General features: G+C 39.8%; 56 protein-coding genes, 4 tRNA genes and 2 pseudogenes (2 of these 62 cut by a window edge). 40 read left to right on the forward strand and 22 right to left on the reverse strand.

Features of this window, described 5'->3' with window-relative positions:
• On the forward strand, positions 1-162 hold the final stretch of the coding sequence (locus FTU79_RS06760; protein WP_111885048.1) for a hypothetical protein. The gene continues 315 nt to the left of window position 1, outside the view; only the last 162 of its 477 coding nucleotides appear in the window; its start codon lies beyond the left edge, outside the window; it ends in the stop codon at positions 160-162.
• Between the two features lie 111 nt (positions 163-273).
• Positions 274-1,716, forward strand: coding sequence for an aldehyde dehydrogenase family protein (locus FTU79_RS06765; protein WP_180007328.1), 1,443 nt, complete (start codon positions 274-276; stop codon positions 1,714-1,716).
• A gap of 82 nt (positions 1,717-1,798) precedes the next feature.
• Here FTU79_RS06765 and FTU79_RS06770 read toward each other — a convergent pair whose 3' ends face one another.
• Complete coding sequence (locus FTU79_RS06770) at positions 1,799-2,839, reverse strand: hypothetical protein (protein ID WP_180007327.1); 1,041 nt, start codon at positions 2,837-2,839, stop codon at positions 1,799-1,801.
• On the opposite strand from FTU79_RS06770, the gene FTU79_RS06775 reads away from it, so the two are divergent.
• A complete protein-coding gene (locus FTU79_RS06775) occupies positions 2,823-3,482 on the forward strand; it encodes an SOS response-associated peptidase family protein (RefSeq protein ID WP_180049370.1) in 660 nt (219 codons plus the stop codon). The two genes, FTU79_RS06770 and FTU79_RS06775, sit on opposite strands and share 17 nt — an antisense overlap.
• Before the next feature lie 21 nt (positions 3,483-3,503).
• Here FTU79_RS06775 and FTU79_RS06780 read toward each other — a convergent pair whose 3' ends face one another.
• Positions 3,504-3,968: a MarR family winged helix-turn-helix transcriptional regulator gene (locus FTU79_RS06780; RefSeq protein ID WP_180003047.1), complete on the reverse strand. Its 465-nt coding sequence runs from the start codon at positions 3,966-3,968 to the stop codon at positions 3,504-3,506.
• 618 nt (positions 3,969-4,586) lie between these two features.
• On the opposite strand from FTU79_RS06780, the gene FTU79_RS06785 reads away from it, so the two are divergent.
• The 3 genes from FTU79_RS06785 to FTU79_RS06795 all read left to right on the forward strand — a co-directional run bounded on the left by FTU79_RS06785 (position 4,587) and on the right by FTU79_RS06795 (position 7,786).
• Positions 4,587-6,107, forward strand: coding sequence for a transporter associated domain-containing protein (locus tag FTU79_RS06785; protein ID WP_180007326.1), 1,521 nt, complete (start codon positions 4,587-4,589; stop codon positions 6,105-6,107).
• Positions 6,108-6,486: 379 nt separating this feature from the next.
• Positions 6,487-7,215, forward strand: a complete 729-nt coding sequence (locus FTU79_RS06790) for a hypothetical protein (protein ID WP_180049372.1) — start codon at positions 6,487-6,489, stop codon at positions 7,213-7,215.
• 19 nt (positions 7,216-7,234) lie between these two features.
• On the forward strand, positions 7,235-7,786 hold the full coding sequence (locus FTU79_RS06795; RefSeq protein WP_180022470.1) for a hypothetical protein: 552 nt from the start codon (positions 7,235-7,237) through the stop codon (positions 7,784-7,786).
• Positions 7,787-7,886: 100 nt separating this feature from the next.
• Here the strand turns inward: FTU79_RS06795 and thiM are convergent, their stop codons facing one another.
• From thiM to FTU79_RS06810, 3 genes are all read right to left on the reverse strand, one after another.
• Entirely contained in the window at positions 7,887-8,756 is an 870-nt protein-coding gene (gene thiM, locus FTU79_RS06800; RefSeq protein WP_180022469.1) for a hydroxyethylthiazole kinase, read from the reverse strand.
• 11 nt (positions 8,757-8,767) lie between these two features.
• A complete protein-coding gene (locus FTU79_RS06805; protein WP_180049374.1) occupies positions 8,768-9,925 on the reverse strand; it encodes a hypothetical protein in 1,158 nt (385 codons plus the stop codon).
• A gap of 149 nt (positions 9,926-10,074) precedes the next feature.
• Positions 10,075-10,338, reverse strand: coding sequence for a hypothetical protein (locus FTU79_RS06810; RefSeq protein ID WP_078193641.1), 264 nt, complete (start codon positions 10,336-10,338; stop codon positions 10,075-10,077).
• A gap of 492 nt (positions 10,339-10,830) precedes the next feature.
• On the opposite strand from FTU79_RS06810, the gene FTU79_RS06815 reads away from it, so the two are divergent.
• From FTU79_RS06815 to FTU79_RS06840, 6 genes and pseudogenes are all read left to right on the forward strand, one after another.
• Complete coding sequence (locus tag FTU79_RS06815) at positions 10,831-11,106, forward strand: hypothetical protein (protein WP_078193640.1); 276 nt, start codon at positions 10,831-10,833, stop codon at positions 11,104-11,106.
• Between the two features lie 354 nt (positions 11,107-11,460).
• On the forward strand, positions 11,461-14,070 hold the full coding sequence (gene pepN, locus FTU79_RS06820; RefSeq protein WP_180049376.1) for an aminopeptidase N: 2,610 nt from the start codon (positions 11,461-11,463) through the stop codon (positions 14,068-14,070).
• A gap of 331 nt (positions 14,071-14,401) precedes the next feature.
• A complete protein-coding gene (locus FTU79_RS06825; protein ID WP_180003031.1) occupies positions 14,402-14,614 on the forward strand; it encodes a hypothetical protein in 213 nt (70 codons plus the stop codon).
• A 225-nt stretch (positions 14,615-14,839) separates the two neighbouring features.
• Positions 14,840-15,616 carry a Rossmann-like and DUF2520 domain-containing protein gene (locus FTU79_RS06830; RefSeq protein ID WP_180049378.1) on the forward strand — a complete coding sequence of 259 codons (777 nt, stop codon included), beginning with the start codon at positions 14,840-14,842 and terminating at the stop codon, positions 15,614-15,616.
• A gap of 62 nt (positions 15,617-15,678) precedes the next feature.
• Complete coding sequence (locus tag FTU79_RS06835) at positions 15,679-16,362, forward strand: class I SAM-dependent methyltransferase (protein ID WP_180049380.1); 684 nt, start codon at positions 15,679-15,681, stop codon at positions 16,360-16,362.
• A 45-nt stretch (positions 16,363-16,407) separates the two neighbouring features.
• Positions 16,408-17,105: pseudogene (locus FTU79_RS06840) on the forward strand (GMC family oxidoreductase); the annotation flags it as partial.
• A 103-nt stretch (positions 17,106-17,208) separates the two neighbouring features.
• Here the strand turns inward: FTU79_RS06840 and trmB are convergent.
• The 3 genes from trmB to FTU79_RS06855 all read right to left on the reverse strand — a co-directional run bounded on the left by trmB (position 17,209) and on the right by FTU79_RS06855 (position 21,773).
• Positions 17,209-17,925 (reverse strand): tRNA (guanosine(46)-N7)-methyltransferase TrmB, encoded by a 717-nt coding sequence (trmB, locus tag FTU79_RS06845; protein ID WP_078188891.1) that lies wholly within the window; start codon positions 17,923-17,925, stop codon positions 17,209-17,211.
• 175 nt (positions 17,926-18,100) lie between these two features.
• Positions 18,101-20,041: a sensor histidine kinase gene (locus tag FTU79_RS06850; RefSeq protein WP_257224265.1), complete on the reverse strand. Its 1,941-nt coding sequence runs from the start codon at positions 20,039-20,041 to the stop codon at positions 18,101-18,103.
• A 289-nt stretch (positions 20,042-20,330) separates the two neighbouring features.
• Positions 20,331-21,773, reverse strand: a complete 1,443-nt coding sequence (locus FTU79_RS06855; RefSeq protein ID WP_180049384.1) for a SulP family inorganic anion transporter — start codon at positions 21,771-21,773, stop codon at positions 20,331-20,333.
• A 215-nt stretch (positions 21,774-21,988) separates the two neighbouring features.
• Here FTU79_RS06855 and FTU79_RS06860 point away from each other — a divergent pair, with 215 nt between their 5' ends.
• Positions 21,989-22,600: a glutathione binding-like protein gene (locus FTU79_RS06860; protein WP_180003023.1), complete on the forward strand. Its 612-nt coding sequence runs from the start codon at positions 21,989-21,991 to the stop codon at positions 22,598-22,600.
• Between the two features lie 393 nt (positions 22,601-22,993).
• On the opposite strand, the gene FTU79_RS06865 is transcribed toward FTU79_RS06860, so the two are convergent.
• The 6 genes from FTU79_RS06865 to FTU79_RS06890 all read right to left on the reverse strand — a co-directional run bounded on the left by FTU79_RS06865 (position 22,994) and on the right by FTU79_RS06890 (position 26,545).
• Positions 22,994-23,680, reverse strand: coding sequence for a hypothetical protein (locus tag FTU79_RS06865; protein WP_180049386.1), 687 nt, complete (start codon positions 23,678-23,680; stop codon positions 22,994-22,996).
• 67 nt (positions 23,681-23,747) lie between these two features.
• Positions 23,748-24,533, reverse strand: a complete 786-nt coding sequence (locus tag FTU79_RS06870) for a thiazole synthase (protein ID WP_078188883.1) — start codon at positions 24,531-24,533, stop codon at positions 23,748-23,750.
• A 12-nt stretch (positions 24,534-24,545) separates the two neighbouring features.
• Positions 24,546-24,743, reverse strand: a complete 198-nt coding sequence (gene thiS / locus FTU79_RS06875; RefSeq protein WP_180007313.1) for a sulfur carrier protein ThiS — start codon at positions 24,741-24,743, stop codon at positions 24,546-24,548.
• Between the two features lie 57 nt (positions 24,744-24,800).
• Positions 24,801-25,166 (reverse strand): DUF423 domain-containing protein, encoded by a 366-nt coding sequence (locus FTU79_RS06880; protein WP_078188880.1) that lies wholly within the window; start codon positions 25,164-25,166, stop codon positions 24,801-24,803.
• A 171-nt stretch (positions 25,167-25,337) separates the two neighbouring features.
• Positions 25,338-26,207: an RNA polymerase sigma factor RpoH gene (rpoH, locus tag FTU79_RS06885; RefSeq protein ID WP_078188879.1), complete on the reverse strand. Its 870-nt coding sequence runs from the start codon at positions 26,205-26,207 to the stop codon at positions 25,338-25,340.
• Positions 26,208-26,350: 143 nt separating this feature from the next.
• Positions 26,351-26,545, reverse strand: coding sequence for a sulfurtransferase TusA family protein (locus FTU79_RS06890; protein WP_078189214.1), 195 nt, complete (start codon positions 26,543-26,545; stop codon positions 26,351-26,353).
• A 415-nt stretch (positions 26,546-26,960) separates the two neighbouring features.
• Here FTU79_RS06890 and FTU79_RS06895 point away from each other — a divergent pair, with 415 nt between their 5' ends.
• Positions 26,961-27,173 carry a cold-shock protein gene (locus tag FTU79_RS06895; protein ID WP_005014923.1) on the forward strand — a complete coding sequence of 71 codons (213 nt, stop codon included), beginning with the start codon at positions 26,961-26,963 and terminating at the stop codon, positions 27,171-27,173.
• 99 nt (positions 27,174-27,272) lie between these two features.
• Positions 27,273-28,424, forward strand: coding sequence for an ATP-dependent RNA helicase RhlB (gene rhlB / locus FTU79_RS06900; RefSeq protein ID WP_180003018.1), 1,152 nt, complete (start codon positions 27,273-27,275; stop codon positions 28,422-28,424).
• A gap of 128 nt (positions 28,425-28,552) precedes the next feature.
• Here rhlB and FTU79_RS06905 read toward each other — a convergent pair whose 3' ends face one another.
• Entirely contained in the window at positions 28,553-28,942 is a 390-nt protein-coding gene (locus FTU79_RS06905; protein WP_180049388.1) for a hypothetical protein, read from the reverse strand.
• Positions 28,943-29,153: 211 nt separating this feature from the next.
• On the opposite strand from FTU79_RS06905, the gene FTU79_RS06910 reads away from it, so the two are divergent.
• The 14 genes from FTU79_RS06910 (at position 29,154) to FTU79_RS06975 (ending at position 42,712) form a co-directional block, all read left to right on the forward strand.
• Positions 29,154-29,744, forward strand: coding sequence for a nitroreductase family protein (locus FTU79_RS06910; RefSeq protein ID WP_171525909.1), 591 nt, complete (start codon positions 29,154-29,156; stop codon positions 29,742-29,744).
• Positions 29,745-29,804: 60 nt separating this feature from the next.
• Positions 29,805-30,878 (forward strand): NAD(P)H-dependent glycerol-3-phosphate dehydrogenase, encoded by a 1,074-nt coding sequence (locus FTU79_RS06915; protein ID WP_180007311.1) that lies wholly within the window; start codon positions 29,805-29,807, stop codon positions 30,876-30,878.
• A gap of 79 nt (positions 30,879-30,957) precedes the next feature.
• On the forward strand, positions 30,958-31,413 hold the full coding sequence (locus FTU79_RS06920; protein ID WP_078193626.1) for a histidine phosphatase family protein: 456 nt from the start codon (positions 30,958-30,960) through the stop codon (positions 31,411-31,413).
• A gap of 27 nt (positions 31,414-31,440) precedes the next feature.
• Positions 31,441-32,580 carry a type II secretion system protein GspL gene (gspL, locus tag FTU79_RS06925; RefSeq protein ID WP_180049390.1) on the forward strand — a complete coding sequence of 380 codons (1,140 nt, stop codon included), beginning with the start codon at positions 31,441-31,443 and terminating at the stop codon, positions 32,578-32,580.
• Entirely contained in the window at positions 32,580-33,059 is a 480-nt protein-coding gene (gspM, locus tag FTU79_RS06930) for a type II secretion system protein GspM (protein ID WP_078188869.1), read from the forward strand. Before gspL ends, gspM begins: the two co-directional genes overlap by 1 nt.
• Before the next feature lie 90 nt (positions 33,060-33,149).
• Positions 33,150-34,151: a quinone-dependent dihydroorotate dehydrogenase gene (locus FTU79_RS06935; RefSeq protein ID WP_180003012.1), complete on the forward strand. Its 1,002-nt coding sequence runs from the start codon at positions 33,150-33,152 to the stop codon at positions 34,149-34,151.
• A gap of 5 nt (positions 34,152-34,156) precedes the next feature.
• Complete coding sequence (locus FTU79_RS06940) at positions 34,157-34,744, forward strand: CvpA family protein (RefSeq protein WP_078188866.1); 588 nt, start codon at positions 34,157-34,159, stop codon at positions 34,742-34,744.
• Between the two features lie 24 nt (positions 34,745-34,768).
• Positions 34,769-36,307 (forward strand): amidophosphoribosyltransferase, encoded by a 1,539-nt coding sequence (purF, locus tag FTU79_RS06945; RefSeq protein ID WP_078193623.1) that lies wholly within the window; start codon positions 34,769-34,771, stop codon positions 36,305-36,307.
• Between the two features lie 91 nt (positions 36,308-36,398).
• Positions 36,399-38,288, forward strand: a complete 1,890-nt coding sequence (locus tag FTU79_RS06950; protein ID WP_171263783.1) for a M48 family metalloprotease — start codon at positions 36,399-36,401, stop codon at positions 38,286-38,288.
• 174 nt (positions 38,289-38,462) lie between these two features.
• Complete coding sequence (locus FTU79_RS06955; RefSeq protein WP_180049393.1) at positions 38,463-39,110, forward strand: hypothetical protein; 648 nt, start codon at positions 38,463-38,465, stop codon at positions 39,108-39,110.
• A 20-nt stretch (positions 39,111-39,130) separates the two neighbouring features.
• Positions 39,131-40,102 (forward strand): D-glycerate dehydrogenase, encoded by a 972-nt coding sequence (locus FTU79_RS06960; protein ID WP_180010335.1) that lies wholly within the window; start codon positions 39,131-39,133, stop codon positions 40,100-40,102.
• An 85-nt stretch (positions 40,103-40,187) separates the two neighbouring features.
• Entirely contained in the window at positions 40,188-41,627 is a 1,440-nt protein-coding gene (locus tag FTU79_RS06965) for a M48 family metalloprotease (RefSeq protein ID WP_180007305.1), read from the forward strand.
• A 121-nt stretch (positions 41,628-41,748) separates the two neighbouring features.
• The gene (locus tag FTU79_RS06970) at positions 41,749-42,108 is read left to right on the forward strand and encodes a hypothetical protein (RefSeq protein ID WP_111885700.1); all 360 of its coding nucleotides are present in this window, start codon (positions 41,749-41,751) and stop codon (positions 42,106-42,108) included.
• A gap of 46 nt (positions 42,109-42,154) precedes the next feature.
• Positions 42,155-42,712, forward strand: coding sequence for a GNAT family N-acetyltransferase (locus FTU79_RS06975; protein ID WP_180007304.1), 558 nt, complete (start codon positions 42,155-42,157; stop codon positions 42,710-42,712).
• A gap of 103 nt (positions 42,713-42,815) precedes the next feature.
• Here the strand turns inward: FTU79_RS06975 and FTU79_RS06980 are convergent, their stop codons facing one another.
• Both FTU79_RS06980 and rpsU read right to left on the reverse strand, forming a co-directional pair.
• Positions 42,816-43,262, reverse strand: a complete 447-nt coding sequence (locus FTU79_RS06980; RefSeq protein ID WP_078193617.1) for a GatB/YqeY domain-containing protein — start codon at positions 43,260-43,262, stop codon at positions 42,816-42,818.
• A gap of 39 nt (positions 43,263-43,301) precedes the next feature.
• Entirely contained in the window at positions 43,302-43,517 is a 216-nt protein-coding gene (gene rpsU, locus FTU79_RS06985) for a 30S ribosomal protein S21 (protein ID WP_001136722.1), read from the reverse strand.
• Between the two features lie 146 nt (positions 43,518-43,663).
• Here rpsU and tsaD point away from each other — a divergent pair, with 146 nt between their 5' ends.
• Both tsaD and FTU79_RS06995 read left to right on the forward strand, forming a co-directional pair.
• Complete coding sequence (tsaD, locus tag FTU79_RS06990) at positions 43,664-44,680, forward strand: tRNA (adenosine(37)-N6)-threonylcarbamoyltransferase complex transferase subunit TsaD (RefSeq protein ID WP_180007303.1); 1,017 nt, start codon at positions 43,664-43,666, stop codon at positions 44,678-44,680.
• 126 nt (positions 44,681-44,806) lie between these two features.
• A pseudogene (locus FTU79_RS06995) lies at positions 44,807-46,138 on the forward strand (esterase-like activity of phytase family protein).
• A 153-nt stretch (positions 46,139-46,291) separates the two neighbouring features.
• Here the strand turns inward: FTU79_RS06995 and FTU79_RS07000 are convergent.
• On the reverse strand, positions 46,292-47,170 hold the full coding sequence (locus tag FTU79_RS07000; RefSeq protein ID WP_180007302.1) for an ATP-binding protein: 879 nt from the start codon (positions 47,168-47,170) through the stop codon (positions 46,292-46,294).
• 189 nt (positions 47,171-47,359) lie between these two features.
• On the opposite strand from FTU79_RS07000, the gene FTU79_RS07005 reads away from it, so the two are divergent.
• From FTU79_RS07005 to FTU79_RS07030, 6 genes are all read left to right on the forward strand, one after another.
• Complete coding sequence (locus tag FTU79_RS07005; protein ID WP_180049395.1) at positions 47,360-48,871, forward strand: DUF3336 domain-containing protein; 1,512 nt, start codon at positions 47,360-47,362, stop codon at positions 48,869-48,871.
• Positions 48,849-49,673, forward strand: a complete 825-nt coding sequence (locus tag FTU79_RS07010) for a protein kinase (RefSeq protein ID WP_180049397.1) — start codon at positions 48,849-48,851, stop codon at positions 49,671-49,673. Before FTU79_RS07005 ends, FTU79_RS07010 begins: the two co-directional genes overlap by 23 nt.
• Before the next feature lie 107 nt (positions 49,674-49,780).
• Positions 49,781-49,865, forward strand: a tRNA-Leu gene (locus FTU79_RS07015).
• Between the two features lie 37 nt (positions 49,866-49,902).
• Positions 49,903-49,976, forward strand: a tRNA-Trp gene (locus FTU79_RS07020).
• A 36-nt stretch (positions 49,977-50,012) separates the two neighbouring features.
• Positions 50,013-50,097, forward strand: a tRNA-Leu gene (locus FTU79_RS07025).
• Positions 50,098-50,170: 73 nt separating this feature from the next.
• Positions 50,171-50,255 (forward strand) — tRNA-Leu (locus tag FTU79_RS07030).
• A 283-nt stretch (positions 50,256-50,538) separates the two neighbouring features.
• Here FTU79_RS07030 and FTU79_RS07035 read toward each other — a convergent pair.
• A complete protein-coding gene (locus tag FTU79_RS07035) occupies positions 50,539-50,742 on the reverse strand; it encodes a hypothetical protein (protein ID WP_078188846.1) in 204 nt (67 codons plus the stop codon).
• 440 nt (positions 50,743-51,182) lie between these two features.
• On the opposite strand from FTU79_RS07035, the gene FTU79_RS07040 reads away from it, so the two are divergent.
• Positions 51,183-51,449, forward strand: a complete 267-nt coding sequence (locus FTU79_RS07040) for a hypothetical protein (RefSeq protein WP_257223241.1) — start codon at positions 51,183-51,185, stop codon at positions 51,447-51,449.
• A gap of 89 nt (positions 51,450-51,538) precedes the next feature.
• On the opposite strand, the gene gloB is transcribed toward FTU79_RS07040, so the two are convergent.
• Positions 51,539-52,270: a hydroxyacylglutathione hydrolase gene (gloB, locus tag FTU79_RS07045; RefSeq protein WP_180049399.1), complete on the reverse strand. Its 732-nt coding sequence runs from the start codon at positions 52,268-52,270 to the stop codon at positions 51,539-51,541.
• 109 nt (positions 52,271-52,379) lie between these two features.
• Entirely contained in the window at positions 52,380-52,988 is a 609-nt protein-coding gene (locus tag FTU79_RS07050; protein WP_180049400.1) for a flavin reductase family protein, read from the reverse strand.
• Positions 52,989-53,092: 104 nt separating this feature from the next.
• On the opposite strand from FTU79_RS07050, the gene FTU79_RS07055 reads away from it, so the two are divergent.
• Together FTU79_RS07055 and FTU79_RS07060 are read left to right on the forward strand one after the other, a co-directional pair.
• Complete coding sequence (locus tag FTU79_RS07055; RefSeq protein WP_180007297.1) at positions 53,093-53,914, forward strand: PhzF family phenazine biosynthesis protein; 822 nt, start codon at positions 53,093-53,095, stop codon at positions 53,912-53,914.
• Between the two features lie 149 nt (positions 53,915-54,063).
• Entirely contained in the window at positions 54,064-56,832 is a 2,769-nt protein-coding gene (locus FTU79_RS07060; protein WP_180007296.1) for a pitrilysin family protein, read from the forward strand.
• Between the two features lie 81 nt (positions 56,833-56,913).
• Here the strand turns inward: FTU79_RS07060 and FTU79_RS07065 are convergent, their stop codons facing one another.
• On the reverse strand, positions 56,914-57,671 hold the 3' portion of the coding sequence (locus tag FTU79_RS07065; protein WP_180007295.1) for an amidohydrolase. The gene runs 307 nt beyond the window's last position; the window shows 758 of its 1,065 coding nt (coding positions 308-1,065); its start codon lies beyond the right edge, outside the window — the gene reads right to left on this strand; its stop codon occupies positions 56,914-56,916.

A 57,671-nucleotide genomic window follows, 5' to 3' on the forward strand; every position in this document is an offset into this window, starting at 1 on the left:
GTTGTTGTCGAAGGGCTGTTACCTATGTTGACCCTAAACATGGAGGAGGCTGCGCTTGAGCAACTCACCACAGTTAAAGATCTAAGTTTTGAAGTCATCATTAGCTGTTATATTTATTGGCGAATCTATAAAGCGATGCGGCAGATTCATCAGCCTGTTTAAAGTATAAGGTTGCAAAAGAAATTAATTATAAAGTTTTATCCTGTTTTTCTCATAGCTTTTCGATGCTGAAGTCTTTACATTGGGATGAATGATAAAAATAGGATGGAAACGATGTCAGCTTATACCGCATTAGATTTGCAATATATTGGTGGGCAATGGCGAGCAGGGACGTCAACCCGCCACATCAAAAATATCAATCCTTTTAGCCAAGCAGAGATTTTTGAATTGCAGGCAGCCAGCAGTGTCGATGTAGACAGTGCTTATAGTGCGGCAGAAGCTGCCTTTAAATTAGAAATGACCAAGTCTATTAAAGTACGTCAGCAAGTTATCAACAAATTAGCTCAAACCATTCAGCAACGCAGAGAAGAAATTATTCAATGGCTGATAGATGAATCTGGGAGTACACGTTTAAAAGCCAATATTGAAGTTGATGCTGCGCTCGGCATTATCCAAGAATCGTTGTGTTTTCCTGAAAAAATGCAAACTATGAAGCTAGAGAGTAAAGACCCTAGCCGCAAGAGTTTTGTACTGCGCAAACCCTTGGGAGTCATAGCAGTGATTAGCCCTTGGAATTTTCCATTTCATTTGTCGATGCGTTCTGTGGTGACTGCGATTGCTTGCGGCAATAGTGTGGTGCTGAAGCCTGCAAGTGACACGCCAGTCACAGGTGGAACGTTGCTCGGAAAGTTATTTGAAGAAGCGGGTTTACCGCATGGTGTGTTAAATGTCGTTGCAGGCAGCGGCAGTGAAATTGGCGACTATTTTGTAGAGCATCCTGTACCTAAATTGATTTCATTTACAGGTTCAACTGAAGTGGGTCAACAGGTGGGTGTGAAAGCGCTAGGAAGTTCACGGATTAAGCGTTTAGCGCTGGAACTTGGCGGCAATGCGCCTTTGGCCATTTTAGATGATGCAGATTTAAATTTAGCCGTTGAACTGACCGTGATGGGGCGTTTTTTGCATCAAGGACAAATTTGCATGAGTACCAATCGAGTGATTGTGGATGAATCCTTGCACGATGCTTATGTTGAAAAATTAATTAAACGGGTAAAAAGCATTGTGGTCGGTGATCCGAATGATGCTGAAACCCTGATAGGGCCCATTATCAATAAGTCGCAAATCGATAAATTAAAAACTATTATTCAAAATGCCATTCAGCAAGATGCAATTTTAGCCTACGCGGGGGGTATTGAAGGTCAATTGGTTGCACCGCATATTTTCACCCATGTGGATGCACACGCTGATATTGCATTGGAAGAAAGCTTTGGGCCAATCTTGCCGATTTTAAAAGCGCGAGATGAAGCACATGCACTAGAATTGGCGAATTCAACCCGATTTGGTTTATCGAGTGCGGTATGTACGTCAAACTTAGCGCGCGGCGGAGAGTTTGCTGCCAAACTCGATATAGGCATGACGCATATCAATGGCATCAGTGTGGCGGATCATTCTAATGCACCCTTTGGTGGTGAACGTAATTCAGGCCTTGGCCGTTTTAATGGTGAGTGGATATTTGAGGAATTTACCCGCACCCATTGGCAGACTTTCCCCGCTTAAAATACACAAAATGAAGTCTATTTTATCTTGTGCAATAGACTTCACAACAGGTTCTGTTGCGCAGGAGCAGGACCTCTCTAGTTTATTTCCATGAAATATCAGGAAGTATATAGTCCCAAAAACGACTCCAACGTGTTTTGTAATACAGAAAAGCGCCAATATCCTGACTTGAACAATTATTCTGATAGTACATTTGCTGATTCATCAACAGCATAGGCTTACGTTGCAAGGTCGTTATATACAGCTTTACCTGCACTTTATAATTGTAGATTGAATAATTAGAAGAAATAGTCTCGGTTTTCATTTTTTGGATATTGTTAATATACACATCAAACTTCAAGCCATTTTTGTAATCCGTTGCCTCATGAATTGTTCGATCTTCGATTGGAATAACCGGATTGTTATCACTAAACGCTAAATATGCATTATGTTTTTGTTTTCCTTGTTGATAATTAAACTGAATAGCTGAATTTGCAGTGGTGAAATAGGGGAGCGCATCCAGAGGATTGATCTTAAAAGTGCCTGTACAATCTGTCCTGACACGGCCTTCATCTGCGTTCACTGTAAACCAGTCAAATTGATCTTCTAATTCTGTCGTGTGGGCTTCATCTGCGTCAGGAAGAATCACGCCAAATTGATCTCGTTGTCTTTGCTGATTTTGCATCAAGCGATAACTATTTTGAGCATGTTTTGCAAAACGGATTTCAGGAAACATTTCTGGAGATGTAATTTTAAAGTCAGAGACATTGATCATTTCACCATAGGGCAGGATGACTAATGAGAATTGCTGCTCTTGGGTGTTGGGAAGATTTTTGACCGTGACCCAATGATGTGTACTGATCATTTGCTGATTGCGAAAATGCTTATATTGAATGCGGTATTTGCCTGCAGGGATCTCGATTTCATTGATCAGGCTTTGTTTAAATGGATATTCATTGAGATAGAGCGCGTCGAGACTAAAAGGTAGAAATGAAACGGTATGTACAGAAACTTTTGCTGCTTTGCAGTTGGATATAGACTTAAACTGAGAATTAAAACGATAAAGCGACTTCGGTCTAGATTTTTCATTTATTATAAAGATTGAATTTTTGCGGATTATGGCAAATATGTGTGCCAATTTCAAACCGATTACCTTAGCGCAATTAAAGTCGCAAAACTTGCCTGAAATCAGTTTTGAATATCCTGAGGAAGTCTATCCAAATTATGATTTGCCGCTGCTCTTTAAGTCTGAGCAAGGGCTAGAGTGGCGAAAAGTGGGTTTTGGCATGGTGCCTAAATGGGCCGAAGACAAATCTATTGCACTAAAAACCTATAATGCCCGAAATGAAACTTTGTATCAAAAGCCGTCTTTTATCAATGCGATCTCAAAATGTAAGTTTGGCGTAATTCCAGTGTCTGAATTTTATGAGTCTATGTATATCGACAATAAACCGCAGCGTTGGAGTGTTAAACGCAAAGATGGAGAAGCGTTTTATATCGCTGCCTTATATGACATTTGTCGGCAAGGTGATGAGATTGTACGTTCTGCAACCATGATTACGATGGATGCTATCGATCATGAAATGATGAAACACTTTCATGAGCCAGGAAATATAAAACGCTCGGTGATTGTGATTCCGCATGTGCGATTAGAGGAATGGTTAAGCTGGAAATCACCCAATATCCAAAGTTTTGTACAGGGTTTTCCCGTTGATGAATTTGAATGCGCGCATGCACCTAAAATAAAAATCGAAAAAATCAGTCCCCAACTGAACTTTTTCGATTAATACTTCGGTGATGCAGAATGCTTAGCGCGCTAAGTTTTTGAAGATGTGCTTTAAGCTTTCCATGGTTTTTTCAATTTGTAGCGGTGTTAAGCCTTCAAAAGATTGCTCGAGAACGACATTCGTTAGATCGTTAATCTTCTGCGTCATTGCAGTGCCTTTATCGGTTAACACGACGCGGGTAATACGCGCATCATCTTCACAAGAATAGGTATCTACTAAGCCTTCATCTTTTAAGCGATAAACGATCTTGGTTGTCGTCGACATTTTAGACACGACCATTTCAGATAAATCCGAAACGCTCGCATGTGGCTTAGACTTGAGTGCGAGAAGGATACGGCGACGTGAATTATCAACACCATATTTTTTCAACGCATGGTCAACGTTTAAAACGTATTGAGCATGAACCTGAGTGACCCAGTAGAAAGGAAAATTTTCTAAGCTAAAGTCATCGGTGGATGGTAAAAATTTTGAATACTTTTTTGTCATAAAGGAGTCCCCTGAATATTTGTTTTAATTTTATTTAATGTTTTAACATTCTATTGAAAAATAGAGGGTAATAGCAAGAGTTCACAATAAAAAAATAGAAAGTAGAAGATATCTCATTTTTAGATTATCTTAATAGATTATATTGATATTCTGTCCAAGCGATTAAAAAAGAATAAAAGTAATTTTTGCTATAGAGAGATAGTGTAGTGAAAATAAATAAGTTTTTAATTCAAATTGAATATTAATATATTTTACCAAAAGGTTGAAATAAATAATTCATTAGATTTGTCATACAATCTTATACAACGCATTTAATAATATTTAATTAAAAAGTTAGATGAAATCAATCTTTTTAACAGCGTTGGCATGTATCTATAAAAGTCAGTATTACGATCTAGATTTATATTTGATGTAGCCCATTCAATCGGCAACGCATTAAGCGCTTTTAACATTTTGTCATATTGTTGATGCGAAAAAATATGCTTGAATACATTACAAATGCGCAAGATTGTGCATAATGGAATGGTCTATAGTTACACAGGTTAAATTTATGGATCCGTCGCCGTGCGTTGGTCTGATTGAAGATATTCTTACAATCCAGAATGAGGAAGAGAGCTAATGGAATTTTTGTTAGATCCCGGAATCTGGGTTGGTTTACTTACATTAATTATTTTAGAAATTGTACTAGGGATTGATAACCTAGTCTTTATTGCCATTTTGGCAGAAAAACTCCCTCCAGAACAACGTGATAAAGCCCGTGTACTTGGTCTTTCACTCGCATTATTTATGCGATTAGGATTGTTATTTGCAATCTCTTGGTTGGTCACGTTAACAAAGCCCCTGATTACCGTTTTTGATTGGACATTCTCTGGTCGAGATCTCATATTATTGTTCGGTGGATTGTTCTTAGTCTATAAGGCGGTCACAGAGCTGCATGAGAAATTAGAAGGTAAACCGGAAGTTCAAGTGACAACAAAAGTGGCATATGCCAGCTTTACAGCAGTAGTTGCGCAAATTGTTGTCTTAGATGCGGTTTTCTCTTTAGACTCTGTCATTACAGCGATCGGTATGGTCGACAACATTTTTGTCATGATGGCTGCAATGATTGTGGCAATGGCAGTGATGTTACTTGCATCTAAACCGCTAACGGCTTTTGTAAACCGACATCCGACCGTCGTGATCCTATGTTTAAGCTTCTTATTGCTTATCGGTATTAGTTTGATAGCAGAAGGTTTTGGTTTCCATATTCCGAAAGGCTATATCTACTCAGGTATTGGTGTTGCGATTGTCATCGAAGCCTTTAACCAGTTTAGTCAACGCAATGCTCAAAAACACGAAGCGAAAATTCCATTACGCCATCGTACTGCAGACAGTATTTTAAAACTGATGGGTGGGCGCTTAGAAGCTGATCAAGTCGGTAATCAGGCGCAAGAAACCTTTGCAGACGAAGAGCGTTACATGATTGGGGGGGTGTTGACGCTTGCAGAGCGTTCAGTTGCGTCGATCATGACTCCCCGTAATCAAATTTCTTGGGTGGATTTAAATGACACACCTGAGCAAATTCGTGAGCAAGTCCTTTCTGTGCCGCACAGTTTATTCCCTGTGTGTCGTGGTAGCTTGGATAAAGTGATTAGTATTGTCCGCGCGAAAGAACTTATTGATGTTCTAGACAGTGAAGATGATCTAAAAGCATTGATTAAACGTCATCGTCCGATCTTTATTTTCCAAAAGATGAAGGTGATTGATGCGATTAATACCTTGCGTACCTCTAAAGGCTCTTTGGTATTGGTTACGGATGAGTTTGGTGCGGTACAAGGTCTGATTTCACCACTCGATGTGTTTGAAGCGATTGCTGGTGAATTCCCTGATGCTGATGAACAACTAGATTTGATTAAAATCGATGATGCATATTGGAAAGCTTCAGGCATGCTCGATCTGTATCAGTTAGAACTTGAATTGGAAATGCTGGATTTGATCGAAGAAGATGATGGTTATATCAGTGTTTCAGGTCTTATTTTAGATCAGACCCACGGCAATGTTGAAGTCGGGACTGTAGTTGATTTTAAAGGCATCCAATTTAAAGTTACGGCAATGGATGAAAACCGCATTAAAACGGTTGATATCTATTACCAAGCTTAATGCTTAAATTTTAAAATAACTCAAAGACAGCTTTTCGAAGCTGTCTATTTTGTATGACTAGAAAGTATAAGAAATCCTATCCAAGGGGGCTGTAATTCACGATGTTAAAACGTATTATATTTACATGATGTAACAGTCAAAAAACGCTGCATCTTTTGAGCTTTTAGAGGGCTAAAACGGTTCAAAAGTAAAAAATATTGATATGGTTGGTTTTAAAAAAGCATGAGGTTAAATAGTGATTCAATTTAACTCGGGGTTTTAATCATCATAGATGATCTATTAATAATTTTATTTCATTTTAAATATCGTTTTTGAAATATTTATAACTAGGGACTTTGAAAAAACATCAAAGTTAATCCATTAAAAAATGGGTGTTGGTATGGCGATCACTGAGAATATCATTGATTTTAGTAAACTCACGACTGAAGAAAAACATGAGTTGTTTCAACGGCTCTGGGAGTTTGATCAATGTATTTTCCCGACTTCGAAAATTGAGCAACTCTATCAATACATGCATGACCCCGATATTGTTGCATTACCAATTATTCAGTATTTTGAGCAGGATAAACTGATCGGGCAAAACATTGTGCGTATATTAAAAATTATGCATCGCAATCGGCCGATTTTTATTTTTAATTCACGAGCTGGGGTATTGGTTGATTATCGTCGGAAAAACCTGACCTTAAATTCGGCGATTAAAGTGGCGATGCAGCATCAGATTCGATTTCCAGCGATTCCGATGTGGTTTGTGGCTACATTGGCACAACCAAAGGTATATACATTATTTGCCTCGCGCTCTGTTAAGTTTTATCCAAGACATGGTGTCCCGATGCCCACAGAGTATATGGATGTTTTAAATAGTTATAAAATCCGTCAGCATGATGTGCAGCATCGGGCTGAGGATATTTTTGTTCATCGTTGTGATTTACCGAAGGTGACGCCTGAGCAATTGGTTCGGCTACGGAAAAAATCTGATGAACATGTTCAATTTTTTATGCAGCACGTGCCAGATTATTTTGATGGCATGGGGTTAATGTGTATTTGTAAATTAAATGTTTCAACTATTTTTGAAGCAAGTATGAATCTGGCAGTTGGGCGGGCAGTTTAATGACGGACATGGATGTGTTATGCGACAAATGACGATATATCGATTATTCGGTTTCGGCGCGGCAATCTTTTTAACGGCTTGTCAGCCAGCAGAGCAAAAAGTACAGGAGCAATCGCAGAAATGTGTTGCCCCCGAAAAACTGGTCAAACAAATTTATGATCAAGAGTTGAAATTGCATGCTTTGAGTAAAGATCAACTTACTGCCTATTTTGAGCCATCGTTAGCGGAACGTATGCAAGCAGAAATTAACTGTAAGCAGTCGCAACAAGCGTGTAATGTGGATTTTGATATTTTCACGGATAGCCAAGATCCGCAGCAAGATTCGAAAAAAGGTGTTCAGCCTAAACTGAGTTTTGATGAAAATAAAAACGTCGTTCGTGCTGAGTTTAAAATTGGTGATGAAGCCAAAGTCTTAAATTATGAAATGAGTGATGGCGACTGTTCAAAAATCAAAAATATTGTTTATGCGGGGGACTATGACCTCGACATGATTTTGAGTAATCCAACAGAAATGATCGAAGATTCAGAAATGTTTGATTCCAATGCTGCAAGTGACAGTACGGCACAGTAAGTTTTTTGACGCGTTCTAATTATAAAAAACAGCATGAAACCCTGAACAGCTTGAGTCCTTTACTCAAGCTGTTTTTGTTTTTTTTCAAGCTATCGTAGCTTCATAGTGCATAAATTTGTATGTTAGCGAGTTGATTGAAATCATCTTCATTGAGATTATAAATTTCATCTAAAAATGCAACATTAAAACTGCCGACACTTGAGCTAATTTCATAGGCTTTTTGACCCGCAATCGCAAAGTGCAAATGTGCTGCGATCGTGCCAGCAGTTAGCGTTTCACTTACGGCGCAATACGCCGCTGTTAACGCACCTAAAGCGCAGCCTGAAGCCGTTACTTTGGGTTGTAAGTAAGACCCACCATTAATTTGTATCACCGCATTCATTTCTTTCGACAAGATGAAATCTGATTCGCCTGAAATTGCCACACATTCACAGTGTTCTAATAAGGGCACAGCATTTAAATAAATCTCGGCACTATTGAGCGTGCTATCGACACCGCGTGACTCACCTTGATTACCTGCAAGACCACTGATTTCTGATGCATTGCCACGAATAATACTTGGCTTGTACTGGAGTAATTGGTCAACCATTTCAGATCGCCACGGCAAAACGGGGCCATAACCGACAGGGTCAAGCACCCAAGGTTTATTTAAATTTTGTGCTGTTTGTGCAGCAATTTGCATGGCCTGCATTTGTTCAGACGTTGGCGTACCTAAATTGATATTCAATGCACTGGCAATAGAGGCAAAGCTTTCGGCTTCAAAGGGATTATCAATCATTGCAGGAGAAGCACCCGCAGCTAAAAGGACATTGGCGACATAATTGCTCGCAACTGCATTGGTGAGGATATGCACCAAAGGTTGTTTGGATTGAAGTTCAATCCACGCATTAATGACGCTTTGTAAAAGCGGGCTATTTAAGTCAGTTAATTCACTGTTCATGGTCGTTTCAAAATTTTCAGATTGATTCATCGTTTTCTCCCTTAGCGGGTGAAGTAATGGTCTTGATGTTTACAATTACGGCAGAACAGGGTCACATAATCTGCGGCATCATAATCGACAGAGAGCTCTTGTGAACCACAGTACATGCAGCGCTTTGTGGAATAAAAATTTAATCGTGGTTCGATTTTTTTCCAAGCATGGCGTATCGGTTGCACAAAGATACTTTCATCGAGTCCTAAAAAGTTAAAGAGCAAAATTTCACTCATTTTACTAAACGGTAATTGTGGCGGACGAGGGAGGGTAAAGGTTTCCCATTTTTCCTGTAAGCCACGTTCACGGTATTGCTGTAAGGTCTTTTTTAACAGATTAGTATTAATGAAGTTTTCATTACGTACTTGCAGAGCTTTTTGTTTGTGTAGGTATTCGAGTGCTGACTGAATCATATAGTAAATCTGCCCAACCGCTAGATGGTCGAGTAGGCGATAACAGAACACTTGAAAGCTTTTATTCCCTGCAATTTGAATGCCCCATGTCTTACAGTAAAACTGCATAAATTGCACAATTTCTTGAAACAGTAGGAGATACAAGCACTCTTTCACTTCGTCAGCGCTTTTAAAAGGAACACCCAGAGCTAAATTTTCATAAAACCAATGGCGCAGTTGCTGCGCTACGCTAAAAAGGCTGGGCTCCGAATAGCCATCCAGACGGACATTGATATAATACTGCTCAGCTTGCAATGCATCATCTTTCACAATCAAAATTTGCTCATGTACGAGATGCTTTTTGAGCGACTGTTGAAAGAGATAATTCGGGCTGATGTTGTGATATTTAATCGTATCCCAGTCGATAAATTCTTGATGCGCCGTATGTTCTTGGACGTAATTATCCAATAAAGCCAGCAAAAAAAGTTTCTGTAAAAAACTCAGTTCACTTAATTCACGCTCAACGATATCTTTATTTTTAAGTTTACGCTGTTCTTGTAAACGGGTTTCTTTCAGGAGTTTTTTTCGCGCAGCCTGACAGTTTTCACAATGACAGTTGTATTGCTGTTCTGGAAATATTTGATGATGACAGTGGCTACACTGATAAAAATTAAATTCTTGCTCATCTAATTTTTCAGCATCTACCCAATACATAGATGCACGACACAACGGGCATTGCGTACTTTCATCCATTTGTTTGCGTAGAATATTGAACATGTTGCCAGCGTTTCTTGAAAGGTTAAATTGATTATACACATCTCTGTTTAAAGACGGGTTTGCAATTTCAGTTGCGGCAGCTCAGGCGATATGTCGACAAATAAAAAAAGCTGCATAGTGATGATGCAGCTTTTAGTCAGAATGGATTATTAATAGGCGGCTGGGCATGGGATCGATTCGTCCTCCTCTCCAAGTTGTTTGGCTTGTATTAAAGCTTGCACTTTTTTAGACGCGACTTTTTTAGTGCCTAATGCACTATATGAATTAAGTAATGAACTGACCTCAAAGGCTTTGAGTGGAATCCCTTCGCAGGTCATAAACATTGCAATCACCTGATGGTCGATATTTGCAGCATCAAGCGCTTGCAGTGTCTTCATATTTTCAATACGGATGATGTGTTCTTTAATAAACATAATGCACCTCTTTTTGTTTTATTCTGAATATTTTGCTTTTGGCAATTAAGTAGATGCAAAACGCATGCTCAACTGTTTTGAGTAGAGATTTTAAAGCAGATAAACTGTATATTTACTTACTAAGGTATTGAAAATAAATTATTAATTTAAAAGTAACAAAATAATATTGATGAGTGTTTCTATCCCAGATGCATTCTCAAAATGCTTAAACTGTTGAAAAAGAAACATCTTGGTGCATGGTTTAAACAGAAGTATGCAATCAAATCCAAATGAGAAGACTGAGATTATTTGAGAGCTTAGGTGCTTTTTGGAAGGAAACAGCTAAGCGATTGGATTTGAAAAGTATATTTGTATATATTGAGCTTATAATTCTAATGATCTAGGCTTCTAGGATTGAAACCAAGCGGAATCTACTGAACTTGATACACAGTATGATTCAGCTGGATTTCTAAAGGTTTTGATCTTTTTATCCTTTCTTTGTATGGAATACACATGTCAGACGCACTTAAAAACAGCAATATCACTCGCATGCAATTATATAAGCAGCCACAGGGTACGGTTGGCGCGCTGATTATTGGGCATGATCAAACACTAGAAAAGACGATCGAGTTATTGGGCCTGGCTCAGCAACATCAAGTATCTAAAATTTATGTGGCGGGTGCGACGGAAGAAATTCAGCAATTCCTCACTTCAAAAGTCACGGCATTTCAATTTTACTTTGCAGCAGACTACGACAGTGCACTCGATTTAATTTTCGCAAATCAATAATCCTCTAAGTCTTAAGCAGGAAAGTTTGAGCGCAATAATTTGAACGTACAGATGGATTAAGCACCTGTACTTTCTCTTTCTAGTATATAGGCGCTTTATTTATTTTAGGTAGATAAAAAAATTTGCACATTGTTATAGCTGTACTCAACTCAGGCATTTATTTTGCTTAAACATGGCGAAAATATGTGCCAGCCTTTAAATTATTCTATAAAGATGATTGAAAACAACATGCGCTGAGCCCATATATAAATCATTGTAAATGCGAAGACAGCTTATGCATCTTGTCGTATGATCAAGTCATTCACAATGTGTTCAAAAAGCTGATGAAGCAATAACTAAGGAATAGGACGAGATATGAATATTGCGGCAAATCCAGTGGTCGAAGCAGACCAAACTGTTTATTTAAAAGACTATCAAAAACCATCATTTGTCGTAGATAGTATCGATCTTGATATTCAAGTCTTTGATGACCATACCAATGTAAATGCAAAATTAGTGATGCAGCGTCAAACGGCAGGGGATTTGGTGTTATTGGGTCGTGATTTGGAACTCAAATCAATTCGCTTAAATGGTCAAGTTTTGCCAGCAGATGCCTATGTTGTAGATGCAGAACAACTGGTGATTTCAAATGCACCTGACCAAGCTGTCATTGAAACTGAAGTCGTGATTCATCCTGAAAGCAATACTCAACTCGAAGGTTTATACCAAGCGGCAGGCGATTTATTCGTTACTCAAAACGAGCCTGAAGGCTTCCGTAAAATTACCTATTATCCTGACCGTCCTGATGTGCTATCGGTATTTACCACACGTGTCGAAGCGGATAAAAAATTCCCTGTATTACTTGCCAATGGTAATTTGATTGAAGCGGGTGAAACCGGTGAAGGTCGTCATTATACCGTTTGGCAAGATCCAACCAAAAAACCATCGTATCTATTTGCTTGTGTGATTGGTGATTTGGCAGTACTTAAAGACACTTATGTGACGTCTGAAGGTCGTAATGTTGCTTTAGAAATCTATGCAGAAGAAAAAGACATTCCAAAATGTCATATTGCCATGGAAGCTTTAAAACATTCGATGCGTTGGGACGAAGAACATTATGGTCGTCCTTATGATTTAGACAATTATATGATCGTGGCAACCAGTGCATTTAACATGGGTGCAATGGAAAACAAAGGTTTGAATATTTTCAACACCTCTTGTGTGCTTGCTGATGAAGAATACACCACAGATGCAGCGATCATGCGTGTTCAGTCTGTGATTGCACATGAATACTTCCATAACTGGACAGGTAACCGTATTACATGTCGTGATTGGTTCCAACTTTGTTTAAAAGAAGGTTTGACGGTATTCCGTGATCAGTCGTTCTCAGAAGATTTACAATCTGCTGCGGTACAACGGATCGATGACGTTGCTGTGTTAAAAGCTCATCAGTTCCCAGAAGATTCAGGCCCGCTTTCACATCCACCGCGTCCAGATCATTTTGTTGAAATTAATAACTTTTATACCGCAACTGTGTATGAAAAAGGTGCGGAAATTAACCGCATGATGGCGACACTCCTGGGCAAAGAAAAATTCCGTGCAGGTACTGACGAATATTTCAAACGCCACGATGGTCAAGCCGTGACTGTTGAAGATTGGGTGGCAGCACTGACAGCAGGTTCAGGTGTAGATTTATCGAGTTTCTTGATTTGGTATAACCAACCGGGCACACCAAAACTTGAAGCAAAAGGTGAGTACGATGCTGCAAATCAAACCTATACTTTAAGCTTGAAACAAAGCTTAAAAGCGCATCCGAAATATCCAAATTTAAAAGCTGTGCCTATTCCTGTGGCTTTGGCATTGTTTGATGCCACGAGTGGTGAACAGTTACTTCTCAGCTCAGATGCATTGGTTGAAAATGGCATCAAAGATGGCGTGTATTTATTTGATACCGATACTGCAACAATTACATTTAGCGGTGTAAAAAACCAGCCTGTTGTGTCTTTACTGCGTAACTTGTCTGCACCTGTTAATCTTGAATTTAACTATTCAGATGAAGAGCTTGCATTCCTGATGCAGTATGAGCCGAATGGTTTTAACCAATGGCAAGCAAGCCAAACCTTGTTAGAACGTATTTTGTTAAATGGCCATGATGCCGACATCTATGTTCAAGCCATTCAAAATACATTACCGGCATTGGTTGAGCGTGATCCATTACTTGCTTCACGTTTATTCGATGTACCGACAGAGGGTTATTTAGGTAGCCGTATTGATACCGACTACAGTCCTGCCAAAGTGCAGGAACAGCGTGAAGCACTTTTAAGTCGTGTGGCACGTGAGTTAGGTGCTTTCTTTAAAGAGACTTATGCAACTTTAGACCCAGATGCGCAGAAAGAGTTTTCACAAGCTATGGGCGTTCGTGCATTGAAAAACATCATGTTGAGCATGATGGCACGTCAAGGCGATGCATCTGTATTTGAATTGGCTTATGAACAATTCAGCTCAACAGGCAATATGTCTGAACGTCTTGGTGCTTTAAAAGTATTGGTTTGGAATGATGCACCACAAGCACAGCAAGCTTTAGAAACCTTTTATACACGCTTTAAAAATGAAGCTTTGTCGATGGACCAATGGTTTATGTTGCAAGCGGCACATCCGAAAGCAACTGCGGAAACCATTAAGGCACTGACTGCTCATCCTGATTATGACTTGAAAGTACCGAACCGTATTCGTGCGGTTACTGGTGGCTTAAATAGCAATCCTGTCAACACTTGGAGCTTTGGTGTGCAGCATATTGTTGAATTAGCAAAATTCCTCGATGAGAAAAATCCAATTGTCGGTTCACGGTTACTGCAAATTTTGTCCCGTTGGTACACGTTGGCAGAGCCGCAGCGTAGTGAAGTCAAAGCCGAACTTGAAGCGCTTAAACCTGTCGTGAAATCGAAGAATGTATCAGAAACCTTAAATAGCATGTTAAGTGTTTAATCATTCAACCTCTCTGTACGATTGATTTGAGTTAAATCACTCCTACTAAAATGAGCCTGTTGTCATGGGTATGGCAGCAGGCTTTTTTATATCCAGTCTTTTAATCCAATCTTTAGCTAGGATTGAAAATCAATCATGTTTAGAAGACATAAACTGAATGATATTCTCTAATTATTTATTTAAATTACATAATATTTGCAATACAAATCACATAATGGCGTTACAATGATGTGGGTTTATCGTATTTCTCACTGTATGCGGTAAGTCATCCAAGTTTTTGAATGTTTAGATTTTTTATCTATTTCATTATGCAATATTTTTGAGGCGAGTCATGTTAGTTAAGGTTGATGATGGTTTTTATTTAAACTCACATCATATTATTGCAATTCGGATTAATAGAGATTTGCTTGATACCTTTGTTGTTTCTGTAGAATACACACCGAACAGTGTGCAAAATACGGGTGTATTTGAAAAAAAATTCAATGCGCGCCGCGATGCAGAACAATACTTACAGACTCTGAATCAGATCATTGGTAAATCTTAAAACGAAAGTGCATACCAATGATCTTGTCTAGATTGAAATGGACATGACATGAATCAGACGCAGATTGACGTCTAGCAAAAGGGATGAAACGCATCCTTTTTTTGTGCTTATCTGAGCGAAACTAATGCGAAGAATTGAAAATTAGTAATTCTATTGATACGACCCGATTTGCACGTCCGATATTTTCCTGACATGCTGTAGCCATCCAAAATGAGTTAAAACTATATGCGAATCAGTATTGTGGGTGCAGGTCGTGTTGCACATCATTTGCTCAAAGTACTTCATCCACAACATCACATTGTGCAAGTATATGCACGAAATCTCGAAAAGGCAGAAAAACTTGCAGCAAGTGTAGGTGCAGAAGCCATTCATACCCCAAATAAGTTGAATGCTGAGATTGATCTTTTGATCATTGCGGTGAGCGACCAGTCGATTGCAACCGTTATTCAGCAAGTTACAGCCTATCTGCCACAGGTTTTGATCGTGCATACTTCAGGTAGCACCAATATCACGGTACTGACCCAGCAACATTTGCGAGCAGGGGTGTTTTATCCTTTACAAACCTTTAGTTTAGATCGAGATGTGGACTGGACGTCTACACCGATCTTTGTAGAAGCCGCGGATTCTACAGATTTGAGGACACTAACAGATTTAGCAAACAGCATGAGTCAAAGGGTTTATCAATATGATTCGGCACAACGTTTAAGTCTGCATCTTGCTGCGGTGTTCGCATGTAATTTTAGTAATTATTGTTATGACATGGCAAAGCAGGTTGTCGATGCAAAATACGTCGATTTTAGCTTGCTTTATCCATTGATTTTAGAGACAGCGAAGAAAGCCACTCAGGCTGAACCACGGAACATGCAAACAGGCCCTGCAATGCGTGGAGATCAAAATATCATGCAGATGCATGCCAATATGCTTGAGCAAGCTGATCAAGTCGACCTGAAAGCGGTCTATGAAATGTTGAGTCAGCAGATTTTTGAACTTCATCAGAAATAAATAATCCATATAGAACAATGAATATTTATTAGCTTAGACATACATGTCAAACAGGATGTTACATGGCAAAAGATTTTAATAGTCCGCAAGTGGTCGAAAGTTATGATGCACATATACGAAAATTAATTCCCGGCTATGAACTTGTCCATCAACAGATTCAGGCGGTGTTGAATTGCCATGTCGCTGAAGATGCCCATGTACTGATCATTGGATGTGGGACGGGCTATGAATTGGGCTATCTCATGGCCTTGAATCCAACATGGTCATTTACCGTTACAGAATTGTCTGAAAATATGCTGAATCAAACACGGCAACGCGTTGAAGCCGCTGGACAGTTGCATCGCGTCAATTTTGTTTTGGGCAGTCATACTGCTTTTGAGGAAGTAAGTTGTTTTGATGCGGTGCTGAGTATCTTGGTGACGCATTTCATTGCGTTGTCAGAGAAAACGAATTTTTTAGCAAAAGCATTTGAGCTGCTTAAACCGCAGGGCATTTTTTTAAGTTTTGACTTGATGCAAACTCATTCGAATTTTGAGCAGCGTGTCCTGCCTGAATTTTGCCAAAAGCAAGGTTTATCTGCTGCGCAAGCGACAAAAATGATGCAGCGTTTAGAAGATGATTTTGAACTGATTAGCCAGCAGCACTATCAAAGCTTACTGACGGAAATAGGCTTTGATCAAATTTATTGTTTCAGTCAAATCTTTAGCTATGCGGCTTACAGTGCTTTTAAAACGTCTATGGATTAAAAGAATAAAGACCAAGTTTTGAGTGTATTAAATCCATCGATCATTGAATACCAAGGTACATTTGGCGTGTCTTTACCCGGCTCAATTGATATGTTCAAGCAGATCAGTCGCTATCGTAAGGAACGACGAGGCATGATTGCTTCAAATTTTGCAGAATGTGGTGGTTTTCTAAAGTCTTCGCCCGATTTGGCAATACCAAATTTGCAATTACACTTTGTCGTGGCGTTAGTAGATGACCATGCACGGAAATTTCATACAAGACATGGTTTATCTGTCATGTGTGTCTGCTCAATCCAAGAAGTCGCGGCACGATCAAACTAAGTGGTTCCAGTGTCAATGATCCATTATTGATTGATCCAAACTTTTTAGGGGATGAACAGGATTTAGAAGATTTGGTACAAGGCTTTAAGTTGACGCAGCAGTTAATGATGTCGCCGTCTTTATCGAGTCATTATCAGTAAGATTTATTTACCTCACTGGTCAAAACGGATGATATACGTGCAATCTTACGTCAGCGTGTGGATACGGTTTATCACCCTGTCGGTAGTTGTAAGATGGGCGTAGATGAGATGTCTGTGGTTGACCTTGAATTGAAAGTCTACGGCATTCAAAACCTTCGTGTCGTCGATGCATCTATCATGCCTTCTGTGGTAAATGGCAATACCAATGCACCGACAGTGATGATTGCTGAAAAAGCCGTGGATATGATTCGACAAAGTCAGCTCCAAGCGCAAGTAGCTTAGTGGTTATTCATTTTATATGATTTGATACAACACAGATAAATCTTAGATCAAAAACAGCAATAAAAAACCACCGCTAACGGTGGTTTTTTGCTTTATTCCAAAGTTAGTTTACTTTTTTGAAGATGAAGTCATTAATTTTATGGCCTGCTTCAATTCCGCGACGTTCAAACTTAGTTTGCGGACGCCAGTCTGGACGAGGGTAGCTATTGCCTTTACCTGCAAGGTTTTCAAGACGTGGACGTTCTTCAAGAACTTCGATCATCCATTCAGCATACGGTTCCCAGTCAGTCGCTGAGTGGAATGTGCCGCCGATTTCTAATTTTTCTTCAACCAATGGCATACGGTCATGAGATACAAAACGACGTTTGAAATGACGTTTCTTCTGCCATGGATCTGGGAAGTATAATTGCACAGTGTTAATACTGTTGTCTGGCATTTCACGTAGCACTTGGATGGCATCAGCATCCAATACTCGAAGGTTAGTTAAACCTGCAAGACCTGCTTCATAAACACATTGAGCGATACCCGGAACATGCACTTCAATGCCGACAAAGTTTCGCTCTGGGTTTGCTTTTGCCATTAGCACCAAAGAGCGACCCATACCAAAACCGATCTCTACAGTTAATGGGCGTTCAGGGTGTTCAAAATGCTGACGCAAATCACCAACGGGGTATTCCAAAATTAGATGACCATATTGTTCCAGCGCAGTACGTTGCGAAGTATTAAGTGGCGCAGAGCGGCGCATAAACGTCACGATTTCACGGTGTTCGTTTAGGTTATCCAGATCTACAGCGTGCTGGTCTAATTGATCGTTCGACATAACTTTGGCAAATGTAAAAAATTCGAATGCGGTATTTTAAGTCCTGAGATGCACAAGTCAAATTTTTTACCGTGAATATATCCTCTTTTTGCTCAATCTCACCGACGGAAGCCGTGCCGAGGATTTGCCATGTACAGTGAATTACTCAGCTCAAAAGCGATGAAATAACATTAAGCTAGGCGATTTTATCGCCAATATCTTCACGATCAGCACCATCAAGCTTAAACGGCAAAATGGCCTCAAGCACGGTACAACCCGGCTGTGACTGTATTTTAAATTCGCCACCGATACGATGGATTCGCGTTTGCATACTGTGTAGGCCGACATGTAGTCCTTGTTCAACTTCGTCAGGGTTAAAGCCGATACCGTTATCTTCAATACGTAAGATCAGTTGAGTCTCTGTTTCGCACAAACTGAATTGAACTTTGCTTGCCTGACTGTGCTTTAAAATATTGGTTAGGGTTTCTTCAGCGACACGAGTCAAATTGAGACATTGGGTCGCAGAGGGCGAGTGAATCCATTCGGTAGCAAATTTCCAGCTTGAGCTCATGTCTAATTCTTCAAAGAGCTGTACAAAGCGATGGCGAATCGGCGCCGCCCATTCGATCGGGGTGTCTGGGACTTTCGTCCCTATACTTGAACCCGAATCGATAACTTGTCTTAAATCATTTCGGAACAATTTAAGCATCGACATGATTTGTGGTTTTTCAATTTTATCATTTTGTTCTAACAGTAAAATTGAACGGACAATTGATCCGCCTAAACCATCATGTAAGTCATGAGATAAATGAATTCGTTCTTGAAGTCGTGCATTTTCAAGCGCGAGTTGATGTTGTTGACCGAGTGAAGTAGCGAGTTTCAGTTCAGCTCGTTGAACATTTTCAGTTAAGGTCTTATTAAAACGCTCAATTTGACGCGTGTGTCGAGCTAAACGTAGAGCCAGTACGCCGCCCAAGATGAGGGTTGTCACTGGCCCGGTATAGGGCGAGAGCGCATGACCTTCCATGGTCATCATAAAGTGAGCATCATGTACCGCAATCGGTAAATAAATCAGATACAGCGTTGCAAGCAAATAGGTTTCAGCCATTTTGGCTTTATAGGCTAAATAGGGGTAGCTAATACATTTGGCCACAAAGACAAAAACAAAGAAGCTAAAACAAATTTGGATGACGGTCTTTAAATAAGCCTCTGGCGCAAAACCTATACAGAGAGCGGCGATGGTGGCAAGACTTAATAATAGTTTCTGAATTTTTGGAAATGGGTGGTTTGCAAAATACCATGCACCAATACAGCCAAAAACCGTATAAAAGCAGAAAATGATATTTTGCATACGGTCGATCTGTACGGTGGTTAGAAATGCAATTGGCCCATTAAAAATAATACACAGGCTATAAAACACCCAACACATACCAGTGATGGTTAACCATAAGTAAGCTCTTTCATTACGATTGGCGAGCCATGCTAAAAAAAAGAACACAGCCACGACGAAATTAATCATCGTATTGAGTTCGACTAATTGTCGTTGTTCGAGTAACCAAATTTTAAAGGTGTCATAGACTTGCGGGTATTCCCCAATTTGAACTGAACTGAGTCCTGATTTTTGGGTCACCGAACCATACACTTGCACCCAAATGGTATTTACACCTTGCTTTAAACTCGAGCTAGGCAAGTTCAATAGTCTAGGTTGATGTTGGCTTCGCGAAAAATGTTCTGCTGAAATGTAATCTTGCCAAAGTAGGGCATCGTTGATGTACACCCGTCCACTTTGGGTGATGCCTTGTATGGCGATAGCAATGGGTTGATTTAACTGATGGAGGTCACAGTTTAACTTAAATTGGATTTTGTACCAAGCGATACCATGATAATCCGGCCAACGTTTATTCCAAGTGTCTGGAAGCTTTTGCAGATTTTGCCAACCTGTACGTGGGCGCTCTTGCTCGACAGCACTTTTAGCTGTGGCAATATGGGTGATTTCAACAGGACAATGACTACTTGTGATCTGTGGCGTGGGATTGGCAAAAGTGGGTAAAGCGATACAACATAGCAGGCAAAATAGACTCGCTAAAATCAGCAGCCGATTTGCTTGAATGCAGTGTCGTGACCAAAACCATACCATCAAAATTCCCCCAATTTTGTGTATCCACAATTTAAAAAAATAAATAGAAAGTCAGATCAAATCTTTGTTTTATTTTTGATAGTTATAATTTTATGAGATGAATTATACAGTTAAATCGAATGAATGGTGAATTTTTCTCTTTTTTATAGGCTTAGTATTTTATGTAATGTCATTACAAATGAGACTTTGATTATTGAAACCCCTTGCTATATTCATCCTGCATAGGGTTTCAATAGGTCACATTTTATTGAAAATTGATTTGATTCAAAGTGAATATTTCAAAAATCCATTAGTCACTGACACGGTCAAGTAAAGTGCTACTTGCTTCATTTAAGCCAAAAACCTCTACTTGAATCTGTTTTGACTCAAATTTTTGCACGACATTTTTTAAAATATTGACGGAAGTAATATCCCAAATATGTGCATGACTCAGATCAATTCGCACATGACTAACCCTCTCCTGAAAATCAAAAAATTGATAAAAACTCTCAGAGCTACTAAAGAAAATTTGTCCATAGACTGTGTAGCTACGAATATTGTCTTTAAGTTCTGATGTGACTTTTACCGAACTTTCCAGTTGATTGATAATAAACAACGCAGAGAGGAGCACACCAACCAATACGCCAAGCGCCAAATTATGTGTTGCAAGCACCACGATCACCACAGTAATCATCACGACATTAAAAGACATTGGATGCTTTGAAAATTGCTTGACTGAATTCCATTGGAACGTAGTGAATGACACCATGACCATAATTGCGACTAAGGCCGCCATTGGGACATAGGCCAACCAGTCTTTTAAGAACACCACCAAACACAACAAAAATATACCTGCAACCAAAGTGGAAAGGCGAGTTCGCGCGCCAGAATTAACATTAATAATCGACTGCCCAATCATGGCACATCCAGCCATGCCGCCCATAAAGCCACTGACAATATTGGCAATCCCTTGACCACGACATTCCTGATGACGATCTCCTTCAGTTCCAGTGACTTCATTGATCACTGTCGTGGTCATCATGGTTTCTAATAGGCCAACTGTTGCAAGGGTGATGGAATAGGGGAAAATAATCGTGAGGGTTTCAAGATTAAAAGGAATGTCAGGAATCAAGAAAATAGGTAAAGTCTCTGGGAACTTACCCAAATCACTCACAGTACGCAGGTCTGCACCTAAAAATAATGCCAAACCACTGAGGACAATAATGCAAATCAGTGGTGATGGAATGGCCTTGCCAATTTCCGGTAGGTGAGGAAACAGATAAATAATCGCAAGCCCTAAAAGCATAAAGATATAGCCCAAACTATCCATCTTTGACATTTCAGGTAGCTGTGCGACAAAAATCAAAATCGCGAGTGCATTTAAAAAACCATACACTACTGACTGCGAGACGAAGCGCATAAGTTTTGCCACTTTAAAATAACCAGCAATGATTTGTATGACACCAGTTAAAACCGTGGCAGCCAAAAGGTATTGCAAACCATGATCTTTGACCAATGTGATCATAAGTAAGGCCATCGCACCCGTAGCAGCTGAAATCATTGCTGTACGACCACCAAATAAGGCAATGGTCACGGCGATACAAAACGAAGCGTACAAACCAACCTGAGGGTCAACCCCAGCAATAGCTGAAAAGGCGATCGATTCTGGAATTAGCGCCAGTCCAACTACTAAGCCAGCGAGCACATCGGTACGAATATTGGAAAACCATTGTTCTTTTTTAAGTTGTAACACGGTAACTTTTCATCAAATCTTAAACGCGGCTATGTTAAAACAACTGAGTATAAAAATGCATAACAGATTGACTTGAAATCTTCTTGATTATGGACAATAGTCAATGAGTATATGTGTTTCAGCATTTACGCTTTTTTGCAATTTACAGGTTTGATCACTTGAAAGTTTGACAGAAGAGATTTAAAACATTGAATAGTACATAACAAGGATCAGATATGAAGCTTTATTATTCTCCAGGTGCATGTTCATTAGCATCACATATAATTTTAAATGAAATTAATGTCGATTTTGATTTGGTCCGTGTTGACCTAAAAAACCATAAAACAGAAAAAGGGGTGGATTATTACGAGATCAACCCAAAAGGTTATGTACCTGCATTAGAAATTAACCCAGGTTTGATCCTGACCGAGAACGTGGCCATTTTACCGTTTCTTGCACAGCATGATCCAAAACAAGATTTAATTCCGCCATCAGGTTTAGGTCGTGCCAAAGTTTTAGAATGGCTTGGCTATTTGAACTCAGAATTACATGATGCTTATGCCGTATTCTTTGGTGCTCCACTAGATTCAGACGCTAAAGAAAAAGCTTATGCAGAAATTGATCGTTTATTGACATACATCGATAAAGCGATTGGTGAATCGGATAACGACTATTTAGTTGATGATAACTTTGGCCCTGCAGATGCCTATCTCTTTGTACTGACAAATTGGTCAAATGGCATCGGACATGATTTAACGCCATATAAAAATATCATTGCATTACGCAACAAAGTTGCAGAACGCCAATCAGTTCAAATTGCGATGCGTGATGAAGGATTGATTCCTTAAAAGATGTTTCGCCCGTAAAAGTAATTCGCATTTTTTAAATGATTTTTAAGCCGATTCGACGGAGTCTTACATTTAGCGTTTGAATAAAGGGTTTAGCCTTCGGCTGGAGGTACTTTTGTTTAGGCAAAAGTACCCAAAACCATTGTCATCCGCAAAACTCGTTCACTACCGTCTAATTTTTCAAAGTATCGCAAAAACATTTTTATTAGAAGTAGCTCTGTCTCAAACAATTACGGATGACGATACCGCGTATCATTCTTTTATTTGAATCAAATTACGTTTCTGATTTTACTGCGTAACATCAGTTCTTTAAATTCAGTTTTGAAATTGAATAAACAAACCGCCGAAATTGGCGGTTTGTTTATTGCTAGATTGGCATTGCTCAGGTTCAACTTAGTACTCGAACTGTGTATAGAAATCATCAAAGTTAATATTTTTAAGCGTCAGTTGCTGTGGTGTTTTGAAGGTTGACCATTTGATTTGAGTTTTGGCATCTTCAAACATATTGCCGCCTACAATTTCTTTACGTTTTAAGGTCGAAAAATTATAGCTTTTCGATGTTTCTTCACCAGAAGCGCGGTGAAAGCTATTGTAATCAAAACCAATCAGATCAAAGCGTTGATTTTGCCAACGGAAGGTATAACTATGTCGGGGCCATTCCCAGCCACCACAAGCCATAAAATAACTAAAATGAACGAGTAAATTGCCTTTACTGATTTGGATGTCTTCTGCTTCAGCAAGTGGGTCAAGTAAGCATGAATTGGGCTGCTGAGCGACAGGGATGCTGTTGTTTTCAACGATACGTTGATATCCCTTTGCGGTTTTAAAAAACACGATGAGTTTTCGTGGATGGTTGTGAACGACTTTGCCATCGTCATCATAGGTCGCCACATCGACTTTTTGTTTTTCCACGATCATCGCAACATCTGGTATTTGATCTTTGTTTAGGTCGCCAGTCGTAGCCATCAAAATGTTCCAACCTTGAGGCGCAAGTGATTTGGCTGTGCTCGGCACTTGGGCAGACAGCCAACTAGATGCGGCACAAAGACTCAAAGTACACAATATATGGGATATTTTCATTGTTATCAGGTTTTCAAAAAATAAAAAAGGACTCAATGGAGTCCTCTTTTATACCGTGAATGAGTTCTTATTTAAAGAAGTATCCAGTTTCAGGTGAACTGGCATTTGCCATGCGTTTACGAGGCATACGTCCTGCTAGGAAAGCTTCACGACCGGCTTCAACAGCTTTTTTCATCGCTGAAGCCATTAGAATAGGGTTTTGAGCTGCTGCAATGGCTGTATTCATTAATACGCCATCACAGCCCAATTCCATTGCTATCGCTGCATCACTTGCAGTACCCACACCGGCATCGACCAAGACAGGCACTTTGGCATTGTCTTTAATGATTGAAATGGTATGTGGGTTGAGAATGCCTAAACCTGAGCCAATAAGACTACCTAAAGGCATAATGGCTACACAGCCCATGCTTTCCAGTTCTTGTGCCACAATCGGGTCATCTGAGGTATAAACCATGATTTCAAAGCCATCGTCAATCAACGTACGTGCAGCTTTTAAAGTCTCGGTAATATTTGGATATAGGGTTTTCTCATCCCCTAAAACCTCAAGTTTAACCAGATTGTGACCATCTAATAGTTCACGTGCCAACATGCAAGTACGGACTGCACTGTTCGCATCGAAACAACCTGCTGTATTTGGCAAAATCGTATATTTTTCAGGTGGAACTACAGAAAGCAAGTTTGGCTGGTCTGGATGTTGACCAATATTCACACGGCGAATGGCAACGGTCACAATTTCAGCACCACTGGCTTGAATGGCCTGGTCAGTTTCCGTTAAGTCCTTGTACTTACCTGTACCAACTAAAAGTCGTGAATTAAATGTACGTGAACCAATGATTAGGGGTGTATCTTCCATGGGAGCTCCATTTTAGCCGCCACCTACGGCATGAATAATTTCAATATGATCTTGCTCAGTAATTGGGGTTTGTTCCAATTTACTTTTCGAGATGATCATTTCATTTTTTTCAACAGCGAAGCGTTTGCCTTCCAATTGTAATTGTTGAACCAATTGCAAGAGGTTGACACATTCGGTTTGTGTAGCTTCGCCGTTTAAATAGATTTGCATTTGTGGATTCCGTTCTTGCTGCCTTATTTATTGAGTAAGGCCAATATCTGCTGTTGATTATTTTGCGTATTTAAACGCATTCCATGCCAATATAAGCCATCCAGCAATCATCAGCGCTCCACCAATCGGGGTAATGGCTCCGAGACCACGTGGTAAGCCTAGAGCCATCACATATAAAGAACCACAGAAGAAGAAAATGCCAATTTGTATAAGCAGGAAACTGGCTTTTATTGGAAGTTGGGGAATGACTTTGGATAAGATCGCGAGGGCAAGTAAGCCCAGTGCATGATAAAAGAAATAGTCCGTTGCAGTTTGCCACCAAGCCAATTGGGCTTCAGTCGCGCGAGCTTTTAATCCGTGTGCACCAAAGGCACCAAGCATTACAGCAAAAGCTAAGTTAAGTGCGGAAATGGCAATCCACATGTGCATTCACCTTAACAAAATTTGCGCATAACCATAGCATATTTAGTACCTTGGGTTAAAGCAAAAATGCCCAAACTTTTGTGTGTTGCAGCCGATCATCCTACTATATTTAGATATAAAAAAAGAGCATCGAAATGCTCTTTTTTAGAATAGCTATGAAAAGCCTTAAACTTAGTTTGAAGACATTGCGACTTTAATTTTTTCCATCGCATTTTTTTCCAACTGACGAATACGTTCAGCAGATACATTATATTCCGCCGCCAATTCATGCAGCGTCGACTTTTCGTCATCTAACCAGCGACGTTGTAAGATGTTACGTGAACGGTCATCCAGCTGATCCATGGCTTCATGTAAAGCTGAGGTACTTTGTTCTTCGTAATCTTCATCTTCCGCTAAACGCGCAGGGTCGTAACGGTTATCTTCGAGATAAAGGGCAGGAGCGACATGGGTCGAACCTTCATCGTCGTCATCACCTTGAGCTTCAAACGCAGCATCATAAGCGGTTAAACGGCCTTCCATTTCCAAGACTTGTTCGGGTGTTACATTCAAGTCATTGGCAATCGACTGTGCTTCAGCCAAAGTTAATTTTTTAGATGACTTTTTTAAGCTACGTAAATTAAAGAATAATTTACGCTGCGCTTTAGTGGTCGCAATTTTGACAATACGCCAGTTACGAATCACATATTCATGAATTTCTGCTTTAATCCAATGCACAGCAAAAGATACAAGACGTACGCCCATGTTTGGGTCAAAACGTTTTACCGCTTTCATTAAGCCCAAGTTACCCTCTTGAATCAGGTCACCTTGTGGCAAGCCGTAGCCTGCATAGCTACGTGCGATATGCACAACAAAACGAAGATGCGACATTACTAGCATTTTAGCTGCGTCTAAATCTTGGTCATAATAATAACGCTCGGCCAGCTCTTTTTCTTGTTCGGCCGATAAAATTGGAATCTGATTAACAGTACTAATATAAGCACCAAGATTCACCCCAGGTGCCGATAATGACAGGGGCATCAATTGATTGCTGCTGTCACTCATGTTTTCTCCTTGAGAACTAAAAATGGGTAAGCCCAATAACTAAGATTCATCTTAATCCAATATTTCCGTAAATTATGGAAAATTGGGTATAGAAATGTAAACTTTTATTCAATTATGAAGCAATTTAGTTTAACTGAATCTTTTTAAGATTCAATTAAGTAATGAAACTCAGAATCTGAAATTTTGCGCATTTCACAGTTTAACTGATGTATTTGACAGTATCGTGATACATCTTGTTGGCTGTGCGGATCGGATGACTTTAACAATAAAGATTGGTCTGGACTTTTCTTTAAAGCTTTTTTCAGCATCAATAGCGGCATCGGGCAGGGTTTACCCATGGCATCTACAATTAAAAGCGAATTTTGGCTGTCACTCACGAAGCAGATCCAACATGTTTACATTTCAATGGAAATATTAGCAAATACAGTGCCAAATCCCAACCTAAAATAGGCAAAAATCCTTTGTGATTTATAACTCAAACGATGTGAAAAAATAAGAATATTCAAAAGGAAAATAGATCAAAAAAATCTATTAATTGCGGTAAACCCGTGTTAAGCTCGTTGCGTTGTTAAGATTTTTGTTGGCTGTGAAGCCTCTTAACTCTTGATATATTTGGATGTAACCGGGATTTTGTTGATAGTTTTACAGAATGATTACAAGCTTAGAAATAAAAATATTTTTTTTAACCTTGTTTGGTCTGCTGTTTGCAACACCGGGTGGTCCTTCTTTTTTAAATACGATAAGGATTAACTTATGACAGCTCGTGAACAAGGCGTTGTTAAATGGTTCAACGACACTAAAGGCTTTGGCTTTATTCAACGTAACGGCGGCGACGACGTATTCGTTCATTTCCGCGCAATTATGGGCGAAGGCCACCGTTCACTTCGTGACGGCCAACGCGTAGAATTCAGCGTTGTTAAAGGTCAAAAAGGCTTCCAAGCTGAAGAAGTACAACCTTTAGACTAATCGTCTGAATGTACTCAAAAACGCTCCAATGTAAATTGGGGCGTTTTTTGTTTATAATGCTTCAGCAATTTTGTGATTATTCAATTAGGGCACATCTATATGTCATCAGGTTTTGAAACCTTAAATTTACATCCGAACCTTAAAAAAGCCATTGATGCTTTAGGTTTTAAGGATATGACGCCTATTCAGCAAAAGGTTTTAAAATTTACATTGGCTGGACATGACGCTATTGGTCGTGCTCAAACTGGTACTGGGAAGACTGCGGCTTTCTTGGTCAGTGTGATCAATGACTTGTTGAATAATCCAATTAAGGAACAGCGTTATCGTGGTGAACCGCGTGCATTGATTCTTGCACCTACGCGCGAACTTGCTTTGCAAATTGAAAGTGATGCAAAAGAATTAGTGAAATACACTGATCTCAATGTCATGACTTTGCTCGGTGGGGTAGATTTTGATAAGCAAAAAAATCTATTAAATCGTAATTTTGTCGACATTATGGTTGCAACCCCAGGTCGCTTAATTGACTTTGTGGAACAAAAAGAAGTTTGGCTCGATCAAATTGAATTTTTAGTGATCGATGAAGCTGACCGTCTTTTAGATATGGGCTTTATTCCTTCAGTGAAACGTATCGTGCGCTTTTCACCACGTAAAGAACAACGACAAACTTTGATGTTCTCTGCAACATTTAGTTATGACGTTTTAAATTTGGCACAGCAATGGTTGTTTGAACCAGTAACTGTTGAAATTGAACCTGAGAAAAAAACCAATGCAGATGTAGAGCAACGTGTCTACATGGTGGCGAAGTCTGATAAATATAAATTATTGGAAGACATCTTACGTGATGAACCAATTGAAAAGGTCATGATCTTTGCCAACCGTCGTGATCAAGTGCGTAAACTTTATGATCACCTCAAAAAAGATGGTTATAAAGTGGTGATGTTGTCAGGTGAAATCGCTCAAGATAAACGTTTGAAAATGCTTGATCAGTTCAAAAATGGTCAACATAACATCATGATTGCAACAGACGTTGCGGGTCGTGGTATCCATGTCGATGGTGTTTCTCATGTAGTGAACTTCACACTTCCTGAACAGTCTGATGATTATGTACACCGTATCGGTCGTACAGGTCGTGCGGGTACTCGTGGTGTGAGTATTAGTTTCTTGTCTGAAGATGATGCTTTTTCATTACCTGAAATTGAAAAAGCCATTGGTCAAAAATTACCTTTAACCCGTTTAGACGGTTATTGCTAATTTTTGCTTCTAAAAAAGCCTGCATATTTGCAGGCTTTTTTATTTCATATCGACTATTTCATAACAATTATTTCATGACGATAATTTCATTTTGCGTTAATGACAAAACGAAATCACAAACTAACGGTTTAGTTTGCACGGCAACTAAAGGTTAGTACAGTTTGGTAATCATCATCTTTGCTGATGCTGCCGCTATTTCCTGTAATGGTGCCAAGTACGCCAGCCGCCGCTTGAATCATTTGACCTGTCTTTTCATCGACCACGCCTTTTAAAACACCGTTGTATTCTTGCTTTTCATCCACGACGACAGGGGTCGCATTTTTACCACAGGTACTATTTGCAGCTGCAATTGCATTATTTTTTGCCGCTAAACTGGTTTTACCTACGGCAGTCACTTCATATTGATTATTTGGTTTTTGAATCGCTAAAGATTTTGTTGGCGTAGTTGTACATGCAACTAAAAGCACAGTTGCGCTTAGCGTGCTAACAATGGCAACAGTTTTGTTGAATTTTTTCATGCGGTGCCCCGAGTTAGAAATAATTTGATTTATTTGAACATAAAATTTCTTATAGAACAGGGAACTGCTGTACAAGTTATGCGGTTTTTTATAGTAAATCTGTGAATAAAGCTGACTTAACAAATAAGCACCGAGTCTGACGTAAACATTCTAGAGTAAGTTATTGAGAATATGCTAATCTTGAGCAAACGTTTTAAAGTACAGTGTATAGATGTCAATTCTAAAATCAGCAGTTGATACAGTTCATCAAAATATTCATCAGCGTCAGTCGATTGGTCATTTAATTGAACCTGCGCCGAATGCTGAGCAATTGGAAAATGCGTTTCAAGCCGCCTTAACGGCGCCAGATCATCATCGTCTTAAGCCTACGCGTTTTGTGATTATTCCTGAAACTGAACGTGAAGCATTTGGTGAGTTGCTTTCACATGCCTTAGCCGATACTGGACAAACAGAAGAAGCACAGTTGGAACGTGTGAAACACCATCCATTTCGTGCGCCACTATTGGTTTTGGCCTTAACTCAATTACAAGATCATCCCAAAGTTCCGCATTTCGAACAAATTTTAAGTTCAGGCGCAGCAGTACAAAACTTTTTGCTCTCTTTACAAGCACAGGGCTTTTCAACTATGTGGCGTAGTGGGGCGGTGGTTGAATCTAAATTGTTTAAACAAGCCTTGGGTTTAACGGAAAACGATTTGATTTCAGGCATTATTTATATCGGTACAGCTGTGAAAGCAATTCCACCTCGTGCTGAAATACAGTCTGCTGACTTTGTAAGCCATTGGCATAAAGCAAACCAATAAAAGTGAAAAATAGGTCGATTGAACAAGATCGATCAGTAAAGAAATTAGGATAAAAGAACAATGTCAGAACTTGATTTTGCAAGTCTTGTTAGCCCTGTGTCAGTAGACCAAAAAACGGCACTGCGTGTTACGGTGCTGGGTGGTGGGAGTTTTGGTACTGCGATGGCCAATACCGCAGTACGTAATGGCTGTGACACCATGATATGGATTCGTGATGAGGCGGTGGCTGCGGATATCAATGCAACACATATCAATAAACGTTACTTGCCAGATTTTCAATTAGAAGCAGGTTTGCTCGCTGTTTCAGATTTAGAACAAGCAGTATGTAATCGTGACATTATTTTGGTGGCCATTCCGAGCCATTCTTTCCGTAGTGTTTTACAGCAGATCAAGCCTTTTATCACGTCACAAGCAGTGGTGTCTTTAACCAAAGGTATTGAAGCAAATACCTTTAGCTTTATGAGCGATATTATTCGTGAAGAACTTCCTGAAGTCCCTTATGGTGTGCTTTCAGGGCCAAACTTGGCGAAGGAAATTGTTGCAGGACAACCAGCAGGAACAGTGATCGCAAGCCAATCTGAGCTGGTTCGTTATGCAGTTCAACAAGCGCTACACAGTGCGTTGTTCCGTGTATTTGCCAGTGATGATGTGCATGGCGTGGAATTGGGCGGTGCTCTGAAAAATATCTATGCAGTCGCGATGGGTCTAGCTGCGGCTTATGGTGTCGGTGAAAATACCAAGAGTATGATTTTGACACGTGCTTTGGCAGAAATGAGCCGTTTTGCAGTGAAATTAGGCGCAAACCCATTAACATTCCTAGGTTTATCTGGTGTCGGTGACTTATTTGCAACTTGTAGTAGTCCACTCAGTCGTAATTACCAAGTCGGCTTTGCACTCGGTAGTGGTAAAAGCTTAGAACAAGCCACCAAAGAACTGGGACAAACTGCGGAAGGGATTAATACCATTGTGCAAGTACGCGCACGCTCTGAGGAGTTGGGTGTATATATGCCAATTACCAGTGCCTTGTACGAAGTGATTTTTGAAGGTGCACCGGCACTGAATATTGCATTGTCACTGATGAAAAATGGCCATCGTAGTGATGTTGAATTTGTCTTGCCACATCAGCAAGTTTAAGTTTGCTGATTAATATGCAATACACATAGCTTTGTCATACTGGCTGTATATAATGTGCGGAATAGAATAAGGAAATTTTATGCAACTGACATTGGTTAGGCATGGCGAAGCTGCTCCGCCAGTAATGGGGAATGATGAAAAGCGTCCTTTAACAGCGCGCGGACAAACTCAAGCGGCAGAAACTGCAGCATATTTGAAAGATATAATTCAACCAGACGTTTTTGTGGTGAGTCCACTACTGCGTGCGCAGCAAACACTGTCATCTTTGCAAAAACATTTTCCACATGTGCCTGTGGTTATTTGTAATGCCATCAAACCGGAAGATGATGCCAAAGTTGCAGTGGAATGGTTGTCACATTTACCGTATGAGTCTATTGTGGTGGTGTGCCATATGAACGTTGTGGCACATATGGCCAGTGTTTTGGTCTCAGAATATTTTAATCCCTATGCTTTGGCAGAAGCGCGCATTTATGAACAAGCGGTCATTGCTCCAGGGTTATCGACACAAATTAAAACGTTTATACCATCAACATAAAAACCAATTAAAACGGCAGAAAAATTAATGTTGTATTTATGGATGCCCGAAGCCAATGGGGTTTGGCAATGGTCAGAAGGGGATTTCTGGAAGCAGTCATCGACACTTGAACAGTTGATTCAGGAAATTCAGCCACATGCGGGAAAGGAAGCGGTTGTTTTCTTTCCGAGTCGTGATGTACAAATCATTCAGCAAAATTTTCCAAAAAACCAATATAAAAAACTTGGCCCAGACGGCGTAAAATATTTACTTGAGGAATATGTCATTTTGCCTTTGGATGCAATGAAAGTATTGCATCATTTTCAAAGTCCAGATGAATTAACGGTCATGGGGATTGCACATAGTGCAGTCGAAACGATGCAGCATGCTTTGACGCTAATTCCTGTAAAAGTTATTTCATTATTACCAGACTTTTTGGTCTTACCAAGTCCAGAATCAGGGCAACATGTTTTGGCAAATGTCAGCGGTCATTTATTGGTCCGAAATAATGAATATGTCGGTCAGTCTGTTGATGATTTGGCATTGTATTTAGATTATCAAATTGGTCAGCCGAACTATAAGATTTCAAATCTAAGTTCAGATCAGACGCATAGTCTTGAAGCCGCTGTAACGCATGATCACATTGAATCTTTTCATTATGAACTACCCAATATAAAAAAACCGAAACAACATCCACTCAATGTTTTGCCGAAAGCCAAAGCCAATAGTGGTGTGGGTGGCTATTGGAAAGCATGTGCAGCAGTTTTGGTCGCGGCTTTAATTACACAGTTTAGCTATGATGCAGTTCGTTGGTATCAATACAAAAAAGTGGCCAATATCACTGCGGCACAAGCGATTGATCAGTTTAAATATTGGTTTGGGCAAAGCTATCCTGTCACTGAACAAACGCTGAAAAGCCAGTTCGAGTCACAATTGCGTCAGAGTCAAACAGGCAATGCGCAGGCGCTGTCCTTACTGAGCCGTGTTGGTCCTGTTCTAATGCAAAACCAAATTTCTGCAAATCGTGTGAGCTATGAAGCCTCGATGATAAATATGGAGCTAAAAGCCAATTCGGCAGAAGTACTGCAAACCCTAACCAATCAATTAAAACAACAAGGTTTTAAAGTCGAATTAGGGAATATTCAACCAAGTGCCAACGGCGCGATTGGATTGGTGAAAATACAATAATGACAAAAATGGAAAACCTACAGCAACGTATAGATGGGCAAATTGAGCGCATCACTGATTATTTAGACCAACTGTCTACTCGTGAACGAGTTATGGTGATCTTTACCACGATTTTTGTTGTAGTGGCAGCGATTGGTTCGGCACTGTTTTATATGAACAAAGCTGCAAATTTTCAACAAAAGCGCGTGAATGAACTCAAAGATACTGTTGTTTGGATGCAAAGTAATGCCGTCACGATGAAACCAGCAGGTGATACACAACTGAGCGCGTTGGAAAAAGTTCAGCGTGTATCGCAACAACAGGGTTTATCCGTGGCATCTCAACAAGTCGGTGAGCAAATACAGATTGCAGTGATGCATGAAAATTATGCAATTCTGGCCAATTTTTTGACTCAATTGGTTCAAATGGGCTTAAGTATTGAAAAGATGGAATTAAGTTCTGAAGCGGGACAGGTCAAATTAACAGCGAGTGTACAATAATCGGTAAAAATAAAGATCTGCTAAGCATGGTGTTTTATTTGTGCTATGCCTATAATATGCCGACTTAAAAAGCAGTAGACTTTTATAGATATGTTGTATTCTCTAGCCCGCCCTTTGTTGTTTACTTTAGCACCAGAGCGTGCACATGAGCTGACATTATCGCTGTTGAAATCTTCTCACAAGATGGGAATGATGCGTCAAAACGTGGCGTCTAAACCAGTGACATGTATGGGAATCGAATTTCCGAATCCAGTTGGTTTAGCAGCCGGTCTTGATAAAAACGGTGCTTATATCGATGCGCTGGCGAGCCAGGGCTTCGGCTTTATTGAAATTGGTACAATTACACCACTTCCACAATCAGGTAACCCTGAACCGCGTTTATTTCGTTTACCGAAAGCAAAAGCCATTATTAACCGTATGGGCTTTAATAATGATGGCGTGGATCAGCTGATCGAAAATGTCAAAGCTGCAAAATTTAAGGGTGTACTTGGGATCAATATCGGTAAAAATGCAGTCACACCTGTTGAAAAAGCAGTTGACGATTATCTGATTTGTCTAGAAAAAGTTTATAACTACGCTTCTTATATTACGGTTAATATTTCATCTCCTAACACAAAAAATCTTCGCAGCTTACAAAGCGGTGATGCTTTGACTGAACTGTTAGAGACACTCAAGAAACGTCAACTCGAGTTGGCGGATGAAAATCAACATTATGTACCCTTAGTACTTAAAGTTGCACCAGATCTAGAACCAGAAGACATTAATTTTATTGCCCAACAATTGTTAAAATTTAAAATTGATGGTCTGATTGTTACCAATACGACTTTGTCACGTGAAGGTGTTGAAGGCCTTCCATATGGTGATGAAGCAGGTGGTCTATCCGGTGCGCCAGTCTTTGAAAAAAGTACGGCATGTTTGGCGGCTTTTGCTAAAGTATTAAACGGTCAAATTCCATTGATCGGTGTAGGTGGTATTTTGTCGGGCGCGGATGCTGTTGCGAAACAAAAAGCAGGAGCAAGCCTTGTACAAGTGTATAGTGGCCTCATATATACAGGTCCGACACTTGTAAAAGACTGCGTAGACGCATTGTAAATATCATGAATACCATTGATATCTTTATACTGATTATTTTGCTCATTGGAGGGCTTAACGGTTTGCGTCAAGGATTTGTAAAAGCCTTTGCGAACTTCATTGGATGGATTCTTGCACTTGTCATTGCGGCAAAGTATGCAACCGTCCTTGCACCTTCGATGACATCTTTAAGTACAGATCCAGTGGTACAAAAGATTGCCGCGTTCGCATTTATTGTATTGTTGATTGTAGTCATGACTTGGGTCGCTACATGGTTATTGAACAGTATTTTGAAAACATTAAAGCTTGGTCCGTTAAATCGACTGGCAGGTGGTGTTTTTGGAAGCTTAAAAGGATTGTTGGTGGTGCTGATCACTATGCAGGGGCTAGGTCCTTGGGTAGAAAGTTCACCACATTGGAAACAATCTAAAATGGTTCAGTCATTATTGCCATATGCGCCTTGGGCAACCGAATTGTCCAAAGATGCTGCAAATCAAGCACTTCATCATATTCAGTCTGAAGATGCTCAGAAATCTTCAGACCTCCCATCTGAGTCGCAGAACAAGCACGGACGTTCTGGATCGGGTGAGTCAACAAATAATCCTTTTTATTAACCCTAGCTTGTCTGCGAGGTTGCTATGTGTGGAGTAGTTGGTATAGCTGGTAAATCACCTGTTAACCAAATGTTGTTTGATGCGTTAACGATGTTACAACATCGTGGACAGGATGCAGCCGGGATCGTAACTTGTCAGGATGGTCGTTTATTCCTGCGTAAAGATACGGGTATGGTACGTGATGTGTTCCACACACGTCATATGCGTGCATTACAGGGTAATTATGGTATTGGCCATGTTCGTTACCCAACTGCTGGTTCTTCAAGCAGTGCTGAAGCTCAGCCATTCTATGTAAACTCACCTTATGGCATTACGCTTGCACATAATGGTAACTTAACTAATGCTGCTGAAATTCATGATGACTTGTTCAAGACTGACTTACGTCATATGAACACCGATTCAGACTCAGAAGTATTATTAAACGTATTTGCTCACGAATTGCAAAAACGCGCAAAACTTACACCAAGTGCTGAAGATGTATTCCACGTGGTATCACGTGTGCATGAACGTTGCAAAGGTGGTTATGCGGTTGTTGCTATGATCACCGGTCAGGGCCTTGTAGGTTTCCGTGATCCAAATGGTATTCGTCCATTGATCTACGGTTCGCGTGAAACTGAAAATGGTATGGAATATATCATTGCGTCTGAATCTGTCGCAATTACCGCGCTCGGCTTTAAGGTTGAACGTGATATTGCACCGGGTGAAGCAATTTATATTACTGCTGATGGCGTGATGTCGACCAAGCAGTGTGCAGTAGCCCCTGAATATCGTCCTTGTATCTTTGAATACGTATATTTTGCGCGTCCAGATGCGACTATTGATGGTATTTCAGTTTACAAAGCACGTTTGAAAATGGGCGAAAAACTTGCTCAGAAAATTCTACGTGAATGGGGTGATGAGCACGATATCGATGTCGTGATCCCAATTCCTGATACTTCACGTACTTCGGCGCTAGAACTTGCAAATACCTTAGGTGTGAAATTCCGTGAAGGCTTCATGAAGAACCGTTATATCGGTCGTACCTTCATTATGCCGGGTCAGCAACTTCGTAAGAAATCTGTGCGTCAAAAGCTTAACCCTGTAGAGCTAGAGTTCCAAGGCAAAAACGTACTTTTGGTCGATGACTCGATTGTACGTGGTACGACTTGTAATGAAATCATTCAAATGGCACGTGATGCGGGTGCGAAAAAAGTATTCTTTGCATCTGCTGCACCGATGGTGAAATATCCAAACGTGTATGGTATCGATATGCCAGCCAAATCTGAACTGATTGCGTCAGAACGTAGCGTTGAAGAAATTCGTGAAATTATTGGTGCTGATCGCTTGATTTTCCAAGACTTGGAAGATCTGAAATCTGCAGTACGCACCAAGAAAGTCCCTGAGTTACAAGACTTTGATTGCTCGGTATTTGATGGTAAATATGTGGCAGGCGGTATTGATGCTGAATATTTGGCAGCTTTAGAGCGTAAGCGTAATGACTCTGCAAAAAATGAAAAGCCAGCTTATATCGATGTTAACATTGATGCAGCTTCTGTGGATTTAACAGGTGTTCGCGAAGAATAATCTGCTGAAAACACACTGAAAAAGCGGGAATTTCCCGCTTTTTTCATTTATGATGAGCAAACAAAAGACAATGTAGCTTAAGGGTATTACATTGAGACGTGTGGGTTATGATTTTATAAAAAACAAAAATATGTTTTGGCCTGTCACCATGTGTATGGCGGCAGTGTTTTTGACCGTCGCAATTATTAATGTAATTGTCGGTTTAATTGTGGATTATTGTGATTCCACTCAGTCTATCTATTGGCATGTCCTTAGCCCATTTTTAGTGGCTGCTGTACTGCTGATTATGTTGGTTTCAGTTCTCTATGATTTTTACACCTTTCGTTTAGGTGGTTATTCACTTGCCAAACAATTAGGTGCGCGTCGTCTCAGTCTGATAGAAAGTATTCCTGAAGAAAGTGTTGCACTGCGTATGACTGAGCAGCTGGCAGATACTTTTTTAATCGATACTCCTGCACTTTATGTCCTACCTGATGAAGTGGGTGTGAATGCGCTCACCGCTGGTTTTAGCCCTCGAGATACATCGATCATTTTAACCTGGGGTGCCTTACAAACCCTAGATGAGATGGAAATGTATGGTTTGCTGAGCCATGAATTTAATAAGATCTTGTCGGGGGAAGCTGCTGAAAATACCCGTTTGAAAATCTTATATAGCGGTTTGACGACCTTTAGTCAGTGGGGCAGTAAAATTGCAAAACGTGGTTTCTATAAAAATGGACAAGCACGGGACAATAAGTTTGAAACGCTCTTTGTAGCGATTGGCGCAGTTATTTGGTTGATCGGTAGTTTAGGTGTTTTGATTTCCCGCTTTATTAAATATATCTCTTTGGGTTCTCGAACCTATCGTAATGACCAGAAAACTAAACGTCTGATTCAAAATGATGCCAATATTCAAACCTTATTAAGGATTTATGTGCATCATTCAGGTTCGCAAATTCATAGTGAATATGCGGAATCGATTTCTCATATGTGTTTTGCAAACTCACTCAGTCCGCAAAACTGGATGAATATTCACCCAAGTATTGAACAGCGTATTTTTGAATTAAATCCGGCGCTCATTCATGACCTGCAACTAGAAAATTTAAAAAAACTGCGAAACCAGCCGCTATTTTATTTATTCCGTTCACTAGAAGAAGCTAGTCCAGATGTTGCAACACCATGGAACTCGCCACAACCATTACCTTTACTGCGCTTGTCACCGATTAGTTTTGCGATACGAGATGCAATTAAACCGTTGAACCCCGAGATTCGTGAAAATTGGCAGCGGCCTGAATTGATCCAACGTGCCTTGCAAACAGCAACGGGTTCGCGTGAGGTGATGGTTGCTATTTTAATGATTCGTCAGTATCGAGAGTTTATTCCGACTGAAGCTGAAGTGAGTCGTGCGATTGTAGATGCATTATTGAATCTTGATGGTCGTGTGCATATCTCAATTTTTCATGAGGCATGTAAAAATATTGGCACCATGCCTGCGACAATTTCTCGGCAGTTCTTAACCAAGCTGGCCAAGATTATTCAAGAAGATGGTGAAATTGGATTACTCGACGCCTTACTACTTGAAACAGTGAAATATGAGTTGAATCTGTTGCCTGCACATACACCTACGTCTTTAGAAGATGTAAAACCGAGTATTGTGCGTTTGATTGATGCCTTGTTGCATGTGCAACAAATTAACAGTGACAACCAACTCGAAGTGCGTGAAAAAATCCTCAATCGAATCTTAACGAAAGAAGAACTTGAGTTCTATCGCGATATATCTGATGAGCCAATTGATTTGGCTGAAATCCTAAATGATATTTCTGGGCTGCTGCTGCGTGAGCGGTTAAGCATTCTTGGGGTTGCTGAAATATGTTTATGGAATGATCGAATTATCACGCAAGATGAGTTGGATGTTTTGCAACTATTATATTGGCGTATTGGATTTGAATCAGCTGAGATAGTTGAACTAATGCAAAAGAAAAATAGTTTGATGATCGTATAATTATTTATAGCGGCTTGATTTATGAATAAATTGTTTAATTTTAAGTCAAAATTAGTCTGAGCAATTCTAAAGAATCTTTAAAGAAATAGTATGATCTAATTGATTTATAAAAGTTCAGCAAAACAGAGTGAATCCCGTTAGAATATCAAGCCTTGAATAGGTGAAAATGAAAGCATGATTGGGCATCAGCGAAGCATAATGGCGGCAATGGGAATTGATGTATGGATTCCTCAGGCGGCACCGTGTCAGCAATTTAGCTCAAATATCTGGCGAGATCAGGCGGCTCCTGAAATAGTCTCTGAAATTCTACTCAAAAATGAGCCTCAGCCAACGCCTGTTTCATCACAGACTGAGCTTAAAAACAACGTTGATGTTGTTGTAAATCAACCTGTAGAAGCACCTAAGGATGAACCAAAGGTTTTTGAACATGTTGAAGTTCGTCCGATTGTTCAAATCCCTTCGTTTAACTTAGAAGCCATCTGTTTAATGCACTGTGTCATTGTCATTGATGCCACCGAATTAACTGCAGAGCAGCAAGTTTTGTGGAGCAATATTCAGCGCGCAGTCAGTGCCGATTTCTTTGCTTTACAGTGGCCATTTGGTTGGGTGGATTTGCAAGATGGTCGTGGTGCAGCATCTTATGTGCAGGGCTTTATTGATGCGATGAGCTTGGATAAAAATGTTATTTGCTTAGGCGATATTCCGCATTTAGAGCATGCGAAGGTGTATCCATTGGCATCTTTACAGCAAATGATTGAACAGCCTTTATTGAAAAAACGCTTATGGCAATTTATGCAAAATAAGGCAGGACAAAATACTTAAATTACGTAAATGGAAAATTTATGCAAAAAAAAGTAGTGGTTTTTAGTCAAATAGATCAAGAAATAATTCAACGTTTAGAACAGCAATTTAAAGTTTTCCAAATTAGCCCTAAATTGGGTGATGTGAATCAGCAAATTCTTGAGCATTCAAAAGATGCTGACGCCATGATCGGTGCGGGACGTTTGTTGAATGCTTCGAATTTAGAGCATGCATCACAATTAAAAGTCATCTCAAGTGTAAGTGTCGGTTATGATAACTATGATCTTACATTTTTAAACCAAAAAAATATATGGTTGAGCCATACTCCGCATGTATTGACGGAAACTACAGCAGATTTAGCCTTTACCTTGCTGATGAGTGCAGCACGGAAAGTGCCTGTATTGGATCAATGGACCAAACAAGGGCAGTGGAAGCGTACAGTGGGCCCTGAGCAATTTGGCATGGATGTCTTTGCTAAAACCATCGGAATTATTGGCTTAGGACATATTGGAGCAGCGATTGGGCGTCGTGCTCGCTACGGCTTTAATATGAATGTGCTCTATCATAATCGCCGGGAAAAAATTGAATTGGCTGAATCTTTATCAGCGCAATATTGCGATTTGGATGATTTGTTGCAACGTGCTGACTTTGTGGTCGTTGCAGTGGATTTAAATGCAGAATCGAAAGCTTTAATTGGTGAGCGTGAGTTGGCCTTGATGCAATCACATGCGGTATTGGTCAATATTTCACGGGGTTCAGTGATTGATGAAGCCGCATTAATCGATGCATTAAGTCGTGGTCAAATATTTGCAGCAGGCTTAGATGTGTATGAGCAAGAGCCACTTCAAGAATCCCCTTTATTTACATTAGCCAATGTCGTGACATTGCCCCATGTGGGTTCAGCAACAGCGGCAACCCGTAAACGTATGGCAGAGTTGGCTTATCAAAATTTAGTGGATGTTTTGGTACATGAGCGCGCGCCGCGCTATGTGGTCAATCCAAAATTTGAATAAACAATCACAACAGTTTTCTCCATAATTCACCAAAATTCAATGCTATATTCGATGAAGTACGAATATGAAATTTAGAGAATAGACTTTGAAAAAGATTTTACTGGCATGTGGTCTCGGGCTTTGTTCGACATTGGCGCAGACGCAGTCCGTAGATTTTAGTTCATCCCCACAATTTTCTGTGCCTGAAATAGGTAGTGGCGTCGGCTTGTTGGATCAACAAAAAGAGCGTGCCATTGGCGAGAAGGTGTATCGTGAGGTGCATCGTCAACTTCCTGTGACTGAAAATCCGTGGATGGAAGATCGTCTTTTATCTGTCTTTACGCATATTTTGAGCCAAACCCAACTCAACCAACCGGTCGGTTTGTTATTAATTAATGATCCACAAATTAACGCTTTTGCTGTGCCGGGAGGTTTATTTGCATTAAATGCTGGATTAATTAATTCAGCTCGCAACATGGATGAAGTGGCAGGGGTGATGGCGCATGAAATTGCACATGTCTCACAACGTCATTACAGTCGTTCACAAGAAGCTTTTAAAGGGCAAGGTTTATTGTCACTAGCCGGTATTTTGGTCGGAGCCTTGGTGGCCTCACAGGCAGATGGTGATGTCGGTGCGGCTGTAATGATGGGTTCACAAGCCGCTTTGATGGATAAACAGCTAACCTATAGCCGCAATCAAGAACGTGAAGCAGACCGCATCGGGATGCAGTATATGTACCGTGCAGGATACAATCCGCAAAGCATGGCTGACTTTTTTGAAGTGATGCATCGCTCTACGAGTCGAGTGAGCTTTCTGCCTGATTTTTGGTTGACACATCCTTTAACCACGGAACGTATGAGCGAGGCGCGCTTACGTGCCAATCAGTTGCCTCAAGTTAAAACTAGTTTGGTTGATCAAGATTTTGAAATTCTGCGCTGGTATAGTCGAGTACTCTCAGGTCAGGTAACTGAATTGCAATTAAATACAATGGTGGCACAAAAGAATTATGCAGCTGAGTTGGCTTTGGTGAGCTTGCATATTAAACAAGGTGACTTTAGTGCTGCTCAAAAGTTATTAAATGAAGCAGCAAAACAAAATGCATCGCATGCACTTTTTACTATTTTGCAGACCGATGTGCTGTTGGGCCAAAATAAAGCAGCCGATGCCGTGAACGCTGTGAAAAGTTCGGCAATCATCATGCCTGAAAATCGTGCATTAAATTATAAATATGCAGAGGCTTTGATTCGAAACAAAGAATATGCGCAAGCACAACTGATTCTACAGCGATTTTTACAAGCGAACCCACGTGACTTGAGTGGTTGGCGACTGATGTTGCAAATGGCTGATGCAGACAAAGACGCAAGCTTCCGTTCTATTAATGTGCTGCGCTATCGAGCTGAAGTAGAGTATTGGGGCGGGGATGAAGAACGTGCGATTAAATCTTTGCTACAGGCGCAGCGCATCACCAAAGACTCGAAAAGTCTTTCTGCAAAAATCAAGCAGCGTGTAGACGAAATGCAAAATGAACGGAAATTAAAAATATAAAGATTTCAACTGTGATGCACTTATCTATGTCGATTATAAAGTGCAAATTGTAGTTTTAGTGGCTTAGATTAATCAGTGTAAACTAGCTGGATGTAAAAAGTTTATGATTAAGAACTTACAAATGAAAAATATGATTTTGGCGGCCTGTCTGTTGGGCTTAGCAACGAATATTGCAGCAGCTAGCGCAGAACAATATGTGATTGCTGTGAATGATATTAACGAAAAATATAAAACTGATGTACGCCAATTTTTTAGTCAGTTAGACCCGCAGCAACAGGGATTTAAAGCAGACCAGCAAGTGAAATACTGCGGTATTGTTCAGACTTATGTGAATGATCTTTATCGTGCTGCAGACGAAAATCGTGCATTTTTAGATCGTGAGTACCGTAATATGAATAAGCAGGATGTGATTCAGCAGGTGATCGCATCAAAAGAGATGCAATTATTAAAAAAATATAATGTGCAGTGTGCCCTAAATTAAAATTGGTTTTACAAACATTTTAAATCATTGCGAGAAACTGAAAAAAATGAAACTCGATGATTTTGATATAAGTCATGGCAGAATCACGCTTCAGTTGATTCAGCGTCACGATGCAAAAGCACTTTATGAAGCGATCTGTCAAAGTATAGAGACCTTACGAATGTTTCCTGCAAGTTTGGCTTGGTCCTTACAAGAACCTAATTTAGATGCTTCATTGGCATTTTGTGATTCGAGAGTGTTGGCTGCGTTAAATCAGGAAAATTTTGTTTATGTGATTCGTGAGCAACAGTCGCATAACTTTCTAGGTGTCATGGATATTCATCAAATCAATTGGATGGAAAACCAAGCTAACGTTGGGTTTTGGGGAAATGTTGAATTTAAAGGGCAGGGTTTGATGACAGAAGCTTTGCAGTTATTTGTGGATCAATTATTGAATGATCTAGGATTTCAGCAATTAAACGCTTTTGTAGATGTAGAAAACAAGCAAGCACGACGTCTATGTGAACGAGCAAATTTTAAATTGATTGAAATCGAACAAGCTGCAATTCAAAATCCAGTAGATGGAAGTTGGCGAGATATTTGTAAGTATGAAATCGTTAGATAAGAAAGAAAATTATAAATGATGAATAAATTTGAATTTGGATAATTTGGCTATTTAAGTCATCAGCGTACTTAAATAGACCAAATCAAACAATATAGATGAAAGATTAAGAGAGTTTCGCTTTAATTTTAGCTGAAACTTGTGCAGGATCGGCACGTCCGGCTATGAGCGGACGTAGAGAGTTCATCACCTTACCCATATCTTTCATGCTAGTAGCTTCTTGCGCAGTAATTGTTTGCGCAATGATGGAATCAAGTTCTTCCTCAGTCATAGCTTCTGGTAGAAATTGAGATAACACCTCAATCTCGGCTTGTTCCTTACTAGCTAAATCATCTCGATTTGCACCTAAAAAGGCTTTAACCGATTCTTTGCGTTGTTTGATTTGCTTTTCAATGACCGCAAGAACTTGCTTATCGTCAAGCTCTATGCGCTCATCGACTTCGATTTGCTTGATTGCTGCCTGTAGACTACGTATTACCGTTAACTTGTCCATTTCTTTAGCACGCATAGCGGCTTTTAAAACTTCAGTTATTTGGTTTTTTAAAGTAGTCATTTATCTTGTCCAGGTTAGTCAATCAATCACAAATTAATCTTAGTAAAGGCGAGTAGTACGTACTGATTCGCGAGCCAATTTCTTTTGGTAGCGTTTAACAGCAGCAGCTTTTTTACGTTTACGTTCTTGAGTTGGTTTTTCGTAGAATTCACGTTTACGAACGTCAGCAAGAACACCCGCTTTTTCGCATGAACGTTTGAAACGACGGATAGCTACGTCTACTGGTTCGCCTTCTTTCAATTTAACTTGTGGCATGAAGAATCCTCATTAAGTTATGGATAAGATCTCGGGTCGAATTACCCTTGATCACAAGTGAAGGTCAGTATTTTACTCATTTACATCTCATATCACAAGTCTATAATAGGTTTCGCAATATTTTGAAATGGGCAAAAGGCAGTTTAATGATCGTTTTAGGCTTGGAAACTTCGTGTGATGAAACAGGACTCGCACTCTACGATAGTGAGCAAGGATTACGCGGACAAGTATTGTATAGCCAAATCAAACTGCATGCAGAATATGGTGGTGTGGTACCTGAATTAGCTTCACGTGACCATGTGCGTAAGTTAATTCCGTTATTAAAACAACTGCTTGAAGAAAGTAAAGTTGATAAATCAGAAATTGATGCCATTGCATATACTCGCGGGCCGGGCTTGATGGGTGCATTAATGACAGGCGCATTGTTTGGTCGTACGTTGGCATTTGCACTGAATAAACCTGCAATTGGTGTACATCATATGGAAGGTCATATGTTGGCGCCGCTGTTGTCTAAAACTCCACCAGAATTTCCATTTGTGGCACTTTTAGTCTCTGGGGGACATACTCAATTGATGGCTGCTTATGGAATTGGTCAATATGAATTATTGGGTGAGTCGATTGATGATGCAGCAGGTGAGGCATTCGATAAAGTCGCTAAAATGATGGGTCTACCATACCCAGGTGGTCCAAATATTTCGAAATTGGCGATCAATGGCGACATCAATGCCTTTGAATTTCCACGTCCAATGCTACACCAAGGTTTAGATTTTTCATTTAGTGGTTTAAAAACTGCCGTTTCAGTTCAATTGAAAAAAGTTGAAGGCGAAGGTCGTGAGGCGGATATCGCTGCATCTTTCCAAGAAGCGTTGGTTGATACATTGGTGAAAAAATCAGTCAAAGCCTTAAAACAAACTGGTTTAAAACGTTTAGTTATTGCCGGTGGTGTAAGTGCAAACAAGTGTTTACGTGAGCGCTTAGAAGCTGATTTGGCAAAAATCCGTGCAAATGTGTTTTATGCAGAACCTGCACTGTGTACAGATAATGGCGCAATGATTGCATTTGCTGGTTATCAGCGTCTTAAAGCGGGCCAGCATGATGGTTTGTCTGTTACGACTACACCGCGTTGGCCGATGACGGAATTAGGTAATCCAAACGAAGCGTAAAAATCGTTTAAAAAGGAGGCTAAATTAGCCTCTTTTTTTTATTGTGTGTTTCAAAAAAGAGACTGTGGTTTTAGAACAATATTGTGGATATGATGGCTCAATAAATAATTAGAGCCATGTGAAATAATGACAAAAAATAATGAAGCTTTGGATCAATCAAAACCAAATCAAAGTCATATTGACCTAAAGAAATTTTATAAAGGTGTTTCTTTACCCTATGAAACTTTGGATATCCACAATATTCCAGATGAGGCAAAACAAGACCATTTTATTGAAATTCATTGTGGAGGTTTTGGGTCGGAAATTTTCTCACATCCCACTCAAAAATATCAATTTTATGCTCTTACGGATCGAGGTCCGAATACAACCTATGATGTGAATGGAGATAAAGGCAAGATATTCTTAGATCCAAGCTATACGCCAAAAATCAGACTTTTTGAATTGCAGCTCGATGGATCGATTAAAAAATTGAAAGAAATATTACTCAAAGATCCAACTGGGAGACCTATAACAGGTTTGCCAAATCAGCATTTCGGTGCAACAAAAGAAGTGGCTTATGATCAAAATGGTGTGGTTTTAGCAATTGGCACAGATGAATATGGCTTAGATTCTGAGGGTTTGGTTGCATTAAAAGATGGCACATTTTGGGTGAGTGATGAATATGGGCCTCATCTCGTTCATTTTAATAGCGAAGGCGTGGAAATAGACCGTATTAATGCATACAAATAAGATGAGCGTTGCAAGTCGGGTTATTTTCTTCCAAATGCATTTGCCAATCGTAAGCAAAATCGAGGGATGGAAGGTTTGACGATTACACCAGATCAAAAAAAATTGGTCGGCATCATGCAGTCGACGATGAGTAATCCAGATTCATCAGTCACAACGTCAGACTTGGTTCGTATTGTGGTGGTCAATTTAGACGATGGGTCAATTGCACAATATTTATATCGGCAAGAACTTAGGTCAAACTCAAATACAGCTATTGTTGCGCTGAGTGAGACATGCTTTTTAGTAGCTGAACGTGATGATGATTTTTATAAAGATAATTCAAACGCTTTTAAACGAATCTATAAAATATATCTCGATGCGGCGACAAACCTAGAAAAAGTTCAACTAAGTGATCATTTTCAGCAAAATGAATCTTTAGGATTGCTCATTGATGGGCAAACACTTGAACAATATCTGCTTAATGATGGTTGGGAAGCACTCAAAAAGTTAAATATTTTGCCTGTGGCAAAGAGCTTAGTTGTCGATTTAGTCGAAACTTTACATTATCCACACGATAAAGTTGAAGGCTTGAGGGTGATTGATGAACAGCATTTGGCAATTATAAATGATGATGATTATGGTTTTACAGAAACGGATGGGATCTTGGAGCAAAAATACCTTGATGCGGAGAAAAGTGTGATTGATTGCAATACCTTATATGTGATTGGTCAACTCAATTTAGCGCCATAAGTGGTGTGTTCTTAATGATTTTCAAGCAATTGGTTCAATCAAGAGTTTATTAGCATTTAAAAGCAGCCAACGAGGATGTGGCTGCTTTTAGCTGAAATTGTCTGACTTGCTTTGCAGAACTTATATTTTCAGATCATAAAAATATTGTAGACGTTATTTTTCCAAAGCCTTTAGATTTTCAGACCCAATCCAATGCTTTGAAAACTGATAAGCAGCACGGCCTGAACGCTGCCCACGAGACTGACACCATCTTAAGGCTTCAGCACGAACTTCGCTGGTCATGGCTAAATCAGCCTTGGCAAGATAGTGTTCCACAATTTCGAGATATAAATTTTGATCCATTGGGTAGAACGAGAGCCAAAGTCCAAAACGGTCAGAAAGGGATATTTTTTCTTCGATCGCTTCTTGTGGATGGAGCTCAGTATATTGAGGAACATCTACCTTAGTTACAGGTGTATTTTCATGCATGAATTCAGGTAATAAATGACGACGGTTGCTCGTAGCATAAATTATAAAATTACTTGAACCTGACTGTAATGAACCATCTAAAACACTTTTTAAACTGCGATAGTTTTCATCTTCAGCATTGAATGCCAAATCATCACAATATACGATAAATTTTTCAGGACGATTTTCAATTAACTTTTGAATTTCTGGCAAATCAGATAAATCATCACGCTCAATTTCAATTAAACGTAAACCTTGGTCTGCATAATGGGTGAGCAGAGCACGGACGATGGATGATTTACCTGTACCACGAGAGCCAGTGAGTAAAACATCATTGGCAGGTAAGCCTTTTAAAAACTGTAAAGTGTTTTGAATCACTTTTTCTTTTTGACGTTCAATTCCTTTTAAATCTTCTAAATACATGACTTTGGGCTGTTGAATGGCTTTAAGCTGTTTATCTTGCCATTTAAACGCGATACTCGAAAAATCGGGTGCTTGTTTAAGCTCAGGCAAACTGTGCTGTAGTTGTAAGAGTACAGTAGATAGCGATTGAAGGATGTTGTCAGGTAAATCAATTGTAGCCATGATAAGTCAGCTTGTCGTGTCTTGTTGTTGGTTAGTATATGACAGCAGTGTACATCAATAATGCAGTTATAATTGCTGAAATATGTCAAAGTTAAATGATTGTTCTGGCAGATCTGCGCTATTCGAACAACCAAAAAGTTGTTATAAATCTAGCCGAGTGAACAGTTTAAAATGTGCTGAGGGATAGTCATGTTGTTTACAGAGTTTTCAAAAAGTATTAATCCACATCAGGCATATCGGATAAAAAAATTAAAGCGTCAGCTCGACCGTGCTGAATGTTATGAAGAATGGAAAGATATCGCACTTAAAATAGATGAAGAATCGGGTGCGCAAGAATGGAAACTCGATAATAGTTCACCGTATTTTGATGCAGAAATTATTACTCATCGTTTAGGGTTGCTGAGACGATATCGAGCTCAGAAACGTACTCGAGATTTGATGTATATTTTAAGTGAAGGTTTAACTTATGATGTGGGCAATATTGCCCATCCCTTGCTGTTTACAGTAGCCTACGTCGGCACCAAAAAAATTATTGAAGACTATGTTGATGAGGTGAGTCAAAGTTTGGCTTTTATCGCATCCGAAGAATGCGTTTGTCTCAATGCCGCACAAAAAATTGAATTTTTTGAACAAAGCCAAAAAGCGTATGGTCAACCTGTTTTGATGTTTTCAGGCGGTTCAACTTTAGGTTTGTTTCATACCGGTGTGTGTAAAGCACTGATGGAACAAGATTTAATGCCAAAAGTTCTGTCTGGTTCCAGTGCTGGCGCCATTATGACCGGGATGTTGGGTGTATCTAAACCGTCAGAATTTACCAATTTATTAAACGGACAAAACTTCTTTAGTGAGGCATTTCACTTTCGTAAATTGACTGAGTTAGTGCAGGGTAATGGCGGTTTGGCAGATGTAAAATATCTGAAAAAGTTTTTGGTTGAAAACTTAGGTGACTTAACTTTTGCCGAAGCATATAAGCAATCAGGTCTACATATCAATGTGGCAGTTGCGCCTTATGATGCATCACAAGATGCAAGAATTATGAATGCGTATACCTCACCCGATTTGTTGGTATGGAGTGCGGTGTTGGCATCTTGTGCAGTGCCTATTCTATTTCCACCGGTACGACTGACCAGTAAGCGTTATGACGGGCAATTTACGCCATATATGTCGGCTACACGTTGGGTGGATGGTAGTGTGCGCAGTGATTTCCCACAGGAGAAAATGGCGCGTCTATATAATATTAATTATAGTATCGCCAGTCAGGTCAATCCGCATATTGTGCCATTTATGCAGGATGATGCTTCACGTTTTCGTAAAAGCATGTTGAGTTGGCCTGAGCGGATCGTTCGTCGTCAAGGCAAGGTGATTAGTAAAGGGGTGATGGATTTTGCCCGTGAGCGTGCAGGAAGTATTCCACCGGTAAGACGTTTGCTTGATCATGGTTATGGTGTGGTGGATCAGCGTTATTATGGTGATGTCAATATTGTTGGGAAATATGGCTTAAGACACTATAGTTATATGTTGCAAAATCCGCGACCTTATCTGTTTAAGGTCTTGCAGCGTGAAGGTGAAAGAGCCACATGGCCGAAAATTTCATTAATCGAAACGCAAGCCCGCATCGGTAAGACCATTCAGCATTGTTTGGAATTATTAAATTATCAAAATGCACCCAATCAACGCCATGCAGAATTTATTGCGGTTTAAATCCACAGATTTAACGCAAATCATTTATGAGCCAAAAACCAAATCCAAAAGTTTGGTTTTTGGCCGTCGTCTATATCAATTTCAATTCAATCAACAACTTTATTGGCTCAAGGCGCAAGTCAGTAACAGCAGCCTTGAACATGCAGCTAGTTTTGGTCATGAAATTGAGCTGTATAAACTATTCAGTCAAGCGTCTAGACAAAACAGCATCACGTTACCTTTTCAAGTGATAAAAGAGAAGCATCTCAGTATTCAGCAAGAGCCTATTGATCACTTATTAATACTGCCCAATGCTGAGCCTTGGTTCTTACAGCCTGTATCGAATTTGAGCATTGAGCAGGTGAGGCAAGTGCTATGGCAAGCAATCGATGTGGTTGAACGATTAAGCTTGCACGGTTGGATACATGCAGATTTAAAACAAGAGCATTTTGTGAATTGGCAAGGGCAGTGCAGACTCATCGACTTTGAGCAAGCGCTCCCGTTGGCTGTTGACCAGCAAAATGCCTTAACTGCGACACCACGTTATATGGCTCCAGAACTTTTCCATGGACAAGCAAAATCTTTGCACAGTGATATCTATGCGCTGGGGATTATTTTCTTGGAATGGCTGACATCACAGCGTTTAGAGGCGAAAAACTATCAAGATTGGGCCTATTTACATTGCCAACGCTTAAAGCTTGATCTGCCAATGCAATATCAAGGGTTTAGTCAGCTATTGCAACACATGTTGATGAAGCAAAAAAATGACAGATTGGTGGATTTTTATCGCTTAAAAAGCGACTTAGTTGCTGAATTTGCTTAAGAAAAATACAAAAAAAGCACTATTGTTTTTTATTTAAACAAACAAGATGCTTTTTTATAAAAAAGGCTTGTCATGTAGGGGTGATCTCTATAATATACACAGCCATCGGGGACGTGGCGAAATTGGTAGACGCACTGGATTTAGGTTCCAGCGCCGCGAGGTGTGAGAGTTCGAGTCTCTCCGTCCCCACCACTGAATTACTAAACATGAGTTTGGTAATGAAGGTCACAGAGGATTGGTGTAATGGTAGCATGACGGTCTCCAAAACCGTTCGTCAAGGTTCGAATCCTTGATCCTCTGCCAAGTTTTAAAAAGTCTGACATTGTCAGCAACCCTGTTGGGGACGTGGCGAAATTGGTAGACGCACTGGATTTAGGTTCCAGCGCCGCGAGGTGTGAGAGTTCGAGTCTCTCCGTCCCCACCACTTAATTTATTAAGTTGCCAAATAAACAGGTTTTTAAAACAAATTAAAGTCTGACATTGTCAGCACCCGAGTTGGGGACGTGGCGAAATTGGTAGACGCACTGGATTTAGGTTCCAGCGCCGCGAGGTGTGAGAGTTCGAGTCTCTCCGTCCCCACCATTAGATTAAGCAAGGTTTTATACCTTGCTTTTTTGTTTTTGAAATTCGAAAAAATCAGTGTCCCAAACGTGGTTTTTTTGAAAACATAATCTAATGAAAGATGATGAACCAAGAGATACAGCAAGATGTCTAATCTTGCTTTTTTATTGTCTGAAATTTATCTCGTTAAAAATGAGTCAGTAAAACAAAGGTGAAAAAAAGCCCGCATATACGGGCAAATTTAGAAATGCGGATTCGAATTAAATCATTTATTTCAAATCGTTCGAATAAATTATAGAGAAGATTACGCCTTTAGATGATCTTCAAACTCTTCACCGAGCTGCATGGCCAAAGCATTACCAGACAAATCTACAGTCACTAGACCATATTCTTTTTTAAAACTGAATGTAAATCCACGATTATCTGCCAGTGTACGAACAGAATATCCTAACTTTTCTAACCAAAGACGGAAGGCAACTAAATTTTTTGCTTTAACCACTTTTTTCACGAGCGAACTCCTTATCAATCATTAAAATATTAAATAGGGGTGTCAAAATATTTTTTAAAGGGGAAATGGAAAACTTTTATTTAAAATATGAAATTTTGATGGATAAATAAACAGATTATCGGCTTATAAATTGTATAAATTCATTTAACTCGCTGTTTTATAACAATCTAAACTTAATGTAAGTAAATATAACGTATTTTGAAAATTTGGGTTTTAATTGCTGGCTTAAAATCTATCCTATGCCTATAGAGAAGCTGTGTGCAAAATAAGCGATGACTTAACTTAGAAAGTATAGTGGATTAGGTGTGCAGTATTGATTGCAAATAAAGACTTGTTCACAGCCAAATTAACTGGATAGGTGAGCATGCAAAGCTATTTCACATCAAGATTTGTCGAAATGCTTTTATACTATATCCCATCGATATAAATAGATTGAACGCATGCAAAACATTGAGCACGATGTCAAAGCAAAAATTGAACAGATGCAACAAGCAGGGCAGACGCCTGTTGCGGTGATGCTTGGACATGAAGATTGGTTGGTCTTTTCGGAGCAATCCAAAGTGGCATATACGCCTTTTGGCAGTGCGCGACGTTATCAGCCTGCATTAGGTGGTTTATTGATGGTACGTATCGATGAAATGCAAGCCGTACGAGTTGTGACTCAAGCCGAATTGGATGATTTTGCTGCAACCAATCAAATTTTATAAATAAAATGATGAATCGGCCCGAAATATTCATCACAAATAAAACAGTTTATTTGTGATGAAATCTTAAATGCTTATAACTCGCAATCCAATTAAAAATTGTCTTTGAGTTCTCTTAAGCGCTGAAACGCTTCAACACTTTCTGCACGTAAAAATGGATTGGTTTCTAGTTCTAATTCAATGCTGCTTGGCAAAGTACATTTCCCGAGCATGCGTAGGGATTCAACCTCATCAAACCGCTGTTGTATGGCAAGGTTGTCAGGTTCAACATGCCGCGCAAACTGCGCATTCGATAGGGTGTATTCGTGAGTACAATACACTTGAGTTTCAGCAGGGAATGCGGCTATACGGTTCAAGGAATCGTACATTTGTTGAAAGGTGCCTTCAAATACACGTCCACAGCCCATAGCAAATAATACATCGCCACAGAAAAGTGTATGAATGTCATCGATAAAATATACGATATGACCGAGGGTGTGGCCGGGCGTTGCTGTTATTTCAACTTCAAGACCATGAAATTCAAAACGGTCATTATGATCGAGAGGAAAATTCACCCATGGAATACGGCTTAATTCTGCACGGGGGCCGTAAACGGCAATGTTTTTATTTTGAATAAGTTCAGGTACACCACCGACGTGATCTTTATGCCAATGCGTTAGCCAAATTTGCGTAAGATTGAGCTGATGTTCCTGACAATAGCGCTCGACCAAAGCGGCTTCAGTAGGATCTACTGCAATGACATCATGGCTTTCGGTGTGTTCAAGCAGCCAAATATAATTTTGCAGTGAATTTTTGACATCCAATGTATGTATTTTAAACGCCATATCCATTCATTCAATATTTTAAATTAAGTTAAAGTTAGCATGAAAATGCTCAAAAGGTATGATTATCGATTTTCAACCCTAAATAAACGACAGAGTTCATAGCGCTATTTTAGTCTGGTGTCTCGTCTACAGATACAGGATTACCAATGGTATAAAAGTGCCCGCCAGCAACATGATGTAGGCTTTTCCATTCATCTGCTACTTCATGATAATACCAATGTCCGTTACGGAAGACGCGGTCGTCTGCATAAGCAGCAATGACTTCGCCGATAAACAGATCATGTGCTTGTTGATTGTGAGGTTCAGGAATAAGTTTGCACAGTAGCCAAGCAGCACAACCTTCAACCACAGGAATATCAGAGGCATTAAATTGAAATAATTCCACGCCACATTGGCGTAATTTTTCTGGCGCATCACGTTGGCTCATCATGCCAAGTGCATAGACCATTTTGAGTTGTTTCAGTGTCGGTACTTGTAAGGCGAAATAACCTGAATTTTCAATAATCTCACGTGTTTTAGTTGATTTATCCAGTACTACCGTCACTTTTGCAGGGTTGAACTCTAAGGCGCATGCCCATGTTGCAGTCATCACACCAGTATGGGTTTGATCCTGAGCAGAGACGAGCACAGTCGGGCCATGATTTAAAAGTCGGTATGATTTTTCTAAAGGAACAGGGTGAATATGCGTTTTCAAAATTGTACCTATATTTAAGTGCATCTAAAACTTAGATGTTTTATTAAAAAGTGCTGTTACATAGCATATAACGCATGAAATATTTTCAAAAGCCTTTAATATAAATCACTAAATCAGGAGTTCTATCAATGAAAATGTATCAAGTGGACGCATTTACCCAAGTGTTATTTAAAGGCAACCCAGCGGCGGTTTTGGTGTTGGATGAATGGTTAGATGAACACTTGATGCAACAGATTGCTTTGGAAAATAATCTGTCTGAAACTGCATTTGTGAAAAAAATCGACAGCAGCAATTATGAAATTCGTTGGTTTACGCCGACCACTGAAGTGGATTTTTGTGGACATGCGACATTGGCCAGCAGTTATGTGCTTTTTGAGTTTTATACTGTAGAAAAAAACATCCAATTTCATGTCAAAAATCTCGGTATTTTTAGCGTAAATAAAGCTGAAGATGGAAAAATTCTGATGAATTTCCCTGTGCGTCGGGCACAGGTCGTGAGCGAATATCCTGAAGAGCTACGTCTAGGGTTGAGTCAACCTTTTAAGCAGGTTTATCTGAATGCGCAGGCGTATATCGTGGAATACGAAACGGCTCAACAGGTTTTGGATGAACAACCGAATTTTGAAATTTTAAAACGACTCGGCAAAATCCGCACCGCAATTACAGCGCCGGGTACGATTACTGATGTTGCAATCACTGCGGCAGCCCAGCAATATGACTGCATTTCACGCTATTTTGCACCGGGTAATGGCATCAATGAAGATCCTGTTACGGGTTCTATTCATACCGGAATCGTGCCTATTTGGGCAGAACGTCTACACAAGCGTCAGATCTTGGCGTATCAAGCATCAAGCCGTGGTGGTGAGTTACATTGTCAAATGCTCGAAAATGACCGTATAGAAATCTCAGGCTATGCTTGTTTATATATGCAGTCTGACATTTATATCTGAACATAAATCAAATACATGCTGTCGAAATCTGCGGCATGTATTTAATAAAAAGTAACTATTAATCCTGAAAAGCTCAGCATAAAATCAAAACCAATCTGATCGACAGCATTGCGCTGATCGATGCTAAATATAAAGGACACTTGAATTACATGCGTATTAAACATTTAACGCTTTCACTTTTTTTTGCAGGTTTAAGTACAAGCCTCTTTGCTCAACCTGTATTGGTTAAAACTGAACAAGCCATTGAAGAATATAAATTAGATAACGGTTTTCGTGTGGTTTTGGCGCAAAACGATAAAGAAAGCAAAGTGTTTATGAATACGGTGTATTTCACGGGTTCTTTAAATGACCCTGCGGGCAAAGGTGGTTTGGCACATTTGCTCGAACATTTGGCCTTTAAAGGCACTGAAAATGTCAAAGGTGATGAATTTCAGCGTCGCTTAGACCAATTCACGCTGATGACCAATGCCAGTACGGATTATTATTCAACGAAATACACCAATGTGATTCGTCCTGAACAAAGTTCAATCGATCAAGTTTTGCATTTGGAAGCAGAACGGATGGACAAATTGGTACTTCAGGAAAAATTTGTACCGACAGAAATTGATATCGTTAAGCGTGAACGTGAAATTCGTTTAGATCAGCCATTTTCAGTGTTAATCGACCAAGTTTTAAAAGAAGCCTATGGCAATCAATCTTTAGGCCGCTTACCGATAGGTGATTTGAAAGAACTTCAATCGATCAATATGAACGAATTAAACCAGTTCTATCGCCGTTGGTATGCGCCAAATAATGCAGTGATGGTGATTTCTGGTAAGTTTGATAAAGCGGCTGTATTAAAACAAATTGATCAACAATTTAGCCCAATTGCCGCACGTCAAATTCCTGAACAGGCCAAAGTCCCTAAATTAGATGGAACGAAATTAAAGCAACGCGAATTTACCGTTCATAAGGGTAGTGACTTTGGCAAATTTAATATTTATTTAAATGGTGCAGTCGAACCGATTAAAACTGCTTTGGCGGTATCTCCAACTTTGTATACCTTACAGCCAAGTGGACATTTGTATCAAAGCATGGTGGAAACAGGGACAGCAACCGCAGTTCAATCCACCACATGGTTAGATAAAGATTTTAATTTGGTGTTTATGGGGGCGATATATGGCCCAAGTCATGATGCTAACAAAGTGGTAACCAGTCTGGCACAAGGTGTAGAGCAGAATAAAGCCTTTAATGATGTTGAGCTAAACCGTGTTAAAAGCTTGACTCGAAATATGGCTGACAATGTTAAGAATAGCGCTACGGCTCTTGGCGAACGTCTCAGTTCTTATACTGTGGCTTATAACGGGGACTGGTCTCAATATTTCCGAGACTTAGATAAAGTACAAAAGCTGAGTGTAAGCGACGTGAATCAAGTGTATAAGGATTTTCTAAAGCCTGAATACCGTGTCACAGGAAATATTCTACCAACACCTGAAGACCAGAAGAAAGCACAGCAACAGGCTGCGTCGAAACCTGCTGAAACTTTAGATCAGCAAGCGCCTGCAGAAGAGCCATTGAAAGATGCGAGTGTTTATCGTGCTGAAGTGAAGCAATATGTTGCAGAGTCTAAGCAATATTTAAATCAGAAAGAAAAGCAGATTCAGCGCGCTAAATTTAAAAACGGCATTCAGTATGCGTTGTTTCCAACTAAAACCCGTGATGACAAAACCTATGCCACGATTGCTTTGGATTTTGGTACAGCACAAAGCTTAATGAACAAAGGGGAGTTACTAGATTTGACAGCTTACCTCATGTTCCGTGCATCTAAAGATCAAAGTTTGCAGAAAATTGCCGATAAAATTATTGATGTTGGTGGGGGTGCAACGGTCAGTGCAAATGATAATGGTCTCATGATTCAAGTGGTTGCACGTAAAGAAAAATTTGCTGACTTTTTGCAATATGTCATTGATGTTATTAAAGCACCAGCATTTGAACAATCACAATTTGATTTAATCAAAGCGCAAAGTTTGTCGAGTTTGGATCGACCTTATACAGAGCCGGATACCGTTGCAGCAATGACTCTGTCGCGTATTGTCGAGATCTATCAGCCGGGGGATATTCGTTATCACTTCGAACCGGAACTTGCGAAAAAACAAATTGAGTCGGCTACACGTGATCAAGTGCAGCAGTTACATCAAAAATTCTTTAAAACACAGCACGCACAAATTGCGGTAACAGGTGATTTTGATACCAAGCAAATAGAAAAAATTCTGAAAAAAGAATTTGCAGATTGGAAAACCAGCGAGCCATATCAACGCTTAGAGTCTACATTTACAGCGTATCCTGCACAGAAAGTGCATGCATTGTCTGAACAGCGTGAGTTTGGTAGTTACCAAGCCATTATGACTCTACCTGTAGGTGTAGAGCATACCGATTCTCCTGCGTTACAAGTATTACGCCACATACTTGGTGATTCACAGTTGTCTTCACGTCTAGCCCAAGAGTTACGTGAAAAGAATGCACTGGTTTATGGTTTTAGTGCAGACATTAATTTTGATGAATGGGTGAATTCAGGTGTACTGAGTATTGATGCAAACTACACTGCGGGTAAATCAGCACAAGTTTCTCAGTCTGTTCATAAAGTGTTGCAAAACTTATTGAAAAATGGCGTGACGGAACAGGAAGTAGAAGCGGCCAAAGCCAGTATTTTGAAAAAGCGTTTAACTGCACTTGAAGATGACCGTCGCATTCATAGTATGTTGATTCCACAGTTAGAAAAAGGTCGTGATTTAAACTATCGTGAAAAGCGTGATCAACGCATTGCTAGTTTGACCAAAGCGGATGTTGATGCTGTCATCACAAAATATATTCAACCTGAACATTTGGTTGAGGTGATGTCTGACCAATATGGTCAAGCCGTAAAATCTACTCAAAAATAAACCGAATAAAAAAATCCTCCAGATGGAGGATTTTTTTTGAGCTGCAATGGATAACTTGATAGCAAGATTTTCTTAACGAACTTATAGGCGGTAGAACTGACGGGCATTTTGTTGGAAGACTAAAGTCAGTGCATCAGGATCATAACTCGCGACCGCATCTGAAAAGGCGTCAATAATATTCACCAAGGATGCACTCACACTATCCATCGGGAAGTTAGAGCCAAACATCACACGGTATTTCCCAAAGCATTGTAGAGCATGAGAAATAAGCGGAAAGGCGCAATCGAAAATCTCTTGTTTGGATGCAAGGCGTTGTTCTTTATGAAACTGATGACCCAGCACCGGCATGAATAATCCAGACATTTTGGTATAAACATTTGGGCAACTTGCCAGTTCAGCTAAATCATCTTTCCAACGAAACAAGATATTGTCACGTGAAGTTTGGGTTAAGCCTGTATGTGAGCCGACAGGTCCAAAGGCACCGACAGGTGTCCCAAAATGATCCAGAACGATAGATGTTTCAGGGAAAGCACGTGCTAAAGCGGTTAAATCACGAATTTGGTCTGAATAAACCCATGCATCAAAACTTAAATTCATTTGAGCAAGGGCTTCAAAACCTTTCATAAATTTTTTATTGGTATAGAGATGGGGCTCATTGGTCCATGCGTGAACTTTTGGGTCTTCATGTACAGCTGCCATTTTTCGTATGCCACGAAAATGTGGGGAGGCTTGTTTATGCATTTTAAGAATTTTCTTAAAACTACTGTCACATGGGTCTGCAGTGCCGACTATGGCGCCAAGTTTAATCTTTTGAGCATTAAAGTCTAAAGATTCAATAA

Source organism: Acinetobacter sp. YH12144 (assembly GCF_013418345.1).
Lineage (GTDB): Bacteria > Pseudomonadota > Gammaproteobacteria > Pseudomonadales > Moraxellaceae > Acinetobacter > Acinetobacter amyesii.

Coding starts and splice junctions, on each gene's coding strand:
- FTU79_RS06765 (WP_180007328.1), top strand. CDS start 274: ATGTCAGCTTATACCGCATTAGATTTGCAATATATTGGTGGGCAATGG.
- FTU79_RS06775 (WP_180049370.1), top strand. CDS start 2,823: ATGTGTGCCAATTTCAAACCGATTACCTTAGCGCAATTAAAGTCGCAA.
- FTU79_RS06780 (WP_180003047.1), bottom strand. CDS start 3,968: ATGACAAAAAAGTATTCAAAATTTTTACCATCCACCGATGACTTTAGC.
- FTU79_RS06785 (WP_180007326.1), top strand. CDS start 4,587: ATGGAATTTTTGTTAGATCCCGGAATCTGGGTTGGTTTACTTACATTA.
- FTU79_RS06790 (WP_180049372.1), top strand. CDS start 6,487: ATGGCGATCACTGAGAATATCATTGATTTTAGTAAACTCACGACTGAA.
- FTU79_RS06795 (WP_180022470.1), top strand. CDS start 7,235: ATGCGACAAATGACGATATATCGATTATTCGGTTTCGGCGCGGCAATC.
- thiM (WP_180022469.1), bottom strand. CDS start 8,756: ATGAATCAATCTGAAAATTTTGAAACGACCATGAACAGTGAATTAACT.
- FTU79_RS06805 (WP_180049374.1), bottom strand. CDS start 9,925: ATGTTCAATATTCTACGCAAACAAATGGATGAAAGTACGCAATGCCCG.
- FTU79_RS06810 (WP_078193641.1), bottom strand. CDS start 10,338: ATGTTTATTAAAGAACACATCATCCGTATTGAAAATATGAAGACACTG.
- FTU79_RS06815 (WP_078193640.1), top strand. CDS start 10,831: ATGTCAGACGCACTTAAAAACAGCAATATCACTCGCATGCAATTATAT.
- pepN (WP_180049376.1), top strand. CDS start 11,461: ATGAATATTGCGGCAAATCCAGTGGTCGAAGCAGACCAAACTGTTTAT.
- FTU79_RS06825 (WP_180003031.1), top strand. CDS start 14,402: ATGTTAGTTAAGGTTGATGATGGTTTTTATTTAAACTCACATCATATT.
- FTU79_RS06830 (WP_180049378.1), top strand. CDS start 14,840: ATGCGAATCAGTATTGTGGGTGCAGGTCGTGTTGCACATCATTTGCTC.
- FTU79_RS06835 (WP_180049380.1), top strand. CDS start 15,679: ATGGCAAAAGATTTTAATAGTCCGCAAGTGGTCGAAAGTTATGATGCA.
- trmB (WP_078188891.1), bottom strand. CDS start 17,925: ATGTCGAACGATCAATTAGACCAGCACGCTGTAGATCTGGATAACCTA.
- FTU79_RS06850 (WP_257224265.1), bottom strand. CDS start 20,041: ATGGTATGGTTTTGGTCACGACACTGCATTCAAGCAAATCGGCTGCTG.
- FTU79_RS06860 (WP_180003023.1), top strand. CDS start 21,989: ATGAAGCTTTATTATTCTCCAGGTGCATGTTCATTAGCATCACATATA.
- FTU79_RS06865 (WP_180049386.1), bottom strand. CDS start 23,680: ATGAAAATATCCCATATATTGTGTACTTTGAGTCTTTGTGCCGCATCT.
- FTU79_RS06870 (WP_078188883.1), bottom strand. CDS start 24,533: ATGGAAGATACACCCCTAATCATTGGTTCACGTACATTTAATTCACGA.
- thiS (WP_180007313.1), bottom strand. CDS start 24,743: ATGCAAATCTATTTAAACGGCGAAGCTACACAAACCGAATGTGTCAAC.
- FTU79_RS06880 (WP_078188880.1), bottom strand. CDS start 25,166: ATGTGGATTGCCATTTCCGCACTTAACTTAGCTTTTGCTGTAATGCTT.
- rpoH (WP_078188879.1), bottom strand. CDS start 26,207: ATGAGTGACAGCAGCAATCAATTGATGCCCCTGTCATTATCGGCACCT.
- FTU79_RS06890 (WP_078189214.1), bottom strand. CDS start 26,545: ATGGGTAAACCCTGCCCGATGCCGCTATTGATGCTGAAAAAAGCTTTA.
- FTU79_RS06895 (WP_005014923.1), top strand. CDS start 26,961: ATGACAGCTCGTGAACAAGGCGTTGTTAAATGGTTCAACGACACTAAA.
- rhlB (WP_180003018.1), top strand. CDS start 27,273: ATGTCATCAGGTTTTGAAACCTTAAATTTACATCCGAACCTTAAAAAA.
- FTU79_RS06905 (WP_180049388.1), bottom strand. CDS start 28,942: ATGAAAAAATTCAACAAAACTGTTGCCATTGTTAGCACGCTAAGCGCA.
- FTU79_RS06910 (WP_171525909.1), top strand. CDS start 29,154: ATGTCAATTCTAAAATCAGCAGTTGATACAGTTCATCAAAATATTCAT.
- FTU79_RS06915 (WP_180007311.1), top strand. CDS start 29,805: ATGTCAGAACTTGATTTTGCAAGTCTTGTTAGCCCTGTGTCAGTAGAC.
- FTU79_RS06920 (WP_078193626.1), top strand. CDS start 30,958: ATGCAACTGACATTGGTTAGGCATGGCGAAGCTGCTCCGCCAGTAATG.
- gspL (WP_180049390.1), top strand. CDS start 31,441: ATGTTGTATTTATGGATGCCCGAAGCCAATGGGGTTTGGCAATGGTCA.
- gspM (WP_078188869.1), top strand. CDS start 32,580: ATGACAAAAATGGAAAACCTACAGCAACGTATAGATGGGCAAATTGAG.
- FTU79_RS06935 (WP_180003012.1), top strand. CDS start 33,150: ATGTTGTATTCTCTAGCCCGCCCTTTGTTGTTTACTTTAGCACCAGAG.
- FTU79_RS06940 (WP_078188866.1), top strand. CDS start 34,157: ATGAATACCATTGATATCTTTATACTGATTATTTTGCTCATTGGAGGG.
- purF (WP_078193623.1), top strand. CDS start 34,769: ATGTGTGGAGTAGTTGGTATAGCTGGTAAATCACCTGTTAACCAAATG.
- FTU79_RS06955 (WP_180049393.1), top strand. CDS start 38,463: ATGATTGGGCATCAGCGAAGCATAATGGCGGCAATGGGAATTGATGTA.
- FTU79_RS06960 (WP_180010335.1), top strand. CDS start 39,131: ATGCAAAAAAAAGTAGTGGTTTTTAGTCAAATAGATCAAGAAATAATT.
- FTU79_RS06970 (WP_111885700.1), top strand. CDS start 41,749: ATGAAAAATATGATTTTGGCGGCCTGTCTGTTGGGCTTAGCAACGAAT.
- FTU79_RS06975 (WP_180007304.1), top strand. CDS start 42,155: ATGAAACTCGATGATTTTGATATAAGTCATGGCAGAATCACGCTTCAG.
- FTU79_RS06980 (WP_078193617.1), bottom strand. CDS start 43,262: ATGACTACTTTAAAAAACCAAATAACTGAAGTTTTAAAAGCCGCTATG.
- rpsU (WP_001136722.1), bottom strand. CDS start 43,517: ATGCCACAAGTTAAATTGAAAGAAGGCGAACCAGTAGACGTAGCTATC.
- tsaD (WP_180007303.1), top strand. CDS start 43,664: ATGATCGTTTTAGGCTTGGAAACTTCGTGTGATGAAACAGGACTCGCA.
- FTU79_RS07000 (WP_180007302.1), bottom strand. CDS start 47,170: ATGGCTACAATTGATTTACCTGACAACATCCTTCAATCGCTATCTACT.
- FTU79_RS07005 (WP_180049395.1), top strand. CDS start 47,360: ATGTTGTTTACAGAGTTTTCAAAAAGTATTAATCCACATCAGGCATAT.
- FTU79_RS07010 (WP_180049397.1), top strand. CDS start 48,849: ATGCAGAATTTATTGCGGTTTAAATCCACAGATTTAACGCAAATCATT.
- FTU79_RS07040 (WP_257223241.1), top strand. CDS start 51,183: ATGCAAAACATTGAGCACGATGTCAAAGCAAAAATTGAACAGATGCAA.
- gloB (WP_180049399.1), bottom strand. CDS start 52,270: ATGGCGTTTAAAATACATACATTGGATGTCAAAAATTCACTGCAAAAT.
- FTU79_RS07050 (WP_180049400.1), bottom strand. CDS start 52,988: ATGCACTTAAATATAGGTACAATTTTGAAAACGCATATTCACCCTGTT.
- FTU79_RS07055 (WP_180007297.1), top strand. CDS start 53,093: ATGAAAATGTATCAAGTGGACGCATTTACCCAAGTGTTATTTAAAGGC.
- FTU79_RS07060 (WP_180007296.1), top strand. CDS start 54,064: ATGCGTATTAAACATTTAACGCTTTCACTTTTTTTTGCAGGTTTAAGT.